The 57671-nt window shown below is 72.5% G+C and carries 45 protein-coding genes and 1 other RNA gene (2 of these 46 only partly in view); 19 read left to right on the top strand and 27 right to left on the bottom strand.

The genetic code is table 11. The features are described 5' to 3' along the window. The 4 genes in view from QQM67_RS06125 to QQM67_RS06110 are tightly spaced (at most 45 nt apart) and all read right to left on the bottom strand, a layout consistent with a single transcriptional unit that may run on beyond the window. Positions 1-1556, bottom strand: the 5' portion of a protein-coding gene (locus QQM67_RS06125) for a glycoside hydrolase family 13 protein (RefSeq protein WP_314172559.1). Its footprint begins 160 nt before the window's first position; 1556 of the gene's 1716 nt are visible here — the first part of the coding sequence; it begins with the start codon at positions 1554-1556; the stop codon falls past the left edge of the window. Positions 1557-1601: 45 nt separating this feature from the next. Then, positions 1602-2468, bottom strand: coding sequence for an ABC transporter permease subunit (locus QQM67_RS06120; protein WP_399065473.1), 867 nt, complete (start codon positions 2466-2468; stop codon positions 1602-1604). Next, positions 2465-3514, bottom strand: coding sequence for an ABC transporter permease subunit (locus QQM67_RS06115; protein WP_399065470.1), 1050 nt, complete (start codon positions 3512-3514; stop codon positions 2465-2467). The genes QQM67_RS06120 and QQM67_RS06115 overlap by 4 nt, the downstream gene beginning before the upstream one ends. A gap of 32 nt (positions 3515-3546) precedes the next feature. Beyond that, positions 3547-4815, bottom strand: coding sequence for an extracellular solute-binding protein (locus QQM67_RS06110; RefSeq protein ID WP_314172558.1), 1269 nt, complete (start codon positions 4813-4815; stop codon positions 3547-3549). Between the two features lie 224 nt (positions 4816-5039). Here QQM67_RS06110 and QQM67_RS06105 point away from each other — a divergent pair, with 224 nt between their 5' ends. Next, positions 5040-6128 (top strand): LacI family DNA-binding transcriptional regulator, encoded by a 1089-nt coding sequence (locus tag QQM67_RS06105; protein WP_314172557.1) that lies wholly within the window; start codon positions 5040-5042, stop codon positions 6126-6128. Between the two features lie 36 nt (positions 6129-6164). Next, positions 6165-7031 (top strand): phosphatase PAP2 family protein, encoded by an 867-nt coding sequence (locus QQM67_RS06100; RefSeq protein ID WP_314172556.1) that lies wholly within the window; start codon positions 6165-6167, stop codon positions 7029-7031. A 31-nt stretch (positions 7032-7062) separates the two neighbouring features. On the opposite strand, the gene QQM67_RS06095 is transcribed toward QQM67_RS06100, so the two are convergent. The 3 genes from QQM67_RS06095 to QQM67_RS06085 all read right to left on the bottom strand — a co-directional run bounded on the left by QQM67_RS06095 (position 7063) and on the right by QQM67_RS06085 (position 13244). Further along, a complete protein-coding gene (locus tag QQM67_RS06095; protein WP_314172555.1) occupies positions 7063-10068 on the bottom strand; it encodes a bifunctional [glutamine synthetase] adenylyltransferase/[glutamine synthetase]-adenylyl-L-tyrosine phosphorylase in 3006 nt (1001 codons plus the stop codon). A gap of 76 nt (positions 10069-10144) precedes the next feature. After that, the gene (locus QQM67_RS06090) at positions 10145-11506 is read right to left on the bottom strand and encodes a glutamine synthetase family protein (protein ID WP_314172554.1); all 1362 of its coding nucleotides are present in this window, start codon (positions 11504-11506) and stop codon (positions 10145-10147) included. A 673-nt stretch (positions 11507-12179) separates the two neighbouring features. After that, complete coding sequence (locus QQM67_RS06085) at positions 12180-13244, bottom strand: helix-turn-helix domain-containing protein (RefSeq protein WP_314172553.1); 1065 nt, start codon at positions 13242-13244, stop codon at positions 12180-12182. 263 nt (positions 13245-13507) lie between these two features. Here QQM67_RS06085 and QQM67_RS06080 point away from each other — a divergent pair, with 263 nt between their 5' ends. Then, positions 13508-15274, top strand: coding sequence for an NAD+ synthase (locus QQM67_RS06080; protein ID WP_314172552.1), 1767 nt, complete (start codon positions 13508-13510; stop codon positions 15272-15274). A 209-nt stretch (positions 15275-15483) separates the two neighbouring features. Here QQM67_RS06080 and QQM67_RS06075 read toward each other — a convergent pair whose 3' ends face one another. The 6 genes from QQM67_RS06075 to QQM67_RS06050 all read right to left on the bottom strand — a co-directional run bounded on the left by QQM67_RS06075 (position 15484) and on the right by QQM67_RS06050 (position 22622). Further along, positions 15484-16359 (bottom strand): LLM class F420-dependent oxidoreductase, encoded by an 876-nt coding sequence (locus QQM67_RS06075; protein ID WP_314172550.1) that lies wholly within the window; start codon positions 16357-16359, stop codon positions 15484-15486. A gap of 242 nt (positions 16360-16601) precedes the next feature. Beyond that, a complete protein-coding gene (locus tag QQM67_RS06070; protein WP_314172549.1) occupies positions 16602-17210 on the bottom strand; it encodes a TIGR03086 family metal-binding protein in 609 nt (202 codons plus the stop codon). A gap of 215 nt (positions 17211-17425) precedes the next feature. After that, on the bottom strand, positions 17426-18649 hold the full coding sequence (locus QQM67_RS06065) for an MFS transporter (protein WP_314172548.1): 1224 nt from the start codon (positions 18647-18649) through the stop codon (positions 17426-17428). Positions 18650-19008: 359 nt separating this feature from the next. After that, a complete protein-coding gene (locus tag QQM67_RS06060) occupies positions 19009-19953 on the bottom strand; it encodes an endonuclease/exonuclease/phosphatase family protein (RefSeq protein WP_399065793.1) in 945 nt (314 codons plus the stop codon). Positions 19954-20340: 387 nt separating this feature from the next. Next, entirely contained in the window at positions 20341-20979 is a 639-nt protein-coding gene (locus tag QQM67_RS06055) for a TetR/AcrR family transcriptional regulator (RefSeq protein ID WP_314172547.1), read from the bottom strand. A gap of 41 nt (positions 20980-21020) precedes the next feature. Next, positions 21021-22622, bottom strand: coding sequence for a DHA2 family efflux MFS transporter permease subunit (locus QQM67_RS06050; RefSeq protein ID WP_314172546.1), 1602 nt, complete (start codon positions 22620-22622; stop codon positions 21021-21023). A 162-nt stretch (positions 22623-22784) separates the two neighbouring features. On the opposite strand from QQM67_RS06050, the gene panB reads away from it, so the two are divergent. The 3 genes from panB to QQM67_RS06035 all read left to right on the top strand — a co-directional run bounded on the left by panB (position 22785) and on the right by QQM67_RS06035 (position 25713). Continuing rightward, positions 22785-23651 carry a 3-methyl-2-oxobutanoate hydroxymethyltransferase gene (panB, locus tag QQM67_RS06045; protein WP_314172545.1) on the top strand — a complete coding sequence of 289 codons (867 nt, stop codon included), beginning with the start codon at positions 22785-22787 and terminating at the stop codon, positions 23649-23651. 140 nt (positions 23652-23791) lie between these two features. Continuing rightward, positions 23792-24850, top strand: a complete 1059-nt coding sequence (locus tag QQM67_RS06040; protein WP_314172544.1) for an ATP-binding cassette domain-containing protein — start codon at positions 23792-23794, stop codon at positions 24848-24850. Continuing rightward, positions 24847-25713 (top strand): ABC transporter permease, encoded by an 867-nt coding sequence (locus QQM67_RS06035; protein ID WP_314172543.1) that lies wholly within the window; start codon positions 24847-24849, stop codon positions 25711-25713. The genes QQM67_RS06040 and QQM67_RS06035 overlap by 4 nt, the downstream gene beginning before the upstream one ends. 20 nt (positions 25714-25733) lie before the next feature. Here QQM67_RS06035 and QQM67_RS06030 read toward each other — a convergent pair whose 3' ends face one another. Then, positions 25734-29252 carry an AfsR/SARP family transcriptional regulator gene (locus tag QQM67_RS06030; protein ID WP_314172542.1) on the bottom strand — a complete coding sequence of 1173 codons (3519 nt, stop codon included), beginning with the start codon at positions 29250-29252 and terminating at the stop codon, positions 25734-25736. A 150-nt stretch (positions 29253-29402) separates the two neighbouring features. Here QQM67_RS06030 and QQM67_RS06025 point away from each other — a divergent pair, with 150 nt between their 5' ends. After that, positions 29403-30206, top strand: coding sequence for a site-2 protease family protein (locus QQM67_RS06025; protein ID WP_314172541.1), 804 nt, complete (start codon positions 29403-29405; stop codon positions 30204-30206). A gap of 390 nt (positions 30207-30596) precedes the next feature. Here the strand turns inward: QQM67_RS06025 and npdG are convergent, their stop codons facing one another. Together npdG and QQM67_RS06010 are read right to left on the bottom strand one after the other, a co-directional pair. Beyond that, complete coding sequence (gene npdG / locus QQM67_RS06015) at positions 30597-31322, bottom strand: NADPH-dependent F420 reductase (RefSeq protein WP_314172539.1); 726 nt, start codon at positions 31320-31322, stop codon at positions 30597-30599. Between the two features lie 82 nt (positions 31323-31404). After that, the gene (locus tag QQM67_RS06010; RefSeq protein ID WP_314172538.1) at positions 31405-32550 is read right to left on the bottom strand and encodes a sialidase family protein; all 1146 of its coding nucleotides are present in this window, start codon (positions 32548-32550) and stop codon (positions 31405-31407) included. Between the two features lie 205 nt (positions 32551-32755). On the opposite strand from QQM67_RS06010, the gene QQM67_RS06005 reads away from it, so the two are divergent. From QQM67_RS06005 to QQM67_RS05995, 3 genes are all read left to right on the top strand, one after another. Then, a complete protein-coding gene (locus QQM67_RS06005; protein WP_314172537.1) occupies positions 32756-33406 on the top strand; it encodes a hypothetical protein in 651 nt (216 codons plus the stop codon). Positions 33407-33713: 307 nt separating this feature from the next. Then, on the top strand, positions 33714-34706 hold the full coding sequence (locus QQM67_RS06000; RefSeq protein WP_314172536.1) for a hydroxyacid dehydrogenase: 993 nt from the start codon (positions 33714-33716) through the stop codon (positions 34704-34706). Continuing rightward, complete coding sequence (locus QQM67_RS05995) at positions 34703-36760, top strand: DUF2264 domain-containing protein (RefSeq protein ID WP_314172535.1); 2058 nt, start codon at positions 34703-34705, stop codon at positions 36758-36760. Before QQM67_RS06000 ends, QQM67_RS05995 begins: the two co-directional genes overlap by 4 nt. Before the next feature lie 19 nt (positions 36761-36779). On the opposite strand, the gene QQM67_RS05990 is transcribed toward QQM67_RS05995, so the two are convergent. Beyond that, on the bottom strand, positions 36780-37049 hold the full coding sequence (locus QQM67_RS05990) for a hypothetical protein (RefSeq protein WP_314172534.1): 270 nt from the start codon (positions 37047-37049) through the stop codon (positions 36780-36782). A gap of 52 nt (positions 37050-37101) precedes the next feature. Here QQM67_RS05990 and map point away from each other — a divergent pair, with 52 nt between their 5' ends. Both map and QQM67_RS05980 read left to right on the top strand, forming a co-directional pair. Further along, positions 37102-37959, top strand: coding sequence for a type I methionyl aminopeptidase (gene map, locus QQM67_RS05985; protein WP_314172533.1), 858 nt, complete (start codon positions 37102-37104; stop codon positions 37957-37959). 77 nt (positions 37960-38036) lie between these two features. Beyond that, the gene (locus QQM67_RS05980; RefSeq protein WP_314172532.1) at positions 38037-38708 is read left to right on the top strand and encodes a biliverdin-producing heme oxygenase; all 672 of its coding nucleotides are present in this window, start codon (positions 38037-38039) and stop codon (positions 38706-38708) included. 58 nt (positions 38709-38766) lie between these two features. On the opposite strand, the gene QQM67_RS05975 is transcribed toward QQM67_RS05980, so the two are convergent. Further along, positions 38767-39207 (bottom strand): SH3 domain-containing protein, encoded by a 441-nt coding sequence (locus QQM67_RS05975; RefSeq protein ID WP_314172531.1) that lies wholly within the window; start codon positions 39205-39207, stop codon positions 38767-38769. A 416-nt stretch (positions 39208-39623) separates the two neighbouring features. Between QQM67_RS05975 and QQM67_RS05970 the strand changes: the two genes are divergently transcribed. Next, positions 39624-40610 (top strand): hypothetical protein, encoded by a 987-nt coding sequence (locus tag QQM67_RS05970; protein ID WP_314172530.1) that lies wholly within the window; start codon positions 39624-39626, stop codon positions 40608-40610. 18 nt (positions 40611-40628) lie between these two features. Here QQM67_RS05970 and QQM67_RS05965 read toward each other — a convergent pair whose 3' ends face one another. Further along, positions 40629-41399 (bottom strand): bifunctional DNA primase/polymerase, encoded by a 771-nt coding sequence (locus QQM67_RS05965; protein ID WP_314172529.1) that lies wholly within the window; start codon positions 41397-41399, stop codon positions 40629-40631. Positions 41400-41636: 237 nt separating this feature from the next. On the opposite strand from QQM67_RS05965, the gene QQM67_RS05960 reads away from it, so the two are divergent. Beyond that, on the top strand, positions 41637-42641 hold the full coding sequence (locus tag QQM67_RS05960; RefSeq protein ID WP_314172528.1) for a glycerophosphodiester phosphodiesterase: 1005 nt from the start codon (positions 41637-41639) through the stop codon (positions 42639-42641). A 93-nt stretch (positions 42642-42734) separates the two neighbouring features. Beyond that, positions 42735-43553, top strand: coding sequence for a dimethylargininase (gene ddaH / locus QQM67_RS05955; RefSeq protein ID WP_399065450.1), 819 nt, complete (start codon positions 42735-42737; stop codon positions 43551-43553). Between the two features lie 67 nt (positions 43554-43620). On the opposite strand, the gene QQM67_RS05950 is transcribed toward ddaH, so the two are convergent. Beyond that, positions 43621-44103: a DUF1453 domain-containing protein gene (locus tag QQM67_RS05950; RefSeq protein ID WP_314172527.1), complete on the bottom strand. Its 483-nt coding sequence runs from the start codon at positions 44101-44103 to the stop codon at positions 43621-43623. 78 nt (positions 44104-44181) lie between these two features. Between QQM67_RS05950 and QQM67_RS05945 the strand changes: the two genes are divergently transcribed. Continuing rightward, the gene (locus QQM67_RS05945; protein ID WP_314172526.1) at positions 44182-44805 is read left to right on the top strand and encodes a TetR/AcrR family transcriptional regulator; all 624 of its coding nucleotides are present in this window, start codon (positions 44182-44184) and stop codon (positions 44803-44805) included. A gap of 43 nt (positions 44806-44848) precedes the next feature. Here the strand turns inward: QQM67_RS05945 and QQM67_RS05940 are convergent, their stop codons facing one another. From QQM67_RS05940 to QQM67_RS05925, 4 genes are all read right to left on the bottom strand, one after another. Next, positions 44849-45925, bottom strand: a complete 1077-nt coding sequence (locus QQM67_RS05940) for a small ribosomal subunit Rsm22 family protein (protein WP_314172525.1) — start codon at positions 45923-45925, stop codon at positions 44849-44851. Positions 45926-45934: 9 nt separating this feature from the next. Further along, complete coding sequence (locus QQM67_RS05935; RefSeq protein WP_399065445.1) at positions 45935-47152, bottom strand: serine hydrolase; 1218 nt, start codon at positions 47150-47152, stop codon at positions 45935-45937. After that, positions 47122-48582 (bottom strand): multidrug effflux MFS transporter, encoded by a 1461-nt coding sequence (locus QQM67_RS05930; RefSeq protein WP_314172524.1) that lies wholly within the window; start codon positions 48580-48582, stop codon positions 47122-47124. Before QQM67_RS05930 ends, QQM67_RS05935 begins: the two co-directional genes overlap by 31 nt. Positions 48583-48715: 133 nt before the next feature. Then, positions 48716-50344, bottom strand: a complete 1629-nt coding sequence (locus QQM67_RS05925; RefSeq protein ID WP_314172523.1) for an alkaline phosphatase D family protein — start codon at positions 50342-50344, stop codon at positions 48716-48718. A 205-nt stretch (positions 50345-50549) separates the two neighbouring features. Here QQM67_RS05925 and QQM67_RS05920 point away from each other — a divergent pair, with 205 nt between their 5' ends. Next, positions 50550-51323, top strand: a complete 774-nt coding sequence (locus QQM67_RS05920; RefSeq protein WP_314172522.1) for an SDR family oxidoreductase — start codon at positions 50550-50552, stop codon at positions 51321-51323. A gap of 144 nt (positions 51324-51467) precedes the next feature. Continuing rightward, a complete protein-coding gene (locus tag QQM67_RS05915; RefSeq protein ID WP_314172521.1) occupies positions 51468-52721 on the top strand; it encodes a lactate 2-monooxygenase in 1254 nt (417 codons plus the stop codon). Positions 52722-52793: 72 nt separating this feature from the next. Here the strand turns inward: QQM67_RS05915 and QQM67_RS05910 are convergent, their stop codons facing one another. The 3 genes from QQM67_RS05910 to rnpB all read right to left on the bottom strand — a co-directional run bounded on the left by QQM67_RS05910 (position 52794) and on the right by rnpB (position 56167). Continuing rightward, positions 52794-54563, bottom strand: a complete 1770-nt coding sequence (locus tag QQM67_RS05910; protein ID WP_314172520.1) for a purine-cytosine permease family protein — start codon at positions 54561-54563, stop codon at positions 52794-52796. Positions 54564-54889: 326 nt separating this feature from the next. After that, complete coding sequence (locus tag QQM67_RS05905; RefSeq protein ID WP_314172519.1) at positions 54890-55480, bottom strand: dihydrofolate reductase family protein; 591 nt, start codon at positions 55478-55480, stop codon at positions 54890-54892. 288 nt (positions 55481-55768) lie between these two features. Next, positions 55769-56167, bottom strand: an RNA gene (rnpB, locus tag QQM67_RS05900) — RNase P RNA component class A. Positions 56168-56566: 399 nt separating this feature from the next. Here rnpB and QQM67_RS05895 point away from each other — a divergent pair. After that, a protein-coding gene (locus QQM67_RS05895; protein ID WP_314172518.1) for a type 1 periplasmic-binding domain-containing protein crosses the window boundary here: on the top strand, positions 56567-57671 show its beginning. 1718 nt of this gene lie beyond the right edge of the window; 1105 of the gene's 2823 nt are visible here — the first part of the coding sequence; the start codon lies at positions 56567-56569; its stop codon lies beyond the right edge, outside the window.

Raw genomic sequence — 57671 nt, 5'->3', positions numbered from 1 at the left:
TGCCCCGTGATTCCGTGCAGTTCGGCGGGACGGCCGCCGGTGTTGGCGGTGCAGACGAAGTCGCCGCGGCGGAACGCGAGCACCCCGTCCGGCGCGGGCAGCCATTCGACGGACTCCCCCGCGCCCAGCGCCGGGTGCTCGCGGCGCAGCCGCAGCGCGGTGCGGTACAGCTCCAGCGTGGAGTCCGGATCGCCTGTCTGTGCCGCGACGGACAGCTCGCCCCACCCGTCCGGCTGCGGCAGCCAGCTGCCGCCGGTGCCGAAGCCGTAGGAGCTGCCGTCCCGTTCCCAGGGCAGCGGCACGCGGCAGCCGTCGCGCAGCCCGTCCTGGCCGTTGTCGCGGAAGAAGGACGGGTCCTGCCGGGCCTCGTCCGGCAGTTCGGCGACCTCGGGCAGGCCCAGCTCCTCGCCCTGGTAGACGTACGCGGAGCCGGGCAGGGCCAGCATCAGCAGCGCGGCGGCGCGGGCGCGCGGCAGCCCGCCGCCGAGGCGCGTGCGGTGGCGTACGACGTCGTGGTTGGAGAGCACCCAGGTCGCGGGGGCACCGACGGGCCGCATCGCCTCCAGGGACTCGGTGACCACGTCGCGCAGCGCTCCGGAGTCCCAACCGGTCTGGAGATAGTGGAAGTTGAAGGCCTGGTGCAGCTCGTCCTCGCGTACGTAGAGGGCCGTGCGCTCCGAGTTCGGCGTCCACGCCTCGGCGACGCCGATGCGCTCACCCGGGTACTCCTCCAGGACGCGCCGCCAGTCGCGGTAGATCTCGTGGACGCCGTCCTGGTCGAAGAAGGGCAGCCGGGCGTTGCCCAGCAGCCGCAGCTGGCCGCCGTGCCCGGCGTCGGGGAGGCCGGGCGCCTTGATCAGGCCGTGGGCGACGTCGATGCGGAAGCCGTCGACGCCCATGTCGAGCCAGAAGCGCAGCACGGTGCGGAACTCGTCGCGCACGGCGGGGTGTTCCCAGTCGAAGTCGGGCTGCTCGGGCGCGAAGAGGTGCAGGTACCACTCGCCGTCGGTCCCGTCGGGGTTCTTCACCCGCGTCCAGGCGGGGCCGCCGAAGACGGACTCCCAGTCGTTGGGCGGCAGTTCGCCGTCCTCGCCCCTGCCTGGCCGGAAGTGGTAGCGCGCGCGGGCCGGCGAGCCGGGCCCCTCGTCCAGCGCGCGCCGGAACCACTCGTGCCGGTCCGAGGAGTGGTTGGGCACGATGTCGACGATGACGCGCAGGCCCAGCCGGTGCGCGTCCTCGATCAGCGCGGCGGCGTCGGCGAGTTCGCCGAAGCGCGGGTCGACGGCGCGGTAGTCGGTCACGTCGTAGCCGCCGTCGGCCTGCGGCGAGGCGTAGAAGGGGCTGAGCCACACCGCGTCCACACCGAGGGCGGCGAGATACGGCAGCCGGGACCGTACGCCGGGGAGGTCGCCCATGCCGTCGCCGTCGCCGTCCGCGAAGGAGCGCGGATAGACCTGGTAGATGACCGCGTCGCGCCACCACCCCGTGCGGTCCGTGCGCGGTCCCGCCGGGTCGGGGGCGACCGCCGTGCCGGCGTGTCCGAGATGCTGGGTCATGTCATCCCTGAGAGGTAGAAGGAACGGGTAACGGGCCACGCCGGTTCAGGATTTCGTCGCGCCCGCGGTGAGCCCGGCGACGAGGTGGCGCTGTGCGAAGCCGAAGACGACCGCGGCGGGAACGGCGACGATGACGGCGGCGGCGGTCATCGAACCCCAGTCCGCGCCGTAGCGGTTGACGAAGGTCTGGAGTCCGCCGGCGAGGGTCAGGTTCTCCTCGCCCGTCATGAAGGCGGTGGCGTAGGCGACTTCGGCCCACGCGGTCACGAAGGTGTAGAAGCCGGTGACCGCCAGCCCGGGACGGGCCAGGGGCAGTATCAGCCGCCAGAAGGTGCCGAACGGCGTGAGCCCGTCGACGCGTCCGGACTCGTCGATGTCGACGGGGACGGTGTCGAAGAAGCCCTTCATCATCCACGCGCAGAACGGCACGGCCACCGTCAGATACGTGATGACCAGGCCCACGGGCTGGTTGAGCAGTCCGAGGCTCGCCATGGTGTTGTACAGCGGCACGATCAGCACGGCCATCGGGAACATCTGCGTGATCAGCAGCACCCACATCAGCGGCCGCATCCCGGGGAAGCGGAACCGGCTGATGGCGTAGCCGGTGGTGGCGGCGATGAAGACGCCGATCAGGGTCGTCCCGGCGACGACGAGCAGCGAATTGCCCAGCCACGTGAGGAAGTAGGTGTCGGCGACCACGTGCGTGTAGTTGGCCACGGTGAAGTCGCGTACGAGCGCGGTGGAGAACGACTCGCTCTTCGGCTTGAAGGACGTCACCAGCAGCCACAGCGGCGGAAAGAGCGCGACCGCGGTCGCCGCGAGAAGCCCCGTGTGCAGTCCGAACGCGGCCAGCGGGCCCCGCTCGCCGCGCCTCCTCGGCGCGGGAGCCGTCTTCGCGAGGGACACCGTCACCACACCTCTCCCTGGCGGCGCAGCGCCCGCCTGTAGACGACCGTGAAGAGCGAGAGCAGCACCAGGATCAGCACGCCCCAGGCGGCCGAAGTGGCGAAGTCCCGCGGGCTGTTGATGAAGGAGAGCCGGAAGGCGTACGTCACCAGGATCTCCGTGGAGTCCTCCGGGCCGCCCCTGGTGAGCAGGTAGATCACCGGGAACATGTTGAAGGTCCAGATGGTGCTCAGCAGGACGACGGTGCTGCTGACCGTCCGTATGCCCGGCAGCGTGATGTTGCGGAATCGCTGCCACGGCCCCGCGCCGTCCATCTCGGCCGCCTCGTACAGCTCACCCGGTATCCCCTGAAGCGCGCCCAGCATCGCCACGATCATGAAGGGGACGCCGAGCCACACGTTGACCGCGATGACGGCGACCTTGGCCCACAGGGGATCGCCCAGCCACGGCACCGCGTCGATGCCGCCGCCGTCGAGCACCTGGTTGAGCAGGCCGTTCTTCTCGTTGAAGAGCATCTTCCACGCGAAGACGGAGACGAAGGCCGGGATGCCCCACGGCACGATCATCCCGATGCGGTAGAACGAGCGGCCGCGCACCTGCCTGTTGAGCATCACGGCCAGCGCCAGGCCGAGCGCGAACGTGACGCCGACGCAGCCGGCGGTCCACACCGCCGTCCAGCCGAGCCGGTCCCAGAAGACGCTGTCGCCGAGGATCGCCGCGTAGTTGTCGAGCCCCGTGAAGTGGTACGTGGCGGGCAGGTGGTTGACGCCGATGGTGCGCTCGACGTTCGCCTCGTCGGCGTCGGTGAGCGACAGATAGACGCCGCGCACCAGCGGGTAGCCGATGATGACTCCGATGACGAGCACGACCGGGGCCACCATGGCCCACGCGTACCAGTGGCGCGAGAAGGCCCCGCGCAGCCTGCTGCTCGGGCCGCTCTTCCCGCCCGTCCCGCTCTTGCGCTTCCCGGTTCCGCTTCCGCGGCCGCGGGCAGCGCCGTTCACGCCGCCCGCAGCCCCGGAAGCCGGCCGGGTGGTGGTCTCCACAGCCATGACCCCTGGGCCGTCCCCTCTTGCCTCGCGGCTTACTTGTAGTCCTTCAGCAGCTTGCGGAAGCCGTCACCGACCTTGCCGGCGGCCTCCTCGGGGTCGCGGTCGCCCGTGAGCACGGCGTCCATCTGCCCCCGTACCGGCTCGAAGAGGGAGTTGCCCTCCGCGATCCACGGCCGCTGAACGGCGTTGTCGACGGCGGGCTTGAAGAACTCGACCATCTTGTTGTCGCGCACGGAGGGCTTCTCGTAGACGGAGCGGCGCGTCGGCAGCAGGCTCAGCTCCTCGGTGGTGCGCTGCTGCACCTCGGCGGAGCTCATGTACTTCGCGAACTCCTGCGCCGTACGCAAGTTCTTGCTGCCCGCGTACACGGAGAGGTTCCAGCCGCCCTGCGGGGAGCCGGCGGCCCTGCTTCCCGCGGGGACGGGCGCGACGCCGAGGTTGTCCTTGTCGTCCTTGAACTGCTTGCCCTGCTGGGCTCCCGCGATGTCCCACGGGCCGTCGACGATCATGGCGACGTCGCCGTCCTGGAACGCCTTGAGGCCGTTCTCCTGCCCGTCGCTGCTGTCGGTGACGGCGGCCTTGGAGTCGACGAGGTCCTTCATCCTGGCGAAGGCCCTGGCGCCGGGCCCGTCGTCGACGGTGATCTTCTTCGCGGTGGGGTCGACCAGGTCGCCGCCCTCGCCGTAGAGGTACGGCAGGAACCAGTACGGGTCGTCCCCGCGCAGATAGAGGCCCGTCTTGCCGGTCTTGCTCCTGATCTTCTTCGCCGACTTCTTCAGCTCGTCGAACGACTTCGGGACGCCGACGCCCGCCTCCTTCAGCATCTTCTTGTTGTAGAAGAGGCCGAGCGTGTCGGTCACCTGCGGCACGGCGTAGGTCTTGCCCTCGAAGCGGGTGCTGCCCGCGGCGGTCTTGATGTAGTCGGACGGGTCGTCGAGCGCGGGCGTGCCGTCCAGCGGGGCGAGGTAGCCGAGGTTGGCGAAGTCGGCGACCCAGGCGACCTCGGTGCGCATCACGTCGGGGGCGCCGGAGTTGCCGCCGGCGGCGTTCTTGAACTTCTGGTTCGCGTCACCGAAGTTGACGTGCACGTACTTCACGTCGACGTCCGGGTGCTTCCGCTCGAAGTCCTCGGCGATCTTCTTGTACGTGCCCTTCTCGGCGTCGTTCGAGGTGTCCCAGTAGGTGACGGTGCCGCCGATCTCGCCCTTTCCGGCGGTGTCGCCGCCGCCGTCCCCGCCGCACGCCGTCGCCGACAGTGCGAGCACCGCTATCGCCGCGGTGACTGCTGTGCCACGTCGCATGTCATTCCTCCCACGTATCCGCCCTGAGGCCCTCGGCCCGGGAGAACCCCTCCCGGGCCCTGCGGCTCGGGGAACCTCCTCGGCCGGCGCCGGGCTGCGGAGGAACGTAACGGCGGTGCGGGAGCTTGCGCAAGACCTTGCGGCAATTTTCAGCAAGTCGCTTTCAGCCGCGGCTGCCCATGCGCGGTGTGCAGTGATTGCCGGGCCCGGTACAGTCCAGCCCTGTGACCGCACGGCTAGCTGACATCGCAGCACAGGCGGGGGTCAGCGAAGCGACGGTCAGCCGTGTCCTCAACGGCAAGCAGGGCGTCGCCGCGGCCACCCGGGAATCCGTCCTCGCCGCGCTCGACGTGCTCGGGTACGAGCGGCCCCTCAAGCTGCGGCATCGCAGCGCGGGCCTCGTCGGCCTCATCACGCCCGAGCTGGAGAACCCGATCTTCCCGGCCTTCGCCCAGGTGATCGCCCAGGGCCTCACCCGGCAGGGGTACACGCCCGTACTGGCCACGCAGACGCCCGGCGGATCGACGGAGGACGAGCTGACGGAGATGCTCGTCGACCGCGGCGTCGCCGGCATCGTCTTCGTCTCGGGACTGCACGCCGACACCACCGCGGACATGCAGCGCTACGAGAGGCTGCGCGGGCAGGGCGTGCCCTTCGTGCTCATCAACGGCTACTCGGACAAGATTCGCGCGCCCTTCGTCTCCCCCGACGACCGCGCGGCGATGCGACTCGCCGTCACACATCTCGCCGAACTCGGCCACCGGCGCATCGGACTGGCCGTCGGGCCGGAGCGTTTCGTGCCCGTGCAGCGGAAGATCGAGGGCTTCCTGCGCTCGATGCAGGAGCAGCTGGAGCCGACGGCGGCCCGTGCGGGCGGCGCCGCGCAGGCGGAGCTCTGGGCGCGGCACTCCGTGCAGCACTCGCTCTTCACGCTGGAGGGCGGACAGGCCGCCGCGAGTGCCCTGTTGGACCGCGACTGCACCGCCGTGGTGTGCGCCAGCGACATGATGGCGCTCGGCGCGATCCGGGCGGTCCGGCAGCGGGGCATGGAAGTCCCGGCCGACGTCTCGGTCATCGGCTTCGACGACTCCCCGCTCATCGCGTTCACCGATCCGCCGCTCACGACGATCCGTCAGCCCGTGCAGGCCATGGGTCAGGCGGCGGTCCGCGCGCTGCTGGAGGAGATCGGCGGCACGCCCGCTCCGCACAGCGAGTTCGTCTTCCTTCCGGAGCTGGTCGTACGAGGTTCGACCGCGTCTGTCCCCTCGGCCGCAGGGAGGACGGAAGGGGCCGGATACCCGACCGCAGGATGATCGAGGGAGTGTCCCCTTCTGGCAGACTGTCCCCTCATGGGGGCATCGACTACAAGGACAGTACGGACAGACGGGACGGCTGCCGCGAGGCCGGAGACCGAGATTCGCGAGGCCGGCGGAGCCGGATCCGCCGAGGAGAGTGACAGAGCCGGCGCGGCCACGCGGTCGCGTGCCGCGCGCCGCCCCAGCATCTGGTTCGAGATCGTCCTCATCGCCGTCTTCTACGCCGTCTACTCCGCCATCCGCAACGCCGTGCCCGAACAGCGCGGCCAGGCCCTCAACAACGCGGACTGGGTCTGGAAGACGGAGCACGCCCTGGGCATCGCCGTCGAGGACTCCATCAACCGCGCGGCCGACAGCGTCACCTGGCTCATCCTCACGATGAACTACTACTACGCGACGCTGCACTTCATCGTCACCGTCGTGGTGCTGGTCTGGCTCTACCACGCGCATCCCGGCCGTTACGCGGCGACGCGGCTCGTCGTCTTCGCCACCACCGGCATCGCCCTGCTCGGGTACTACCTCTTCCCCCTGGCACCGCCGCGGCTGATGCGCGGCGACGCCTTCGTCGACACCGTTCAGGTGCACCAGACTTGGGGCTCGATGGCCTCCGGCAACCTCGCCGACATGTCGAACCAGTACGCGGCGATGCCCTCGATGCACATCGGCTGGTCCGTGTGGTGCGGCCTCACCATCGCCGCCCTCGCGAAGCCGGTTTGGGCGCGCGTGCTGGGCGCTCTGTATCCGCTGGCCACGCTGACCGTCATCGTGTGCACGGCCAACCACTTCTGGCTGGACGCCGTGGGCGGCGTCGTCTGCCTGGCCTTCGGCTTCGCGCTCTCCTGGGGCTGGTACGGGCGCGTCGCCTACCGGCTGCCGAGGCTGGCCGCGGCGCCGGCCTGAGCTTCCTCCCGCCTGCCTCCGTCCGGCGCGTTCAGCCCTCGTAGAAGAGCCGTTCGGCGACGGCGCGGGCCCGCCGCGTGACACGGCGGTAGTCGTCCAGCATCTCGCCGCTGCCGCCCGCCTCCGCGGCCCGCGGGCCCGGCCCGGCCGACTCGTACCCGAGGTACCGTCCCACCGCGCCCAACTCCCGTGCCTCGGACGGGAATGTGTCGCCCGCACGCCCCCGTACCAGCATCACGGCGTTGCGCACCCGCGTCGCCAGCAGCCACGCCTCGTCGAGGATGCGGGCGTCCTCCTCGCCGATCAGTCCCGCCTCGCGCGCCGCAGCGAGCGCCGGGCGCGTGCGCGTCGTGCGCAGCCCCGGTACGGACGCGGCGTGCCGCAGCTGGATGAGCTGCACCGTCCACTCCACGTCGGCGAGTCCGCCGCGGCCCATCTTGGCGTGCGTGGTGGAGTCCGCGCCGCGAGGCATCCGCTCGGCCTCCATGCGGGCCTTCAGCCGCCGGATCTCGCGCAGCGACTCCTCGCCGAGGCCGTCCGCCGGATACCGCAGGGGATCGATGAGCGCGGTGAAGCGGCGTCCGAGTTCCTCGTCGCCCGCGACGGGCGCGGCGCGCAGCAGCGCCTGGCTCTCCCACGGCGCGGACCAGCGCCGGTAGTACGTCGCGTAGGAGTCGAGCGAGCGCACGAGCGGCCCCGACTTCCCCTCGGGGCGCAGATCGGCGTCGACGACGAGCGGCGGGTCGGTGGTGGGCAGCTGGAGCAGCCGGCGCAGTTCGGTGGCGACGGCGAACGCGGCCTTGTTCGCCTCCTCTTCGCTGACGCCGTCGCGCGCCTCGTGCACGAAGACGACGTCCGCGTCGGAGCCGTAGCCCAGTTCGGCGCCGCCGAAGCGGCCCATGCCGATCACCGCGAAGCGCGTGGGCAGTTCGTCTCCCCACTGGCCGCGCACGGCGGCGCGCAGGGCGCCCGCCAGCGTGGCCGAGTTGATGTCGGTGAGCGCCGTGCCGATGCGGTCGACGGCCTGGGACGGCTCCTCCGCGGGCAGCTCCTCCGTGCCGTACGCGCCGATGAGGTCGCCCGCCGCCGTACGGAACAGCTCGCGGCGCCGCACCCCGCGCGCGGCGGCGACGGCCGACTCGGCGTCGGCGGCGCGGCCGACCGCGGCCAGCACCTCCTGGGTCAGCGCCTCGCGCGAACGCGGCAGCAGCCCGTGCTCGTCACCGAGCAGCGCGACCGCCTCGGGCGCGCGCAGCAGCAGATCGGGGGCGAAGCGCCCCGCGGAGAGCACGCGCGCGAGGTTCTCCGCCGCGGCGCCCTCGTCGCGCAGCAGCCGCAGATACCAGGGCGTGTTGCCCAGCGCGTCGGAGACCTTGCGGAAGCCGAGCAGCCCGGCGTCCGGGTCCGCGGAGTCGGCGAACCAGCCCAGCAGCACCGGCAGCAGCGTGCGCTGGATGGCGGCCTTCCGGCTCACGCCGCTGGCCAGCGCCTCCAGGTGGCGCAGCGCTCCGGCGGGATCGGCGTAGCCGAGCGCTTCGAGGCGCTGCCGGGCGGCGCGCGGCGAGAGCCTGGCCTCGCCGATCTCCAGCTGGGCGACGGCGTCCAGCAGCGGACGGTAGAAGAGCTTCTCGTGCAGCCGCCGCACGGCCGCGGCGTGCCGCCGCCACGCCCTGTGCAGCTCGGTGACCGGTTCGCTGCGGTAGCCGAGGGAGCGGCCCAGCCTGCGCTGGTCCGCCTCGGCCTCCGGCATCAGATGCGTGCGCCGCATCCTGTGCAGCTGGATGCGGTGCTCCATGGTGCGCAGGAAGCGGTACGCGGACTCCAGCGCGGCGGCGTCCTGCCGTCCGACGTAGCCGCCGAGCGCGAGTGCGTCCAGCGCGGCGAGCGTCGTGGGGCTGCGCAGCGTCGCGTCGGAGCGGCCGTGCACCAACTGAAGGAGCTGTACGGCGAATTCGACGTCCCGCAGCCCGCCGGGACCGAGCTTCAGCTCGCGCTCGACCTGGGCGGCGGGGATGGCCGCGACGACGCGGCGGCGCATCTGCTGCACGTCGGGCACGAAGTTCTCCCGCTCTGCGGCCTGCCACACCATGGGGGCCACGGCCTCGACGTACGCCTCGCCGAGCGCCGTGTCGCCCGCGACCGGACGGGCCTTCAGCAGCGCCTGGAACTCCCATGTCTTCGCCCAGCGGTTGAGGTAGGCGAGGTGGGAGTAGAGCGTCCGCACAAGCGGGCCGTTGCGGCCCTCGGGGCGGAGGTTGGCGTCGACCGGCCAGATCGTGCCCTCGGCGGTGGTGTCGGAGCAGATGCGCATCATGCGGGACGCGAGGCGGCCCGCCGCCTGCAACGCCGGTGACTCCTCGGTGCCTTCGACGGGCTCCGCCACGAAGATGACGTCGACGTCGGAGACGTAGTTCAGCTCACGGCCGCCGCACTTGCCCATGCCGATGACCGCGAGCCTGCACGCGGCGGCGTCCTGCGGGGCCTCCGCCCGCGCGATGGCGAGGGCGGCCCGCAGCGTCGCGGTGGCCAGATCCGCCAACTCCGCGGCCGTACGGGCCAGATCGCTGGTGCCGCACACGTCGCGCGCCGCGACGGACAGCAGGGAGCGCCGGTAGCGGTGCCGCAGCTCGTCCGGACCGCGCGCGGCGCCGACGGCGGCCTCGAACTCCTCGACGCCGGGGTGCAGATCGGCCGCCTCGTACGTCACGAGCGCCTGCCAGTCGTCCGGATGACCGGCCAGATGGTCGCCGAGCGCCTCGGAGACGCCGAGCACACCGAGGAGCCGGTCGCGGAGCGGCTTGCTGGTCAGCAGGGTGTCCACCAGCGGCTGCGGATCCTGCTGCGCCTCGATGAGCCGTACCAGCCCGCGCAGTGCGAGGTCCGGGTCGGCGGTGGCGGCGAACGCGTCGAGCAGCCCCGTGTCGGTGCGCACCTCCGCCAGGCCGGGGGCGGCGAGCAGCCCTTCGGCGGCGGCGGGTTCGGTGAAGCCGCGCCTGATCAGTTGTCCGTACCGGCTGTCCCGGCGCCCGCCCTGCACCTGACCGTCCTCCGTCGTCTTGCTCCGCGAGGCCCCGAGTGCACGGGCCGCTGCCGCCGCCGCTGCGGCCGGTGCCTCACAGCACCGGCAGGCTCTTGCGCAGTTCGAAGGCGGTGACCTCGCTGCGGTACTCCTCCCACTCCTGCTTCTTGTTCCTCAGGAAGAAGTCGTACACGTGCTCGCCCAGTGTCTCCGCGACGAGCTCGCTCCGCTCCATGAGCGTGATCGCCTCGCCCAGGTTCTGCGGCAGCGGCTCGATGCCCATCGCCCGGCGCTCGGCGTCGGACAGCGCCCAGACGTCGTCGTCGGCGCCGGGCGGCAGCTCGTAACTCTCCTCGATGCCCTTGAGCCCGGCGGCGAGCAGGGTCGCGTACGCGAGGTAGGGGTTGGCGCCGGAGTCGAGGGAGCGCACCTCGATGCGGGTGGAGCCCATCTTCCCCGGCTTGTACATGGGCACGCGGATCAGCGCGCTGCGGTTGTTGTGCCCCCAGCAGATGTACGACGGGGACTCGCCGCCCTCGCCCGCGGTGCGGTTGGCGCCGCCCCAGATGCGCTTGTAGGAGTTGACCCACTGGTTGGTGACGGCGGAGATCTCGCCGGCGTGGTTGAGCAGCCCGGCGATGAACGAGCGGCCGACCTTGGAGAGCTGGTACTCGGAGCCCGACTCGTAGAAGGCGTTCCGGTCGCCCTCGAACAGCGACAGGTGGGTGTGCATCCCGGAGCCGGGGTGCTCGGAGAAGGGCTTGGGCATGAACGTGGCCTGGACGCCCTGCTCCAGCGCGACCTGCTTCATCACCAGCCGGAACGTCATGATGTTGTCGGCGGTGGAGAGCGCGTCGGCGTAGCGCAGGTCGATCTCCTGCTGGCCGGGGGCGCCCTCGTGGTGGGAGAACTCCACCGAGATGCCCATCGACTCCAGCATCGTGATCGCCTGCCGCCGGAAGTCCATGCCGACGTGCTGAGGCGTGTGGTCGAAGTAGCCGGAGGAGTCCGCGGGCACCGGCCGGGTGCCGTCCACGGGGCGGTCCTTGAGCAGGAAGAACTCGATCTCGGGGTGGGTGTAGAAGGTGAAGCCGAGGTCGGAGGCCCGGGCCAGGCTCCGCTTGAGCACGTAGCGCGGGTCGGCGTACGAGGGTGAGCCGTCCGGCATGAGGATGTCGCAGAACATCCGGGCCGTACCGGGGGCCTCGGCCCGCCACGGCAGTATCTGGAAGGTGCCCGGGTCCGGCTTGGCGATCATGTCGGACTCGTAGACCCGGGCGAAGCCCTCGATCGCGGATCCGTCGAAGCCCATGCCCTCGTCGAACGCCTGCTCAAGCTCCGCGGGGGCGACGGCCACGGACTTGAGGAAGCCGAGGACGTCGGTGAACCACAGCCGTACGAACCGGATGTCGCGCTCCTCGAGCGTGCGGAGCACGAATTCCTGCTGCTTATCCATAGTCACCCATCCTCGCTGGTCGGGGTGGCTCCTCGCACCCGGTGGGCCGCCGGACCGGGCGGTCCGGTGCCCGGTCGGGGGCAGGCCGGCCGAGGTGGCGGCGCGGGCCGCACGAGCATCCCATCCCGAGGTTTCCGGGGGGTTGCCTGAACGCTCCCGTCCCCTCGGATCCGCTCCCAGTAGACCACGGGAGGGGGCCGTCGACGCGAGCCGGGAAGGGCGCTGGAAGGGGGGCGGAGGAGGGGGCCCGGAGGGGACCGCCAAGAGGATCCGGAAGGGCGCCGTCAGGGCCTCCGGCGCACGGTCCGGCGAAGGGCCCGAGGGGGGCCTGCTCCGCACCGTGCAAACGGTCCCGGAACCCCCGGGAGAAATGGAAGCCGCGGTCCGGTAGTGGGGGATACCGGACCGCGGCCTGGTGTTGCCTGGCCGGGTCTCCTCGGGCGGCGCCCGGCCGTGTGGTCGTGAGTCGTGAGCCGTCCTGCCCGGCGACGTCACGCATCGAAGTTCGCACAAGGGCGAAGGGGAGAACAAGAGTTACCGGTGAGTGTGCCAATCGACATCTTGTGGTGCGTACTTCGCGGGTCGGACACCCCCCGGGTTCCCTCTCAGAGCCCCCTCAGGACGCCCTCAGAACGCTCTCAGGCAGCCCTCTCCGGACGCCCTCTCGCAGCCCTCAGGCCGTCTCCCCGGAGCCCGGCCCCGGCCCGATGCGCAGCGCGCCGTCCGCGGGCTGCGACACCCAGCCGAGGCTCGCCGCGCGCATGCCGAGCTGGAAGCGCGTACCGGCGCCGAGCCGCTCCATCAGACCGCTGAGTCTGCGCTGGAACGTGCGGTAGCTGACGCCGAGTTGGCGCGCCATGACCTGGTCGGTCAGCCCCGTCGTCAGCAGCGCCAGCAGCCGGGCCTCGTCGGGGGTCGGAGCGTCGCCCGCGCCGCCCGGCCGGCCGGCCAGATAGGCGGAGAGCGGCAGCGCACGGGCCCACAGGACCTCGAAGAACTCGCAGAGCGCGTCCAGCAGCCCCGAGGGGTGCACGACCACGCTGCTGGCCATCTCGTGCGGCGCGGAGCGCAGCGGGATGAGCGCGACGCGGTCGTCCGCGACCAGCAGCTTGGTCGGGGTGTCGGCCATCACCCGTGCCTCTTCGCCCAGTTCGGCGCAGGCCTCGATGTCGGTGTCGATCCGGTGGAAGGTCTCCAGGCCGTGCGTGTCGTAGATGACGCGATAGCCGATCCCGCGCCGCATCGTCTTGGCCTGCACGGGCATCATGCCGGTCTTCGGGTCGAGCCGGTCCGGGTCGCTGTTGGCGTACGGGGGCCGGTCGATGCCGCGTATCTCGCTGGTCGCGCTGTGCTGGAGCTGGTCGACCTGCTGGATGACTGCGGCCCTCCCGGTGACGATCTCGACCAGGTCGACGGGGTCGCGGGCCGTGGCGTTGGCACGGAAGCGCGTGGCCAGCAGCTGGATGTGGCGGCGGGTGCGGTGGATGGCCTCCTCGCGGGCCAGCAGCAGCGACTCGAAGGCGACCTCGGGCGCGACGGGCAGGAACCGCTCGTCCCCGCGCCGCTCCCCCGGATACCTCCCGACCAGGCCCAACTTCTCCAGGGCGGCGAGGGTTTCGCGCACTCTCGCCGCGCTCAGCCCCAGCGCCGTACGGAGCTCCGCGACGGTGACCGCACCGTCGACGAGCGCTTCGTACGCCTGCTGTTGGACGGGTTCGAGCCCGAGCGACTCCAGCATGCCGAATCCCCCTGTGCGGTGGCGAGTTCACGTCACTGACCGATGCCCGCCAGGCGGGCACCGAATCCAGTACACCAGGTATCGAAATCCTGCGGATACCCTCGTGTAGGGCTACCCGCGTGCTGGATACAGTTGTGAAGCTCTCGTGAACGCATCGTGAGGGGTGGCGACACAAACCACCCGGAACTGCCGGCTCCGCCGCTGTGACCACCGGCACCCTGCGGTCTTCCGTATCGCGTCAGGAAGACGATTACAGTGGCTGTGTGCCTCAACTACGTCTCGCCCTGAACCAGATCGACTCGACCGTCGGCGACCTCGAAGGCAACGCCGAGGCGGTGCTGAAGTGGACCCGCCACTCGGCCGGTCAGGGAGCGAACCTGGTCGCGTTCCCCGAGATGATGCTGACCGGCTACCCGGTGGAGGACCTGGCGCTGCGCCGCTCGTTCGTGCACGCCAGCCGCGCCGCGCTGCGCGGCCTCGCGCGGCGGCTGTCCGGGGAGGGCCTGGGCGAGGTGCCCGTCGTCCTCGGCTATCTCGACCATGCCGAGCACGTACGGGCCACGCTCGGCAGCCCCGCGGGCGCGCCGCAGAACGCCGCGGCCGTGCTGCACCGCGGCGAGGTGGCGCTGGCCTTCGCCAAGCACCACCTGCCCAACTACGGCGTCTTCGACGAGTTCCGCTACTTCGTGCCCGGCCAGACGCTCCCCGTGATCCGCGTCCACGGGGTCGACGTCGCGCTCGCGATCTGCGAGGACCTGTGGCAGAACGGCGGCCGGGTGCCCGCGACGCGCACCGCGGGTGCCGGGCTGCTGCTCTCCGTGAACGCCTCCCCGTACGAGCGCGACAAGGACGACACCCGCCTGGAGCTGGTGCGCAGGCGCGCGCAGGAGGCCGGCTGCACGACGGCGTACCTCGCGATGACGGGCGGGCAGGACGAGCTGGTCTTCGACGGCGACTCGATCGTCGTCGACTCCGGAGGCGAAGTCGTCGCCCGCGCACCGCAGTTCGAGGAGTGCTGCGTCGTCCTGGACCTGGATCTGCCCGCCGCCGCGGCGAAGCCCCCGTCCGGGACGGTCGACGACGGGCTGACCGTCGAGCACGTCGTCCTCTCCGAGGACCCGCTGCCCCCGTACGAGCCGGAGCACACCGGCAGCGAGGCGCCGCGCATGGAGGACGACGAGGAGATCTACACCGCGCTCGTGACGGGCCTGCGCGCCTACGCCGCCAAGAACGGCTTCCGCTCCGTGCTGGTCGGTCTCTCCGGCGGCATCGACTCGGCGCTCGTCGCCGCGATCGCCTGCGACGCGCTCGGGCCAGGGAACGTGTACGCGGTCTCCATGCCCTCCCGCTACTCCTCGCAGCACTCCAAGGACGACGCCGCGGAGATGGCGCGCCGCACCGGCCTCAACTTCCGTACGGTGCCGATCGGTTCGATGTTCGACGCCTTCATGGGCGGGATGGAGCTCACCGGAGTCGCCGAGGAGAACCTCCAGTCGCGGCTGCGCGGGGTCACGCTGATGGGCATCTCCAACCAGGAGGGCCACATCGTGCTCGCGCCGGGCAACAAGTCCGAGCTGGCGTGCGGCTATTCGACGCTCTACGGCGACTCGGTCGGCGCGTACGGGCCGATCAAGGACGTCTACAAGACGAACGTCTTCCGGCTGGCGAAGTGGCGCAACCGTGCCGCCGCCGAGCGCGGCGAGACCCCGCCCATCCCGGAGAACAGCATCGCCAAGCCGCCCAGCGCGGAGCTGCGTCCGGGCCAGGTCGACACCGACTCCCTCCCCGACTACGGCGTGCTGGACCGCATCCTGAAGCTGTACGTGGACGGCGACGTGGGCCGCGAGGGCATCATCGAGCGGGGCTTCGACCCGGAGGTCGTCGGGCGCGTGCTGCGCATGACGGACACCGCCGAGTACAAGCGCCGCCAGTACCCGCCCGGCACGAAGATCTCCGCGAAGGGCTTCGGCAAGGACCGCCGCCTGCCCATCACCAACCACTGGCGGGAGAACGGGCAGGAGCCGGTGTAAGGAGCCGGTGCAACCGGTGCACGGCGTCCCGGTGCGGGTCGTCGCGTCGCCCGGATGCGGACGGTCGTCGTGGCCGCGTCCGCCGACGTGCCGTCGGCGCCGGGCAGTTCACCGGCGAGGAAGCCGCCCTGTACGAGGCCGCCGGGGTTCGTGAACTGCTCCTCCGCGTCGAACGTGAGGCGCGTGCTGCCGCTGCCGGAGGCGGGCCCTCACCGGCGTCCGGCCGGTGTGATCCCGGCGATCTGCCGGGCGAGCGCGGCGAGACGGCCGAGGGAGGAGTCCGCTGCGGCGTCGCGGAAGGCGACGATGACGTGGTCGATGCCGAGGGCGGCGAGTTCGCCGCAGCGCTCGACGCTCTCCGCGACGGACTCGCCGTCCCCGACGCGCATGTGGAGCGTCTTCTCGATCTCGCCGTAGGGGCGCCCGAGTTGCTCGCAGTGCCCGCGCAGCACATCGAGCTTGCGCCGTACGTCGGCGCCGTGCAGGAGGTTGCAGGCGTCGGCGTACGCGGCGACGAGCCGCAGGGTCCGCTTCTCACCGCCGCCGCCGATGAGGACCGGCGGGTGCGGCCGGGTCAGCCGGGGCGAGGAGACCGTACGGGGCAGGGCGAAGTGCGCGCCCTCGTACGGCTCTTCGTCGTCGCTCCACATCCGCCGGACGATCAGCAGCGTCTCCTCCAGCCGCTCGAAGCGCTCACGCACCGCGGGGAACGGGACGCCGAGGGCGTGGTGCTCCTCCTCGTCCCAGCCGGCGCCGATGCCGAGGACGGCACGTCCGCCGGAGAGAGCGTCGAGGGTGGCCAACTGCTTCACCAGCAGGGCGGGTCGGCGGTGCGCCGCCCCCGTGACGAGGGCGCCGAGCGTGACGCGCCGGGTGAGGGCCGCGGCGTAGGTCAGGGCCCCGTACGCCTCCAGCATCGGCTCGTGGACGTCGCCGAAGTTGGGGATCTGCCAGAAGTGGTCCATCACCCAGAGGCTGTGGGCCCCCGCCTCGTCCGCACCGCGCGCGACGTCCGCGAACCTGGCGGCGACGGCGGCGTCTCCCCCGGGCCAGGTGAACCGGGGGCAGGTGAGTCCGAGTCTCATGGGTCGTCTCCTTGCGGGCAGGCCGAACGCACGCCCGGCTGGGGCGTGTTCGGGGTGACGAGAAGCGAGGGGCAGGCGAGGGGTGCGCGAGGCGCCGTGCGTGTACGGGCCGGTGCGACGCGTACGAGGCACGCGCCGCGGCCCCTCACATGAAGAAACCCCGCCCTATCGGGGCGGGGTACCTGCCGGGCCGGACGGGCCGGCGCGGTCTCCGGGATTCTAGCCGCCGGCGGGCTGCTCGATCAGGGCTCTCTGCCCATCCACCGCAGCAGCCGGTCCTGCCGGGAGGCCCCGGGGTGGTCTCCGCCCTCCGCGGGGGCGAAGAACCGCCGGGCCCGGCCGTCCCGGTCGGCGGGCGCGACGGCCAACCCGGCGTAGACGTCGTCGAGATGGCCGTCGAGCCATGCGACCAGGCCGGGGGCGAGCGTCTCGTCCGCGCCGAGCGCCCGGGCGAGGTCCCAGGTGTGGATCACGCTGTCGGCCGTCCGCACGGCGAGCGCCTGCCTGCCGCTGATCCGGCCCAGCGGATAGTCCAGGACCTGGTCGAGCGCGCCGGGCCGCGCGAAGGCCGCCGCGCAGGCGTCGACGGACCGTACGTACGCGCCGACGGGATCGGCACCGAGGGCGTCGGCATCCCGAAGCCGCAGGAACTCGGCACTGGTTCCGCCGTCCACGAGCCCGGCGTAGTTGAGGTTGCCGCGGGCCATGTGGTTGGCCAGCAGGCGAACGTCCCACTCCGTACAGGGAGTCGGAAGCTCCCACTGCCCGTCCCGCACCGTGCGCAGCCGGCGCTCGAACTCGGCCCCGGCGTGGAGATACCGGTCGGCGATCCCGTCCGCGTAGTCGCTCATGCGGTGGATCCTCCCCCGCCGGGGCCGGGGACTCCGGCGGATTCCGGACGTGGCGCCACGGGACCCGCCGTCCTGCACGGGAGCGCCGGGCCGCGCCCTGGCGACGGGCACCGGACGGCGACGGGCCCGCGCCGGAGCGCGGGCCCGTGAGCACGAGGTGCGGTACGCGCGGGAGGCGGGGCGGCGGCGGTGAACTCCCGCCGCCCCGCGGCCGCTCAGCCCGGGACGCCCTCCGCGGCCCGCTCCCGGCGCAGCCGGGGAATGCCGCGGGCGACGATCCGCGAGCGCGACAGCGAGGTGCCGCGGTCGAGCGCCCCCGCGAGCACGGCTATGCCGAGCCCCGTCAGCGCCAGCACCACGCCGACGAGCATGGGCGCCCGCCAGCCCCAGCCGGCCGCGATGGCGACGCCGCCGAGCCACGCGCCGCCCGCGTTGGCGAGGTTGAACGCCGACTGGTTGCCGGCCGAGGCCAGCGTCGGCGCGTGCCGGGCCTTCTGCATGATGAGCATCTGGAGCGGCGTCGTCGTCATGAAGCCGAGTCCGCCGAGCACGACGACCATCGCCATGGCCGCCCACTCGACGTCCACCACCGCGTGGAAGACGAGCATCGCGGCGGCGAGCGCGCCCAGCCCCCCGTAGAGGGTCGGCCGCAGCGCGCGGTCGGTGAGCGGGCCCGCGACCAGGGCGCCCAGCGTCATGCCGATGCCGAAGAGCGCCAGCACCACGGTGACGGACGACTCCGCGATCCCGGTGACCTCCGTCATGATCGACGCGAGGTAGCTGTAGACGGCGAACACGCCGCCGAAGCCGAACACCGCGGTGAGCAGCCCGAGTACGACCTGACGGTCGCCGAGCGCGCGGACCTCGTGGCCGACGCCCCGCTGGTGTTCGAGGGGCAGCTGCGGGACGAGCGCGGCGAGGCTCGCCATCGCGAGCAGCCCGATGGCGCTGACGACGATGAACGTCGCGCGCCAGCCGAGCGCCTGGCCGATGGCGGTGCCCGCCGGTACGCCGACGATGTTGGCGACGGTCAGCCCCAGGAACATCGTGGCGACGGCACGGGCCCGCCGGTCCTCCGTCACGAGGCGTGCGGCGACGACCGCGCCCACGCCGAAGAAGGCACCGTGCGGAAGTCCCGCCAGCACGCGCCCGCCGAGCAGCGCCGCGTAGTTGGGGGCGAGCGCGGAGGCGAGGTTGCCGACGGTGAACAGGCCCATCAGCAGCACCAGCATCCGCTTGCGCGGAACGCGGGCACCGACCGCCGTGAGCAGCGGTGCGCCGATGACGACGCCGATGGCGTAGGCGGAGACGAGATAACCGGCGGTGGGCACTGACGTCCCCATGTCATCCGCGACGTTGGGCATCAGACCCATCATCACGAACTCGGTTGTGCCAATTCCGAAGGCGCTGATCGCAAGCGCGAGCAAGGCCAGAGGCATGGGCGGGAAACCTTTCAAGGCAGGGTCGGTCGAGGTGTCGGCAAGAGGTTCGGTAAGGGATGTGTGTGTGCGCGGGCGTGTGGCCGCTGGGATCGCCTTCGAGGCGTCCGGCGCACGGGCACTGACTATTATGTTCTCACACTGAACAAAGTCTTGCAGACGTCGCGCCGCCATGGCTGTCATCTGTGTTTCAGGACGGCAACAACCCGCTGGGAAGGGCGTGATTCACACCACGGCCCGCCGGGACGCCTGGTCCCGGCGGGCCGTTCGTGTGCGCCGGCTGGTGAGCGCCGGATCTCTGGACGCGGTGCGGTTCGGTGCCCCCTCGGGCCCGGACGGCCCGAACTCCCGCCCCTTCCTCAGAAGTTGACGGAGGCGGCCACCGGCAGATGGTCGCTGCCGGTGGACGGCAGGGACCACGAGGAGACGGGCTCCAGCCCCTTCACCATGATCTGGTCGATGCGGGTGGTCGGGAACGACGCGGGCCAGCTGAAGCCCGGCCCGTCTCCTGCCGCGCCCTGCGTCGAGCGCATCTGGGACGTCACCGGCGCGAGTGCCCGGTCGTTCATGGTGCCGTTGAGGTCCCCGAGCAGCACCGCCTTGCCCGTACGGTCCTGCGCTATGGCCCTGCCCAGCGCCTCGGCGCTGTCGTCCCGCTGACCGGCCGTGAAGCCCGAGGCGAACTGGAGCCGCACGGACGGCAGATGGGCCGCGTACACGGCGACGTCGCCCTTGGGCGTGGCGACGGTCGCGCGCATCGCCCGCGGCCAGCCCATCTTGATGTCGACGGTCCCGGCGTCCCGCATCGGGTACTTGCTCCACACGCCGACCGTGCCCACGCGCTTGTGGAAGCGGTACGCGTTCGCCAGACCCTTGTCGTACTGCTCGGCCTGGCCGCCCGCGACCTCCTCCAGCGCGACGATGTCCGCACCGGAGCCCGCGAGTTCGCGCGCGGTGCGCGCCGGGTCGGGGTTGTCGGCGTTGACGTTGTGCGCGACGACGGTGAGGTCGCCGCCCGTGCCCGTCTTGCTGGTGAACTGGCCGCCGAAGAGGTTCAGCCACACCAGGGCCGGAAGCAGCAGCGCCACCAGCGTGAGGACGGAGCGGCGCAGCAGCGCCAGCAGCGCCAGGACGGGCACGAGCACGCCGCCCCACGGCAGGAACGTCTCCCACAGGGACCCGAGATTGCCGATGGTGTTGGGCACTTCGGAGTGCCAGAACAGTGCGAGACCCAGCAGCACGGCGAGCGTGGCGAGCATCCAGCCGCGCCGCCACGCTCCATGGCCGCCCCAGCCGGCGAACATACGGGGCGTACCAGGCATTCGGCTGCCGTCCCGGCGGGTGCGGGACCCGGCCCCGTACCAGTCGCCAGAAGTCTTCGCGGCCTCCGCCATGTGCGCGCGTGCCATCCGCTGTCCTCACTTGCTCGCTGGTGATTGTCGAACGATAGGTGATGCGGAACGGGGAGTTCCCGTACGACGAATGTCCCGCACGGGCACCCGCCCCGCACGGGGATGCCCCGTGGGTTTCCCATGTGTCGTGCAGGACGAACACCCAGGCAGGTGAGGTTCCGGTGCGCCGCCGTTCCGTGGGGCGCTGTGACGGAACACGCACGCCGCCGGGGTCCCCCGGGCCGCGCCCTCGCCTCCGCCTGCCCGTTCCCCGCCCTGTGTTCCCAGCGGGCGCACGGCTCAACTCGGGGCGCGCACCCCGTCGAGGACCGCGTCGACGATCTTCTCCGCCAGCCCCTCGGGAAGGTCCTTGCGCTCGTGCAGAACGGTCCGCGTGAGCATCGGCCCGGAGAAGAGCTCCCCGAGCAGTTCGATGTCCAGGTCTCCGCGCAGCTCCCCCGACTCGATGCCGCGCCTCAGCACGTCGTGCAGCGTCTCCCGGCGGACCTTGATCACGCTGTCGTGGTACTGCTCCCACAGCTTCGGGTGGCTCTGCACATGGCTCATCATGGTGCGCAGCACGGCGGACTGGCGCTTGGCCAGGCCCTTGCGCCGGTACCACTCCAGGAGCGTGACGAGATCGTCCCGCACGGACTCCCCCGCGGGCCGGGCGAGGGGCTCCTCCAGCTCACGTACGACCGACAGCAGCAGTTCGTCCTTGCCGCCGGGCCAGCGCCGGTAGACGGTCGCCTTGCCGACGCCCGCGACGCGTGCGACGCGCTCGATGGAGAGGGCGTCGATGGACGTGCCCTCCTCCAGCAGCCTGAGCACGCCCTCGACGATGGCCCGCTCCACCGCCTCGCTGCGGGGGCGGCCACGCCGCACGGGAGCGCAGCCCGCGTCCTCGCCGGTGCCCGCGCCGGCCTGCGTGGGGTTCATCCTGGGACTCCTTCTTCACCGGGTCTGTCGCGCGCCTCCGGTCAACGACCGGCGCCCACCGGCGGTTTCGCGGCGTCGTCGAGCTCTTCGGGCGGCCCCGCGCCGTCCCCGTCCTCCGGCGGCCTGCCCGGCAGCCATACGGCCACCACCAGCGCCCCCAGCAGCGCGACCGCCGCCGACCCGAGCACCGTGACGTGCATCGCGTCGATGAAGGCGTTCTTGGCGGGGTCCACCAACTCCCGTCCGGCGGGCCCCAGTCGGGCCGCGACGGCGAGCGTCCCCTCGATCGACTCCCCGGCGGCGTGCCGCACGCCCTCGGGAAGCGGCAGCTGCGCGAGGCGGCCCTCGATGCCCTCCCGGTAGCGCGCGGAGAGCAGCGACCCGAGCACGGCCACCCCCATGGCGCCGCCGACCTGCCGGAAGGTGTTGTTGACGGCCGACCCGGAGCCCGCCTTCTCGCGCGGCAGCGACTGCATGATCGAGACCGTGGCGGGCGGCATGATGTGCGCCATCGCCGTGCCCTGCACGAAGAAGACGACCTCCAGCACCCATATCGGCGTGGTACGGCCGAAGAGCAGGAACGCCGCCATTCCGGCCGCGATCAGCAGCATCCCGGCCGTGCAGACGGCCTTCGCGCCGAACCTGTCCACGACGAGCCGGGCGCGCGGCGCGAAGATCAGCTGGGCGACGGCCAGCGGCAGCATCAGCAGGCCCGCCTCCAGCGCCGTGAAGCCGCGCACGCTCTGCATGTAGAAGACCGCGAAGAACGTCACGCCCATCAGCGCGAAGAACACGAGGGCGATCGCGGCGACGGCGGCGGAGAACGCCGGGTTCTTGAAGTACGTGACGTCGATCGCCGGATGGTCGCTGCGCCGCTCGTGGAGTACGAAGACGGCCAGCACCGCCACTCCGCCGCCCGCGGTGAGGAGCACCACCGGGTCGCTGAAGTCCGCGAGCTGGCCTCCCTTGATGATCCCGTACACCAGCAGCACGAGACCGGCGATGGACAGCAGCACACCGAACGGGTCCAGCCGCCCGGGGCGCGGGTCGCGGGAGTCGGGGACCAGCAGCACCATCGCGGCCAGCGCCACGAGGACGATCGGCACGTTGACCAGGAAGACCGAACCCCACCAGAAGTGCTCCAGGAGCGCGCCGCCCGTGATCGGGCCGACGGCTATGGCGAGCCCGACGCCGCCCGCCCAGATGCCGATGGCCTTGGGCTGCTCGTCGCGCTCGAAGACGTTCATGAGGATCGCCAGCGTGGACGGCATGACGAACGCGCCGCCGAGGCCCATCACGGCACGGAACGCGACGAGTTGACCGGGCGAGTCGGCCAGAGCGGCGAAGACGGAGCCCAGCCCGAAGACGACGAGCCCGAAGAGGAGCACGCGGCGCCGCCCGAGCCGGTCGCCCAGCAGGCCCGCGGTGAAGAGGAGTCCGGCGAAGACGAGGGTGTAGGAGTTGATCGACCACTCCAACTCGCTCTGGCTCGCGCCGAGTCCGGCCGGCGCGGGCTGGGCGATGGTCTTCATGGCCACGTTCAGGATCGAGTTGTCGAGCACGACGATCAGCAGGCTGAGCATCAGGACGCCGAGGATCAGCCAGCGCCTGCGGTGCACGTTCTCAGGCACGGAGGAACTCATGGCCACACCATATACCCGTTCCGATACGGTCCCGTCTCGTATCGGAATGGGGGCCCGGCCGCCCGCGTCTTCCTTCGGCCGACCCCGCGTGCCAGCATGGACGTGTATCCGGGGACGCCGTCAGGGCGCCTCGAGAGGACGAACACACAGGAGCGTTCAGCCATGTCTGATGCGCAGAAGCAGGACGGGCCTTCCACGAAGCAGCCCGCGACTCTCTACGGCGGTGTACGCAACCGCCGGATCACCGTCCGCGACCTCGGCGCCGCCAAGGAACGCGGTGAGCGCTGGCCGATGCTCACCGCCTACGACGCCATGACGGCCTCCGTCTTCGACGAGGCGGGCATCCCCGTCATGCTCGTCGGCGACTCCATGGGCAACTGCCACCTCGGCTACGAGAACACCGTGCCGGTCACCCTGGACGAGATGACCATGCTCACGGCCGCCGTGGTACGGGGCACGAAGCGTGCCCTGATCGTCGCGGACCTGCCCTTCGGCACGTACCAGGAAGGCCCTGTACAGGCGCTGCGGAGCGCCACGCGGCTGGTCAAGGAGGCGCGAGCCGGCGCCGTGAAGCTGGAGGGCGGCGAGCGCTCGGCGCACCAGATCGAGCTGATGGTGCAGTCCGGCATCCCGGTCATGGCCCATGTGGGCCTCACTCCGCAGTCCGTGCACGCCATGGGATACCGCGTGCAGGGCCGCGGCGAGGAGGCCGCGCAGCAGCTGCTGCGGGACGCCAAGTCCGTACAGGACGCCGGGGCGTTCGCGGTGGTGCTGGAGGCCGTACCGGCGGAGCTGGCCGCCGAGGTCACGCGCTCGCTGCACGTGCCGACCGTCGGCATCGGGGCCGGAGCCGACACCGACGCACAGGTGCTGGTGTGGACGGACATGGCGGGGATGACGGCGGGCAGGGTGCCGAGCTTCGTCAAGCAGTACGCACAGCTGCGCCAGACCCTCGGCGACGCGGCCAGGGCGTTCGCGGAGGAAGTGATCGCGGGCGACTTCCCCGAGGAGCGGCACAGCTTCGCGTGACGGGCGGCACGGGTGGCCCGCGCCGGTGACCCGCGCCCGTCTCCCGCCCCGGCACTCGGCCGGCATCCCTCCTGTCCGCACTGTGCGCGTATAGGCGGGCTGTCGGCCGTTTGTCGGTGCCGGGTGCAAATCTTGTGAGCATGACGCAGGACAACAACGCCAGCCGCGGCACTCACGCCGTCGAAGTCCGCGGACTGGTGAAGCACTTCGGGGACACAAGGGCCGTCGACGGCATCGATCTGGACGTGCACGAGGGCACCGTGATGGGGGTGCTCGGGCCGAACGGGGCGGGCAAGACCACGCTCGTGCGCATCCTCTCCACGCTTCTGCTGCCGGACGCGGGCCGCGCGACGGTGGCCGGTTTCGACGTGGTGCGCCAGCCCCGCCGGCTGCGCGGCGCGGTCGGGCTGACGGGGCAGTACGCCTCGGTCGACGAGAAGCTCTCCGGCTGGGAGAACCTCTACATGATCGGGCGGCTGCTCGATCTGCCGCGTGCCAGCGCACGCCGGCGCGCGGACGAACTGCTGGAGCGGTTCTCGCTCTCGGAGGCCGCCAAGCGCGCGGCCGGAAAGTACAGCGGCGGGATGCGCAGGCGCCTCGACCTGGCCGCGTCCATGATCGGGCATCCGAAGGTGCTCTTCCTGGACGAGCCGACGACAGGCCTCGACCCCCGCACCCGTAAGGAGGTGTGGGCGGAGGTGCGCGGCATCGTCGCCGAGGGCAACACCGTGCTGCTGACCACGCAGTACATGGAGGAGGCCGAGCAACTCGCCGAGGAGTTGACCGTGATGGACCGCGGGAAGATCGTCGCCGAGGGCCGGGTGCCCGAGCTGAAGGCGAAGGTCGGCGGCCGCACCCTGGAGATACGGCCCGTCGACCCGGGCGAGGTGTCCGGCATGGCCGCGGCGCTCGCGCAGGCCGGTCTGGACGGGGTCGGCGGAGCCACCGCGGACGAACGGGCGGGCCTCGTGAGCGTGCCCATCCTCAGCGACGAGCAACTGACCGCCGTCATCGGGCTCTTGGCGGCGCGCGGCTTCGCCGTCGCCGACATCTCCACCCATCTGCCCAGCCTGGACGAGGTGTTCCTCGCCATCACGGGCCAGAAGGCCACGCATCAGGGCGAGGAGAACCGGGGCGAGGAGAACCGGGCCGACGGGAACGGGGCCCACGAGGCCCGGGCCGAGGAGGTCGCCGTATGAGCGCCACCGCCTCTCCGCCCACGGCCGGCGCGGGCAGGCCGCCCGCCCCGGGGCCCTCGGCACACCCCGAGGGCGACTCCCGTACGAGCCTGCGGTCCGGGCTGCGCCACATCGGCGCCCTGGTCCGGCGCAACGCCCTCCAGATCAAGCAGGACCCGGAGTCGATGATGGACGTGCTGCTGATGCCCGTCATCTTCACGCTCCTGTTCGTGTACGTCTTCGGCGGCGCCATCGGCGGCGGCTCCGGCGGTGACCGCGACCAGTACACGAACTATCTGCTGCCCGGCATGATGGCGATGATGAGCATCAACATCGCCATGGCGGTGGGCACGGGCGTCAACGAGGACTTCCGCAAGGGTGTGATGGACCGCTTCCGGTCCATGCCCATCAGCCGCTCCTCGGTGCTGATAGCCAAGGTCGTGGTGGAGATCGGCCGGATGCTGGTCGCCATGGCCGTGCTGCTGACCGTGGGCTTCCTCGTCGGCCTCGACATCCAGGGGCACTGGGCGGGTCTGCTGGCCTCGGTCGGGCTCGCGACCGTCTTCGGCGCCTCGCTGATGTGGATCTTCATGCTGCTGGGTCTGAGCATGAACACCGCCCAGGGCGTGCAAGGGGTGTCGTTCCTGGTGCTGATGCCGCTCCAGTTCGGCTCCTCGATCTTCGTCCCGACGAGCACGATGCCCGGCTGGCTGGAGACGTTCACGCACGTCAATCCGCTGACTCATGTGGCCGACGCGGCGCGCGGCATGATGCTCGGGCACGGCGCGGTCGCCGGTCCGGCGCTGTGGACGCTGGTGTGGTCGGCCGCGCTGACGGCGGTCACGGCACCGGTGGCGATCGCCAAGTTCCGCAAGAAGACCTGAGTTCACCCGGCCCGGTCGCGTCAGCCCCGCCCTCGCGGCGGCGCCCGGAGCACGAGGGCGGTGGCCTCCGCCACGGAGAGGTCGCCGCCTTCGGCGTACGCCCGCACATAGCCGGTCCCACCGTTCGGGCCGCCGTCGCCGCCGTCCGGGGAGCCGTCGCCGCCGTCCCCGAACGCGTCCCGTACGGCCTCCCCGACGCTCTCGCGCCACTCCTGGTCGGCCGGCTTGGCCCGGTGCCCTTCCGGCAGCCGGGTGTGCGCGTCGTACGAGCCCAGCAGCCGGGCCGCGGTCTCCGGATCGCCCAGCCCGGCCAGCGCCCGCGCGGCGGTGAGGCAGTGAATCATCACCAGGCCCGGCGCGATCGTCTCCGCCAGCTTGTCGCGCGTCTTCTCCACCGCCTCGGCCGCCTTGACCAGCGCCGGCCCGAACTCGCCCTCCAGGCAGTCCAGCCAGGCCTGCAATCCCTGCACGACGCCGCTGAACATCCGGGGCAGCCCGCCCTGCGTGCCCTTCTCCGCCGCACGCAGCACGTCGCGGGCCTCGGCCAGGGCGCCCTTGCGGCCGAGGTGCACGGCGTACTGAAGGGTGGTGAACCGGGGCTCGTCCCGCCCGTCGCGCTCCGACTCCTCGTACGCCTCGCGCAGCAGCGCCTCGCCCGTCTCGGCCTCCTCGGGGCTCCCGCTGTCCAGGAGCGCCATGCCCAACCGGGCCCGCAGGAACGGGATCTGGCTGTGCGAGCCCAACTGCCCGGCACACGCGATCGCCTGGCGGTAGTCCTCGGCGGCCTCGGCGAACTCCCAGCGCGTGCACCGTCCTTCGGCACGTCCGGCCAGGGCGTCGGCCATGCCCCAGCAGTCCCCGATCCGGGTGTAGATCTCCAGGCTCTCGTCGGCGTCGCGCGCCGACTGCACCATGCCGTCCGCGCGGTCGTTGGTGAACCGGCTGCGCAGCTGGAGCACGAAGGCCAGTTCCCAGTCGTAGCCGTACCGGCGGCAGCCCTCCACGGTGGCCTCCACGATGTCGTGGAGTTCGCTGTACGGGCCCGTCACCATCCAGGCGAAGACCCACATGAAGCCGGGCAGCCGGCACGTCTGCGGCGATCCGGGCGTGTACGCGCCCGTGACCCGGCGCAGCCTCGCCATCCGCTCGGTGTCCTCCAGGAAGCTGCGGTCGCCGTCGTGCCCGGTCAGCTCCATCAGCCGCACCCCGCGCCGCGCCTCCCACAGCACGTCGGGGGCCATGGGCGGCGGCGAGTCGGTGCACCGCTCCCGCAGCGGCGGCGCCGGGACGACGGGCTCCGCGAACGGATCGGGTCCCAGGGACGCGGCGGCGGCCGTCCAGGTCCGTGCGTCGGCACGGTGGTCGCGCAGCTGCCAGAACCAGCTCATGCTGGTGACCAGGCACAGGGCCTCCTGCTCGTCGCCCGCGGCGACGGCACGCGCCAGTACGGCGCGGATGTTGTCGTGATCGCGCTCCAGCCGCTCGAAGTGGCGGGACTGCTCCGGTCCGCGCAGCAACGGGTCGGTGGTGCGGGCCAGTTCGCGATAGGCCACCAGATGCCGCCGCTCGGCCGCCGCCCTCTCCCCCGGCACCTCGTCCAGCCGCCCGGCCGCGTACTCGGCGACGGTCTCCAGCAGGCCGTAGCGCATGCCGCACACACCGGGCGCCGCCACCACGAGGGACTTGTCGACGAGCGACCCGAGGATCGCGGCGACGTCACGGGGCGACACCGCACCCGCGACTCCCGGCGCAGCGCCCGTCCCGCCGCCCGCGGCGCCGGTGTCCGCGTCCGCGTCGCCGCAGATCTCCTCGGCCTCGCTCAGCTCACAGCCGCCGGAGCAGACCGACAGGCGCCGCAGGACGGCCCGTTCGGCGCCGTCCAGCAGCTCCCATGACCAGTCGACGACGGCGCGGAGCGTCTGCTGACGGGGCAGGACCGTACGGCTGCCGCTGGTCAGCAGCCGGAACCTGTCGTCCAGCCGGTCCGCGACCTGGCGCGGCGACAGCGCGCGCAGCCGGGCGGCGGCCAGCTCGATGGCGAGCGGCAGCCCGTCGAGGCGGCGGCAGATCTCGGCGCACGCGTCCGGGTCGTCGTCGGTACGGAAGCCGGGGCGGGCCGACGCCCCGCGATCGGCGAGGAGGCGCAGCGCCATGGGCCCGGACAGCGGTTCCACAGGGCGCACGGACTCCCCCGGCACGCCCAGCGGCTCGCGGCTCGTGGCCAGCACGGTGACGTGCGGGCACTCCAGCAGCAGGGTCTCGGTCAGCTCCGCGGCGGCCTCGATGAGGTGTTCGCAGTTGTCGAGGACGAGCAGCATGCGCCGCGTCGCGCAGCGCTCGGCGAGCTGGGCGAGGGGGTCCCGCGCGTTGGGATCGGTCGCGGCGCGCAGGCCCTCCGCGGCGGAGCCGTGGATCACCGTCTCGCGGCCGCCGAGCGCGGTGAGCACGGTCTCGGCGAGGTGCGCGGGGTCCCGTACGGGCGCCAGCTCCGCGATCCACACGCCGTCGGGCCACAGATCGGCGGCGACGGTCCCGGCGGTCTCCTGGGACAGCCGGGTCTTCCCGGCGCCGCCCGGCCCGGTCAGCGTCACGAGCCTGGAGACGGCGAGATCGGCACGCAGGGCCTGGATCTCCGGCTCGCGGCCGACGAAGGACGTCAGCCGCGCCCGCACATTGCCGCGAGGGGCGGGCCCGGCGGCCTCCGCCTCGGGCGCCGTCGCCGGAGCAGGAGCGCTCCCGGCCGCCCGTACGGACGCGGGGGCGGGCTCGACTGCTCGCGCCGGAGCCGGAGCGGGTGCCAGCAACTCCGCGTGCAGCGCCCGCAGTTCGGGCCCCGGGTCGGCGCCCAGCCGGTCGGCGAGCCCGGCCCGTATCTCCTCGTAGGCCGCCAGGGCCTCCGCCGGGCGGCCCGCGTCGCGCAGGGCACGCAGGTGCAGCACGTGCAGCGGCTCGTCGAGGGGGTGTTCCGCGAGCAGTTCGCGCAGCCCGGGCAGTGCGCTCTCCGCCCTGCCGAGCGCGAGCGCGGCCTCCAGCCTGCCGCGGCGCGCGGCGAGGAGCCGGGTGGCCGCGCGTGCGCCCGCCGCGCCTCCGCCGCCGGGCAGGTCCGCCAGTACGGGCCCCCGCCACAGCGCCAGTGCCTCGTCCAGCAGTCCGGCCGCCTTGCCCGCCTCGCCGTCGGCCAGTGCCGCCGCGCCCTCGTCGGCCAGCCGCTCGAAGCGGAACAGGTCGATGTCGTCGCGGTCGGCCGCGAGCCGGTAGCCGGTGGCGTCCGAGACGATCGCGTCCCGTCCGAGCGCACGCCGCAGCCGCCCGACGAGGGCCTGCACGGCGGCCGTCTCGTCCGCCGGCGGCTCCGCGTCCGAGCCGTCGGGGCCTTCCGCCCAGACGTCTGCCGCCAGCGCGCCCGTACGGACGGAGCGCCCGCCCGCGGCCGCCAGCGCGGTCAGCAGCGCCCGCAGCCGCGCCCCGCCGAGCGGCACCGCCGTGCCGTCCTCGCGGAGGGCCTCGGTGGTGCCCAGAACGAGATATCTGTAGCGCACCAGTTCATGTTGCCAGGTCGCGCGCGGCGACGGCGGGCCGCAGGACGGGCCGGAGCACCGGCCGGGGCCCCGGTCCGGCACCCGCCGGAACCCCTGGAAAACCCTGGGCCGTTGGCCGGGAGAGAGCCGCTGCCGGTACGGTCTCACCCCATGACCAGCGCCTCCACCCACCCCGATCACCACCGCATCAGCCCGGTCTTCCTCTCGCTCGCCGCGATCATGGCCGTCTCCGGGTGGGCGGTGTGGTCGGGACTGGCCGGGGTGACCGGAGTGGCGGTCTTCTTCTTCGTCGTCTCGGGCTGGGTCGTGTCGCTGTGCCTGCACGAGTACGCACATGCCCGTACGGCTCTGCGCGGCGGCGACACATCGGTCGCCGCCAAGGGCTATCTCACGCTCAACCCGCTGAAGTACACGCACGCCGTGCTGAGCGTCGTACTGCCCGTCGTCTTCGTCGTCCTCGGCGGCATCGGGCTGCCGGGCGGCGCCGTCTACATCGAACGCGACCGGATCAGGGGCCGCTGGAAGCACAGCCTCATCTCGGCCGCCGGGCCCGCGGCGAACGCCCTGTTCGCGGCCGTTCTCACCGCTCCCTTCTGGCTGGACGCGATGGGGGACGTGCCGTTCGCGTTCCGGTACGCGCTGGCGTTCCTCGCGATGCTCCAGGTGACGGCGGCCATCCTCAATCTGCTGCCGGTGCCCGGCCTCGACGGCTACGGGGTGCTGGAGCCGTGGCTCCCGCCCGCGGCCCGCCGCCAGGCGGAGCCCTTCGCGCCGTTCGGGCTCCTGGTGGTCTTCGGCTTCCTGTGGATACCCGAGGTCAACGGCGTCTTCTGGGACTCGATCGGGCACGTGATGGGCGTGCTGCACGTCACGGATCTCGACGTGAGTTACGGCTACGACTTCTTCCGCTTCTGGCAGGGCGAGCCCGACCTCTCGGTCACTCCGCTCCAGTAGACCCCTCGGCGGCCCGCGGTGGGGGAGCGGAGGCAGCAGATGCGGGGGCGGCCGGGGCGCGGCGCGCCCTGCGGCCGTAGTACCAGGCCATGTTGGAGGCGAGTCCCGCGAGCAGCACCCACACGACCCCGAGCCAGCTGCCGTTGACGAACGAGACCACCGCGGCGATCACGGCGAGCGCGCACAGGACGGTTGCGTAGCGGGCGATCCCCCGTGACGAGCGGAGGGAGGCGGCGGGGGCGGACATGCGGGCGGCTCCTGTCGGACAGCGGGCGGACTCCCCCATTCTCCCCTATCTCTCACGGCGATCCCCCGCCGCGGTCACGGCCCTGTCCTGCCGCCCGCTGCCGCGGCCCGGGCCGCGCGCTCGCCGCCCGCGTCCCGTACAGCTCACATGTCGGTGAGCCGGATGCCCGCGTGCACCTTGTAACGCCGGTTGACGGAGACCAGGTTGGCGACGAGCGACTCGACCTGGTGCGCGTTGCGCAGCCGCCCGGCGAAAACACCTCGCATGCCCGGGATGCGTCCGGCGAGCGCCTGCACGACCGCGCAGTCCTCCCGGTCCTCGCCGAGCACCATCACATCGGTGTCGATCTTCTCGACGGAGGCGTCCGCGAGCAGCACCGCCGACAGGTGGTGGAAGGCCGCGGTGACCCGGGACTCCGGCAGCAGCGCCTCGGCCTGCTGCGCGGCGCTGCCCTCCTCGGGGCGGATCGCGTACGCGCCCTTCTTGTCGAAGCCGAGCGGATTGACGCAGTCCACGACGAGCTTGCCGCTCAGCTCCCCGCGAAGCGACTCCAGCGTCCTGGCGTGACCGTCCCAGGGCACCGCCACGATCACCACGTCCGAGCGGCGTGAGCACTCCGCGTTCTCCGCGCCCTCCACGCCCAGGCCCAGCTCCTCGGCGGCCCGCTCGGCGCGCTCCGCGGCGCGCGAGCCGATGACGACCCGCTGGCCGGCCCTGGCCAGCCGGTACGCGAGGCCGCGACCCTGGTCACCGGTGCCGCCGAGGACGCCGACCGTGAGGCCGGAGACGTCGGGCAGGTCCCAGGGGTCCTTCCTGGGCGCGGCGGACGAGGACGCGGAGGGGCCGGAGGCGGATGCAGAGGAAGTCATACGCGGGATCCTGCCACCGCCGCCCCGGGAGCGCCTCACTCCGGAGCCGTGAAGGTGATCACGTCCGGACCGCCTCCGGGCCCTAGTCCTCCGGCGCCAGCTCCGCGACCGGAATACGCCTGAACGTCACGGTGTCGTACGGGCCTTCGTCCCCCGTCTCGTACAGCAGGCCCAGGGTGCCGTCGTCGACGCGTACGAGATCCGAGTAGGCCGCCGGCCGGTCGTCCACGGAGTGCACGGGCCACCACTGGCTCCCGCCGTCCACGCTCGCCCACAGCGTCATCCGGCGCCGCTCCTCGGGGTCGCCGGGCGCGGAGAAGACCAGCACCTCCGGGTCGTGCAGCTGCAAGACGCTCGCCTCGACGACCGGCGTGGTGAGCCGGGGCTGCGGCTCGAAGGGCGCGAGCAGGGACGCACCGCCGTCCTCGGAGCGCGCGTCGGCGCGGTGCTCGGGCGCGATCGCCTCGGTGCGGGTGTTGAAGTAGAGGCGGCCGTCGGGCAGTTCGGCCCCGGTGGTCTCGTTGACGTTGACCCAGCCGTCCGGGTTGTCGTCGGTGTAGCCGATGCGCCAGGTCTCGCCGTCGTCGTCGCTGAGCAGATCGTGGCCGCCGTTGTAGCGGCCCTGGGTGCCGTCGTCGTCGCCCTCCGGCGGCAGCGAGTGGTTCGCCGGTACGACGAGGCGGCCCTCGTGGCCGCCGCGCGCCAGCCGCAGCGCATGCCCCGGAGTCGTCGCGTACCAGCGCCACTCGGGGAGCTTCGCGGACTCGGTGATCTCCCGCGCCGCGGACCAGCTCACGCCGGAGTCCGTGCTCTGCTGCACCCACACGCGGCGGCCGTCCTCCTCGGACACCTCGCCCCGGCGGATGCGGTCCTCGGTGGCCTCCGCGGCGTTGGTCACGAAGACCAGGACGATACGGCCCCCGGGCTCCTCCCCTTCTCCCCCGTCTGACCCGTCTCCCCCGTCTTCGGCCGGGATCACGATGGGCGAGGGATTGCCCGCCGTGCCCGTCCCGTACGAGGCGACGACTCTCAACTCGCCCCAGCTGCGCCCTCCGTCGCCGGAGCGTCTGGAGACGATCTCGATGTGCCCGGTGTCGCCCGAGGACGTCACCCGGCCCTCGGCGAACGCGACGAGCGAGCCGTCGGGGGCGCGAACGCACGCGGGGATGCGGAAGCTCGCGTAGCCCTCGCTTCCGGCGCTGAACGGCACGGAGGTCTCGTACGGCATGAACGGCTCCCAACTCCCGGACGCGGGAAAGATGTTGACCGGTGCCTGAAAGTAAGCAGACGGCAACAGAGCGTCAAGGGAACGGGAGATGAACATCCCCGGGCGCCCCACGCGCGGCCGCATCCTTCCGCCGCGTCACATCCGTACGGGTGAGCACGGCCGAAACGCCCGTCGCGCAAGGCCCGTTGAGGCATCATGCCGGGCAATGGATGCCGTACGTGTCGCACATCTGCGGGAAGCGCTTGCAGGAACGGACTGGGTGCAGTCCGCGCGCCGGTTCGCCGGATCGCTGCGTACGTCCGTCGGCCCGAACAGGGGCGGTCTGCTCCTGGTCGGCACCGAGTCGTACGAACCGTGGCATCTGGCGGCCCACTTGGACGACGAGGCCGCCTGGTCGGGTCAGCCCGAGCTGTCGCCCACGCTCGTACGGCACCGGGTACCGGCCGCCGCTCCCGCCCATCTCTCCGCCGGGCTCGGCCGGATCGAGGCGGCGGGCCGCAAGGAGACCGTGCTGGTGGTCACCCCCGACGAACCGGGGCCCGGGCTGCTGGAGCGCGTGCACGACGCGCGCCGCGCCGGCGCCACCGTGCTGGCGCTGGACGACGCCGGGAGCGACGGCCGCCCGAGCGAGCTGCACGGCATCGCGCACGACGCGCTGAGCGCCGACGAGGCGGAGGTCGACCTGGAGATGGTGCAGCACCTGGTGAGCGCGGCGGCCGGCGAGACCTTCCTCGGGGCGGGCGGCCCGAGCGGCGCACCGGGGCTTCCGGCCGGCGGCTCACGCCGGCCCTCGTTACGCGACCGGCTCTCCCGCATCGCCGACCAGCTCTCCGCCCCGCCGCCCACCCGCTGGTGAGAGCGGTTGCCGAGGCTCCCCTCCCCGGAAGCCCTCGGCCCCTCGAACCCACCGGTCGCGGCGGCGACTTCGGGCTCCGCGCGCCACCGGCGTCCCGAATGACCCGATACTCCCGTACTGCCTCTGGCGCACCGGCCCGGCACGGGGCAGGCTCAAGAGGCGCCCGCACCCGGGCCGTTCGAGCCAGCGCAGGAGAGAGATGCCGACTCCCCGCGGTCCCCGCCCTCCCGACGTTCCCAGCCCACCTGGCCCTCCTCACGCTCCTCAGCCTTCCCGGCGTTCCCGGCGTCCTCGCGCGGCGCTCGCCATGGACACCGCCGCCACCCGCGGCGTCCTCGACGACGCCGCACTCGCCGCGCTCGCCGAGCACACCGAGCCGCAACCGCTCCCCGTCCTCGGCGACTTCGGCACCGAGGACGCACGGCAGGTGCTGGCACGCACCGAGCTGCTGATCACCGGCTGGGGCTGCCCGCCCCTCGACGAGGCGGTGCTCGCCTCCGCCCCTCTGCTGCGCGCCGTCGCGCACACCGCCGGGAGCGTACGAGGGCACATCACGGACGCCTGCTGGGAGCGCGGCATCGAGGTCTCCTCGGCCGCCGCCGCCAACGCGTTGCCCGTCGCCGAGTACACCGTCGCGATGATCCTGCTCAGCGGCAAACGCGTACTGGAGACGGCCCGCGACTACGCCGCCGCCCGCGCCCGCACCGGAGACCTGCGGCACCAGCGCCCCGGCACGCGCGGCTACGGCAACTACCGGCGCACCGTGGGCATTCTGAGCGCGTCCCTGATCGGGCGGCGCGTGATCGAGCTGCTGCGCCCGTACGACCTGCGGGTGCGGCTCCACGACCCGTACGTCACCGACGAGGAGGCCGCGGCCCTCGGCGTGCCCCTGGTTCCGCTGCGCGAACTCTTCGCGGACTGTGACGTGGTGAGCGTCCACACCCCGCTGCTGCCTGCCACGCGCGGCCTCGTCGGCCGCGAACTCCTCGCCGCCATGCGGCCGGACGCCACCCTCATCAACACGTCGCGCGGCGCCGTCCTCGACCAGGACGCGCTCACGGAGGCCGTCCTCGCGGGCCGTATCCACGCGGTGCTGGACGTCACCGAGCCGGAGGTGCTGCCGCCCCGCCACCCGCTCTGGGAGTGCGAGAACGCGCTCATCACCCCGCACATCGCCGGTTCGCTGGGCAACGAGCTGCGGCGGCTGGCCGATCTGACCGTCTCCGAGGTCGCCCGCTGGGCCCGCGGCGAGGGCTTCGCCCATCCCGTACGACGCGAAAGGCTGGCGTATCTCGCGTGACCGCCGCTGCCGACCGACCATGCGACACCGCCGCCGAACTGCTCCGACTGCCGCCGGAGGACAGGGAGTCGAGCCCCTTCACCGGCTGGACGCGCGCCCACTGGGAGGCGACGGCCGACGGCCTGCTCGCCGCCGCGCGGCGCTACGCGACCCCGCGCGGCGCGCGGCTCGACCTGCCCGGACGCCCCTCCCGTACCGGTGTGCGCTCCGACGGGCTGGAGGGCTACGCGCGCACGTTCCTCACCGCCGCGTTCCGCGTCGCGGGGGCGCGGGGCGCGGACCCGCACGGCCTGCTGGAGCGGTACGCCGAGGGCCTCGCGGCGGGCACGCGCACACCCGGCGGGGACGACGAGGAGTCGTGGCCGCGGATCGCCGACCACACCGTCTACGGCCAGCCGATGGTGGAGGCGGCGTCCGTCGCGCTCGGTCTGCGGCTCACCCGACCGTGGCTGTGGGACCGGCTCGGCCCCGGCGTGCGGGACCGCGCCGAGGAGTGGCTGCGCGGCGCGCTGCGGCACGTACCGGCGCCCAACAACTGGTATCTCTTCCCGCTGACCGTCGCGGGCTTCCTGGAGTCGGCGGGCCGCGGCGACGCCGAGACGCGGCGGGCGGTCGAGCGCGGGCTGGAGCTGCTGGACGGCTGGTACCGGGGCGAGGGCTGGTATTCGGACGGCGACGGCCGCGCCTTCGACCACTACAACGGCTGGGCCCTGCACCTGTATCCGCTGCTGCACGCCCACCTCGCCCAGGACGCCGCGCTCTCGGCCCGGCTCGGCGCCCGGCTGCGCGCCCATCTCGACGGCTTCGCGCTGCTCTTCGACGGCGACGGAGCCCCGCTCCACTTCGGCCGCTCGCTGACGTACCGCTTCGCCGCGAACGCCGCCGTCGCCCTCGGCGCGCTGACGGGCCACACGCCGCTGGCGCCCGGAGTCTCCAGGCGGCTGCTCAGCGGCTCGGTCCGCTACTTCCTGGACCGCGGGGCGCTCAGCCGCGACGGGCTGCTGACCCTCGGCTGGCACGGCCCCCACGAGGCGACGCTTCAGGACTACTCCGGTCCCGCCTCCCCGTACTGGGCGTCCAAGGGCCTGCTGCCGCTGCTCGTACCGGAGGACGACCCGCTGTGGACGGCACGCGAGGAGGCCGCACCGAGCGAGGGGCCCGCGCGTGCCGTCGCCCTGCCGTCGGCGGGGCTGCTCATCCAGACGAGCGGCGACGGACGGGTGCGGCTGCACAACCACGGCAGCGATCACGTGCCGCCGCACGAGGGCGAGAGCGCGCGGGCGGCCGACCCGCTGTACGCGAGGCTGGCCTACTCGACCCGTACGGGCCCGACGGCGAGCGGCAACGTCCCCGACAACCACCTCGCCGTCGAGGTGCCCGGGCCGCACGGCGCTCCGGTGCGCAGCGCCCGCGTCCGCATCCACCCGATGGGCGCCGCGGCGGACCCGGACGGCGCGTGGGGCTGGGCGGCCTCCTGGCACACGCCCGTCTTCCCCTCCGGCGGCCCGATGGTGCCGGGGCTGCGCGTCGAGAGCGTCACGTATGTACGGGGCGGCCTCGAACTGCGCGTGCACCGCGTGATCGGCGCGCCGGCGGGCGCGCGCGTACGGCTGACGGGCTGGGCGGCGCCGCCCGGTGGCGAGACGGATACGGCGGATCCTCGGTCGTACGACCGACAACTCCCCCTCCCCCGGGGCGAGTTCGAGCCCGGCCCGCACGGCCCGCAGAGCCTGCACGGCCTGCACGGCTGGGACGAGGAGACTCCGGCCGCCCTGCGGGCCCCTCAGGGCACCGCCTTCACCCCCTGGGCGCTGGTGCCCGCACTCACCGGCCCCGCGGAGGGCGCCGCGCTCTTCGTCGCCCTGGCCGCTCTCCCCTCCGGAGGCGGACCCGCTGCGGTTACGGCCGAGGCGTCCCCGCTCGCGGAGGCCGCCGGTCTCGTCTCCGCCGACGGCGCCCGCACCACGGTCCGCTGGAACGCCGACGGAACCCTGACCCGCATCGCCTTCACCCCGGACGGGGTCGACGTCACCACGTCAACCGACGGCCCGTGACACCACGGGCCGGTGCGCGCTAGGCGGCGGACCCCCCGCCGCCCGAGCCTCCGCCCGGGCCGCCCTCGCCGCCGTCACGCCGCGGCGCATCGGTCCAGCGCGGGTCGTTGTCCCACTCCTCGTTCTTCCGGTGGACGGTCTCGATCGCACGGGAGGCCTCGGCCTCGCTGTCGTAGGGCCCCAGACGGTTCTTGGCCGGGCACTCCGGGCCCTCCTCGACCTTGCCGTGCTTGATGCAGTAGTACCACTCGCCCGGTTTGCCGGGCGTATTGCGCTTGAAGAGAGCCATACCGTCATGCTCCCCCCTGAGCCCTGTCCGTACCACAGTTAGACTCGCGCACATGTCTGGCCAGTCATTGCTCTCTCCTGGTGAACTCTCGCCGCACCGCTCCGTGCCCTCCTCGATCCCGCGTCCCGAGTACGTCGGCAAGGAGGCCCCCACCCCGTACACCGGGCCCGAGGCGCAGGACAGCGAGACCATCGAGAAGATGCGCGTGGCCGGCCGCATCGCGGCGCGCGCCATGGCGGAGGCGGCCCGGCACATCGCCCCGGGCGTCACCACGGACAAGCTCGACGAAGTGGCCCACGCCTACATGTGCGACCACGGCGCCTACCCCTCGACGCTCGGCTACCGCCAGTTCCCCAAGTCGCTGTGCACGTCGGTCAACGAGGTCATCTGCCACGGCATCCCGGACTCGACCGTCCTGCGCGACGGCGACATCGTGAACCTCGACGTGACCGCCTTCATCGACGGCGTGCACGGCGACAACAACGCCACCTACCTGTGCGGCGACGTCGACGAGGAGTCACGGCTGCTCGTGGAGCGCACGCGCGAGGCGCTCAACCGCGCCATCAAGGCCGTACGCCCCGGCCGGCAGGTCAACATCATCGGCCGGGTCATCGAGTCGTACGCCAAGCGCTTCGGCTACGGGGTGGTGCGCGACTTCACCGGCCACGGCATCAACACCTCGTTCCACTCCGGCCTGATCATCCCGCACTACGACGACGCACGGGCGACGACCGTGATGCGTCCCGGGATGACGTTCACGATCGAGCCGATGCTGACGCTGGGCACGTACGAGTGGGACATGTGGGACGACGGCTGGACGGTCGTCACCAAGGACCGCCGTCGCACGGCGCAGTTCGAGCACACGCTCGCGGTCACGGAGTCCGGCGCGGACATCCTCACGCTGCCCTGAGCGCCCCCGCCCGGACACCCGGACACCCGGCGGGCTCCCGGGGTTTTCCCGACAGGCCGTCGGTAAAGAATGGCGTCATGACCTCACGGCTGCCGGCGCACCTTCCCTTCTCCGCCCTGATCCGCGACGCCACGAAGGCGCAGCACACCCGGGCGGAGAACTCGACGTTCATGAGCGACATGCTCAGCGGAAGCCTCGGGAGGTCGGCGTTCACGCGCTACACCGAGCAACTGTGGTTCGTCTACCGCGCGTTGGAGGAGTCCGCGGAGAAGCTCGCGGACGACCCGGTCGCGGGCCCGTTCGTGCGGCGGGAGCTCTTCCGCGTCCCGTCCCTGGAGCGCGACCTCGACCATCTGCACGGCTCGCGGGCCTGGCGCGGCTCGGTCGCACCGCTCGCCGCGACCGAGAGCTACGCGCAGCGCGTCGCCGAGGTCTCGCGTGAGTGGCCGGGCGGCTACGTCGCGCACCACTACACCCGGTACCTGGGCGACCTCTCCGGGGGCCAGGTGGTGCGGGGCACCGCGGAGAAGGTCTGGGGCTTCGCGCACAAAGGCGACGGGGTCCGGTTCTATGTCTTCGAGGACATCCCGAACCCCGCCGCCTTCAAGAGGGGGTACCGCGAACTGCTCGACTCGGTACCGGCCGACGACGAGGAGAAGTGGCGCATCGTCGGCGAGTGCGGGCACGCCTTCTCGCTGAACACGGCCGTCTTCGAGGAGCTCGCGGCTCCCGCTCCGGCCGGCCGCTGACGCGCCGGCGCCGCCGTGCGGCGACGCGGCGCGAACCGTCAGCGGCGTGCCCGCACGGTCAGCCCATCGCCTTCTGGGCCTTCGCGCTGTTGGTCAGGGCCGAGCGGTGCACGTCCTTGCACAGCTTCACGTGGCCCACGTTGTGCACGTAACGGGCGCTGATCCAGTAGTTGCTGTCCCTCAGCTTGTACCAGAAGGGGTTGCCATCGATGATCTGGGCACGCACCTTGCAGTCCAGGCCGCGCTTGGCCCCGAACGGGAGGACGTACTTCACCGAGGAGTCCGTGCTCGGGTACTGACGGACGTTCAGGCCCGACCGGGCGGTGACGATGCCGTAGGGCTTCTTCGGCCAGGCGGCCGTGTCGCTGGCTTTGGGGGTGGATCCCTGGACGGCGGTGGTCGACGCCTGGGCGGCGCTCGCTCCCAGGAGCGAACCGCCCATCAGGACGGCGGTGGCCGTGGCGGCGATCCGTACACGACGAGCAGTAGTGGCAGCCATTCAGCTGCCTCCTTTCCGTAAGCCGTGAGCGGGCGGGGCTTCCTGGACGCGTACGGGACACGCTCTGCGCGGACGGCCACACACCGGATCACGGGGCTACTGGGACGTTCTGCCCGATTTTATGCAGCTCTGTGACGGTCTTTCGGATTTCACACGCGCGATCCGCCGCTTCTGTTCACCAGTGCGGACACCGGGGCAACTCGGCCCCGTATCCGGCGCGGAGGCCGTCGGCGCACCGCCTCTCCGCCTCGGTCGACCGAGGCGGTACGGAACCTCCCACGGGGCTCCACCAGGCCCCCCTGAGATCCACAGGAACGGCCGCGCATGATTGCATACGGTCGCCCCGGCTCTGAGAGACGAACGCCTTGAGCGGGGCGATAAAGTGCGTACCGCAAGCGGGGCGGGGAGGACACGGAATGGATGCGCGGCAAGCGCGGCGGACACGGCTGCTCGCGTCGGCGACGGCAACGGCGGTGCTGTCGGTGGCGCTGTCGGGATGCGTGACGGTGCACGGCGAGACGGCCGTGATCCCGGCGGTCTCCAAGCCCGACGCGGAGAAGGTCCTCAAGGAGTTCAACGCCACCAGCAACAAGGCGAACACCGCCCACGACCCCGGGCTGAACTCCACGATCGAGACGGGCGCGCTCGGAGCGATCGACGGGGCGGGCCTCAAGTCGCGCAAGAAGCTGGCGCCGAAGGGCAATCCCGGCTACAAGCCGCTGAGGCTGTCCGACCCCCGCTTCCTGATTCCCCGGCAGGCGGGCTGGCCCAAGTTCTTCGTGGCCGACGCGCGCAGCAACCGTACGCAGGACGGGCGCTGGCTGCTGGTCTTCCAGCGCGACGACGCCGACTCGGACTGGCGGGCGTCGTATCTGGCGGTGATCCAGAACTCCGAGAAGCCGCAGTTCGTCATCGGCAAGCGCGGCTTCGCGAAGGCCGTGCCCGGCGGGCCCGGTTCCGGACTCGCCGTCGCGCCCGACAAGTTGAGCGACGCCTACGTCAGCTATCTCGGCGAGGGCACCGGCGACTTCGCGCCGGGAGAGCACACCAGCACGCGTCGCGAGCAGCGCAAGGGGTCGGCGAGCCGTCCGGGCAAGCGCACCCAGTTCGCGGACGTGCCGGCCAGGGCGCCGCAGTACGCGCCGTTCGCGCTGCGTACGAAGGACGGCGGCGCGATCGTCTTCTTCGCCTCGCAGCACCACACCAAGGAGACCTACGCGAAGGGCTACAAGCCGCCCGTGAAGGATCCGCTGGTGAGGGCGCTGATGACGGGCAAGCCCGAGCAGTCGGTGACGTATGTGCGGATCTCCGAGCAGGCCGTCAAGGTTCCCGCGAAGAGGGCGGGCGGGAAGATCCAGTTCCTCAACCGGATCGACGGGCTGACCGCCGTCAGGGGAGAGTGAACCGCCGGCCGGGCGCCGTCAGCGCACCGGCCAGGCCGCGGTGTCCTCTCCCGCGTACGTCGCGCACGCGTCGGTGAGCGCCTCCAGCAGCGTCAGCGGCTCGGGCAGCGCGGCCGTGCCGCCCCCGTCCCCGCCGTCGCCTGTCTCCGGGGGGCGCACCCAGCGCACCTCCGCCTGCTGCCCCGTCCCGGGCAGCGTCGCGGGCGGTACGAGCACGTAGCTGCCGCGGCAGTGCCAGCGCAGGCCCGGGTGCTCGTCCATCGTCTCGGGGTGGCAGTCCAGTTCGCAGGGCCACCACTCGTCCTCGTCGTCGGGGGTGCCGCGGGTGGCGGTGAAGAAGAGCATCCGGTCGCCGCCGGAGAGCGCCACGGGGCCGAGCAGCGCCCCCTCCGACTCCAGCCGCTCCAGCGCGGCCCACCCGGCCTCGGCGGGGACGTCGAGCACGTCGTGGTCCCGCCCGGTCGCGGCGACGAAGTTCGCCTGCGGCTGGCTCTCCGCCCAGCGTTCGATCTGGACGGCGTCGGTGGTGGCCTGCGTCTGCCACCCGAACGAGAGAGGGTGCCGTCCCGGGGTGGGACAGCCGATGCGTACGCACGAGCAGCCGTATCCCGAGGGGTGCGCGGCGGGCGCGAGGGGGAAGCCCGCCGCGGCGGCGGCCAGCAGGAGCTCCGTACGGGCGCGGGCGGCGTCGGCCTGTGCGGCGGCGCTTCTGGAACGCCCCGTCCTCGCCCTGGGGCCGCCCCGTGCGAAGTGGCGCAGCCACCGGTCGAACCTGCTCTCGCGTTCCATCTATCGCCTCGCTCCGCGACTTGGCGAACACAACGTTGGATCTCCGAGGGTACGCAGCACCGAGCGTGCTCCGGGCCGAATCCCGGGATCGTTGCTGACCGGTCGTCATCTGCCGTGTCCGCCCGTGACCTGGTGTCCGTCCGGTCCGGCCGTCTGTGCGGCGGGCGCACACCCGTCTGCCACCCGGCAGGCGCTCCCGGGCGGCGAGTCCGGGCCGGCGCGCTTAGCTTGAGGTCCATGGTCATGATCACGGTCAGGGCCGTACGGGCAGCGGGCGGCTTCCTCTTCCCGCTCCTCGTCCTCGCACCCGTCGCGCTCGCGCCGGGCTGCGCGCCCGCGCCCGCGCGGATGCGCGGCCCCGAGGAGCCACGGGCCGCGGGCCTTCCGAGCACGGTGTACGCGGCGCACCGCGGCGGCGCCCTGGAGGTGCCGGAGAACAGCATGGCCGGACTGGTGGCCGCGTACCGGCGGCATACCGCCGACGTGCTCGACGTGGACGTACGGACGCTGCGCGACGGCACGCTCGTCGCGATGCACGACCCCACGCTCGACCGTACGACCGACCACAAGGGACCCGTGGCGGACCTGACGACGCGCCAGTGGCGCCGCGTGCGGCTGCGGCCCGGCCACAGCCTGCCGGGCCGCTGGCCGAGGGAGCACCCGCCGACGGCGGAAGCGGTGCTGGACCGCTTCGGCGGGCGCATCGTGCTGAACGTCGAGGTGAAGGACGGCGGCGGCCTGAAGCGCCTCGCGGCGATGCTCCGCAAGCGGGGGCTGACCGACTCGGTGTACGTGCAGTCCAACGAGCTGTCGCAGGCGGCCAGGGCGCACCGGATGGGTCTGCTGACCTCGGTGTGGAGGTCGGTGAAGCAGGCGCGTACGGACCGTCCGGAGCACTGGCGGAGCACGGTCGACATGCTCAGCGTGGACTACCGGGCGCGCGACGCCGACATCCGCAGGGCGGTCCGCTCGGGCGTACCGCGGGTGTGGTCGCACACGATCCGCACGCCTCAGGCGCGCGACCGGGTGCTGCGGCTGGGCTGTGACGGCGTTCTGACGGACGCTCCGCGGCTGCTGGCCCGTACGCCGCAGCGGCACCCGCGACGGGACGCCGCGAGGGACGGCACCGAAGACGCCACCGGGGACGAGACCGGAGACGGGGCCGAAGACGCGACCGGGGACGCGGCCGGGGACGCCAAGCGTGACAAGACGGGCGGTCCGCACGCCGGACGCGACCGGTGAGCGGACTTTCCGTTCAGATCGCGGCGAAGAGAGCCCCGCACAGCGCACCATGGGCGCAACACAGTGCGCGTCGACCCCGTAAAGGAGCCTTCGTTGTACGGACCCGGCTACACCCCACGCCGTTATCTGATGTGCCCACCGGCACACTTCCGCGTGACGTACTCCATCAACCCCTGGATGGATCCCGGCAAGCCAGTCGACATCCCGCTCGCGCTCGCCCAGTGGGAGGAGCTGCGCGACCGGTACCGCTCGCTCGGCCACACCGTCGAGGAGCTCGAACCGGTCGAGGGGCTGCCCGACATGGTGTACGCGGCCAACGGCGCCACCGTCGTCGACGGCCGCGTCCTCGGCGCGCGCTTCGCATACCGGGAACGCACCGACGAGGCGGCGGTGCACCGCGCCTGGTACCGCGCCAACGGCTTCACGGACGTACACGAGCCGGAGCACATCAACGAGGGCGAGGGCGACTTCGCAGTGACAGACTCCTGGCTGCTGGCCGGGCGGGGCTTCCGCAGCAGTCCGCTCTCGCACGGCGAGGTGCAGGAGTTCTTCGGGCGCCCTGTGATCGGCCTCGATCTGGTCGACCCGCGCTTCTACCACCTGGACACGGCGCTGTGCGTGCTGGGCGGCGACGAGATCGTCTACTATCCGCCGGCGTTCTCCGCGGGCAGCCGGGCCGTCCTCGCCCGTCTCTTCCCGGACGCCGTCATCGCCTCCACGCCGGACGCCGAGGCCCTCGGCCTCAACTCGGTCAGCGACGGGTACCACGTGATGATGCCGCAGGCCGCCGTCGGGCTGCTGGAGCCGCTGCGGCGGCGCGGATACGAGCCGGTGCCGATCGACTTGACGGAACTGCTGAAGGGCGGCGGCAGCGTGAAGTGCGTGACGGCCGAACTGCGCCCGGCGGCCTGAGCCGCAGGAGCAGCAGGAAGGAGCGGGGCTCCTCGGGGGCGTGAGCCCGAGGAGCCCCGCTCCCGGCTCAGCGGTCCGCCCGCTGCACGGCGAACGGCAGCCCGGTGGACAGTCCGCGCAGCGCGACCGCCGCGCACTCCCCGAGATAGCTGACGCCGATGGAGAGCGTCATGGGACGGGCCGTCTCGTGCATGCCCGCCTTCACGGCGAGGTAGCCGAAGGCGCCCATGACCGCGAAGCTGCCCACCGCGACCAGGAGGGTCCTGCCGGTGTAGCGCTGCCAGGCAACGCCGTCCCGTTCGAAGACCCTGACGGTCCGTCCGCGCAGCGCGCCGAGCGCGAACCCGAGAACGCTGCCCGCCGCGAGCCAGCCGATGTCGGTGGCTGTCAGGCCCCCCGCCTCCTTGGCCACGCTCCACGCGCCGATGCCTGTCAGGACCACCGGCGGGCCCAGCAGTTCGCGCGCATCGAGGGGCTCGCCGTAGAGCCTCTTGATCACCACGGCCACCACGAGAGCGGCGACGGCGAGCGTCGTCATCCACCCGTTCATGTGCATCGTCCTCCCCGTAATTTTGTGGCACGCCTGTGCCACAAAAAGATATTAGCGCAGCCGTGCTATAAAAGCAGCATGCCGAAGACAGTGGACCCGGAAGCGCGACGCCTGGCCGTGGCGGAGGCCGTCTTCGCCGTGGTTGAACGGCGAGGTCTGGAGGGCGCGTCGCTGCGCAACGTCGCCGAGGAGGCGGGACTGGCCGTCGGCTCCGTCCGCCACTACTTCGGCGACCACGGCGAGCTGCTGATCTTCGCGATGACGGAGCTCAGCCGCCGCTTCGAGCAGCGCGTGCTGGCTCACGTCGAGCGGCTCCCGGACTGCCGGGACGGCGTGGAGCGCCGGAAGGTGGCCGAGGCGTTGCTGGAGGAGTTCCTCCCCCTCGACTCCGTACGCCGGCAGGAGGCCGCCGTCTGGTCGGCCTTCGTCACCGCCGCCCGCACGCGTCCCGAACTGCGGCCCCGCGCAAGGGAGGTGCTGGACGGCATGCGCGAGGTGACGGTGCGCGTGCTGCGGGGGGCGCAGCGCACGGGCGCGCTCCGCGAGGGGCTGAACGTGCGGCTGGAGAGCGTTCGGCTCTCCGCGCTGCTCGACGGGCTGACGGTGCAGGCGGTCCAGGCCCCCGATCTGCTGCCGCCCCGGCTGCTCAGGGATGTGCTGCGGCGCCACCTGGACGCGCTGACGGAACGGGGCGAATGGTGAGTCGCCGGGGCTCGCGTCCCGGTGCGGGTTCCGGGTCGGGGGCTCAGTCCCGGTCCGGGTCCCGGCCGGGGTCCGGCGGCCAGGCGTCGCCCCACTTCGCGTCGCGCGCCGCGCGGTAGCCGGCGCCGTGGCGCTTGGTGACGTTCGAGGACCGCAGACCCTCGCCGGCGGTGCACAGCTCCAGCAGCACCTGGCCCTTGCGCTTCTGCGGCCTGCGCACGATGCGGCCCTCCGCGGGCTCACCGGCGATCGCGGGGTCCGCCGCCGCGACGTAGCTGAACTTCTCGTCCTCGTACGGCAACGAGCCGCCCTTGACCTGCCTGTGGAGCGAGGACCGGCTCACCCTCGCCGCGAAGTGGCACCAGTCCTCGCCGGGGACCATCGGGCACGGGGCACTGTGCGGGCAGGGCGCGAGGACGCGCAGCCCGGCGGCCGTCAGCTGTTCCCGTGCGGCGGTGATCCGGGCGTGGCCGTCGGGAGTGCCGGGCTCGGTGACCACCACCGCGCGGCCGGCGCGGGCAGCGGCCTCGACGAGAGCGCGCCGGTCCCGCTCGGCCAGCTCGCCCAGTACATACGAGACGGTGACGAGGTCGGCCGCGGGCAGCGCGGGCCCGCCGGGTTCGCTCGCCTCGCCGGACGCGGTCAGGGAGAACCGCCGCCACTCGGCGGCGCGCAGCGCGGCCGTGGCGGTGAACTCGGCCGAGGCGTCCGCCAGTTCGCGTCCGAGCGCGAGAGCGGGCTCCGACCGGTCGAGCACGGTGGTACGGCGCGATCCGCCCTCCGGCCCGGCGTCCGCGGGTGCGGCCGTACCGTCCCACACGTCGGCCGCGGCCCACACCGCGGCGCCGGTACCGCCGCCGACGTCCAGATGGCTTCCGGGGCGCCACTCGTCCGTACGTGCGGTGAAGGCCCCGAGCGCGGACGCGACGGCGGCGAAGGTGGCGGGCATCCGGTACGCGGCGTAGGCCACGACGTCCGCGCGGTCGCGCAGCACCGGGACCGCGGACGTACCGCCGGCCCGGTAGCCGTCCATCAGGCGCTCCACGGCACCGGCCGCCTGGCGCGGCGGCAGCCCGTCGACGAGCGCGGCGAGGGCGCGGCGCAGTTCTTCCTCGATCACCACGGCAGTTTAGAGAGCCTCCGCGCGTGCGGCGCGTGCCAGCAAGGTCGCCGCCTCGGCGCGGGGGCCGTTGTCGGCGGTCCTGCGCACCGGATGGACGGTGTTGGCGAGCAGCACCAGGAAGACGTCCGTGGCCGGGTCGAGCACGAGGCTCGTGCCGGTGAAGCCGGTGTGACCGGCCGCCCCCGTGCTCGCCGCCTCGCTTCTCACGGGGAACCCCGCCGCGCTGCCGGAGCCCGCCAACTCCCCCATGAACCAGGGCTGGTCGACGGCGAAGCCCAGGCCCGGCGGTGCCAGCATCGCCTCCACCGAGGAGGGCGCGAGGATCCGCGCCGGCCCGTACGCGCCGCCGGACAGCAGCGCGCGGCACAGCACGGCCAGGTCCGCCGCGGTCGAGAAGAGCCCCGCGTGACCGGCGACGCCGCCGAGGGCGAAGGCGTTCTCGTCGTGCACGGTGCCGCGCAGCATGCCGCGGTCGGCCTTCGCCCAGGGGCGGCGCTGGTCCTCGGTGGCCGCCGCCGACCCGGCCGGAACCGGGCCGTACGAGGTGCGGCGCATCCCGAGCGGCCCGGTGATCCCGTTCCGGATCAGGGCGTCCAGCCCGCACCCGGCGGCCCGCTCCAGCACCTGCTGCAACGCGATGAGGTTGAGGTCCGAGTAGCGGTACGCGGAGCCCGGCTCCGACACCGGCTCCTCGTCCCACAGCGGCGCCAGACGAGGTCCCCCATGCGAAGCCAGGGGACCGCCGGGCCCCTGGCCGAAGGGGAGTTCGGGACGCAGCCCCGAGGTGTGGGTCAGCAGCTGGCGCACGGTGATGTGCGCCTTGCCGTGCGCGCCGAACTCGGGCACGTACGCGGCGGCGGCGCGGTCCAGCTCCACCGCCCCGCGCTCGTACTGCTGCATCGCGGCGACCGCGGTGAAGAGCTTGGTGAGGGACGCGAGATCGAAGAGCGTCCCGGGCGTCACCGGCTCCCAGCGCTCGCGCGGCAGCTCGACGCCCGCGTCCGTCTCCGGGTCGTACGCCGAGTACCGGACCGCCCATCCCGCGGCGTGCTCCAGCGCGACCCAGCGGCCCCGCCCGGCGAGGACGACCGCGCCGGAGCACCAGCCGCGTACGGGCAGGTCGTCGACGGCGTCGCGCAGCGCGGCCAGTTCCGCCGGGCGCAGCCCCGCCTGCCGGGCGGTGGCGGCGCGCCTCAGCCGCGCGCCGTCCGCCACGGACGGCACAGCCCCACGAAGGCGGCCGCCGCGACGGACAGCGCGGTCAGCTGCACCAGCGCCATCGGTACGGCGGTGTTCTCGCCCGCGATGCCGACGAGCGGCGAGGCGATCGCGCCGATGAGGAACTGGGCGGTGCCCAGCAGCGCGGAGGCCGAACCGGCGGCGTGCGGCGCCCGCATGAGGCCCTGGGAGTTGGCGTTCGGCATGACGAAGCCCATGCCGGTCATCAGGACGCACAGACCGGCGGCGACGGGCACGAGCCCCGGGCGGCCGAAGACCCCGCTCGTCATCAGAAGGAGCGCGACCGCGGCCGCACCGGTCATGCACAGCCCGAACCCGAGGACGCGGTCCAGCGGCACCCTGCCGACGAGGATCTTCCCGTTGATCTGGCCCGCGGCGACCAGCCCGATGGAGTTGATCATGAAAAGGAGGCTGAAGGTCTGCGGACTGGCCCCGTAGATCTCCTGGATCACGAACGGCGAGGCGGAGACGTACGCGAAGAGCGCAGCGAAGCTGAGGCTGCCCGCCAGCAGATAGCCGGTGAAGGCCCGGTCGGCGAAGAGGCCGCGCATGGTGCGCAGGGCGTCCGGGACGCCGCCGCTGCGCCGCATCGAGGGCGCCAGGGTCTCGGGGAGCCAGCGCGCGACGACGACGGTCAGCACGAGGCCGATGCCGGTGAGGATGAGGAAGACGCCCCGCCAGTCGGTGAAGCGGAGTATCTGCCCGCCGAGCACGGGGGCGAGGATGGGCGCGAGGCCGCCTATCAGCATCAGGGTCGAGAAGAAGCGGGCCATGGCGAGCCCGTCGTAGAGATCGCGGACGACAGCGCGGGCTATGACGATGCCGGCGGCACCCGCGAGTCCCTGCACCAGCCGGAAGACGATCAGCGTCTCGACGCTGGGCGCGAGCGCGCAGGCCGCTCCGGCGAGTATGTATCCGCACATGCCTATGAGCAGCGGGCGGCGGCGTCCGAACTGGTCGCTCATCGGCCCCACCACCAACTGGCCGACGGCCAGCCCGAGCAGGCACCCGGTGAGCGTGAGCTGGGCGGTCGCGGCGGAGGTGTGGAGCGTGCCGCTCACGGCGGGCAGCGCGGGAAGGTACATGTCCATCGACAGCGCGGGCAGCGCCGTGAGGCTGCCGAGGATGAGAGTCACCAGCAGGCCGGCGCGTTGCAGGCGGCCGAGCGGCGGGACGGTCTCGTCTCCCGGACCGGCCGCGGGGACGGCGGGACGGGACGGGCGGGCGGTCACCGGGCCTTCGGTGCGCCCGGCACGGAGACCGGAGTCGGGGACGGGGCCGGAGGCCGAGTCCGGAACGGAGCCGGGGCCCGGAACCGGGCCGGTGGCGGAGTCCGGGAGCTGGTCGGGGTCGGCGGCGGAGTCGCCGACGGGGGCTGTGGCGGCGGCCGTTCGGGCAGGGCCGGAGTCGGACATGCACCTCTCCAGGAGATTGTTGATGACAGACACATTCTCCCAGACATTTCCGTCTCCGGCCCAGCCGGTTTCCCTCGGCACCGGCCCGTGCGAGCGGTCGCACGGGCCGGTGCCCAGCCGTTTCGCACGGTTCTCAGAGCGGCTTGAGACCCGGATCACCGGCCTGGGAGACGAACGAGGCGGCCGTGGAGACCGGTGCCCCCGGACGGGTGACCACGTCCACCGTGCGGTAATCCGCGCGCAGTTGCCGCTGGTCGAGGGTGAGGAGAACGTATCCGCGGCGTCCGTCGTAGAACTTCATGTGGGGGTTGGCGTCGAGGAACGTCTGCCAGTCTCCCGGCTTGGCCACTCCGTCGCCTCCGCTGGCGACCGACGTGGTGACCAGTTCCACACCCGCGTTGCGGGACCCGGCGTCGTCGAAGTCCTCCTTGATGTCCATGGCGTAGTGCACGTGCACGTCCCCGGTGAGGACGGCGAGGTTCTTCACGCCCGCCGTCTTCGCGGCGTCGAGGAGGCGCCGCCGGGCAGCGGGATAGCCGTCCCAGGCGTCCATGGACAGCGGGTAGGGGCCCGTCGTCCTGTTGCGGCGCCGGGAGAGGACCGTCTGCTGAGGCACCAGGTTCCACACGGCCTTCGAGCTCTTCCAGCCGTCCGCGAGCCAGCGCTCCTGCGTCGCGCCGAGCATCGTCCGGTCCGGGTTGTTCGTCTCGTCCGTGGGCACCTGCCAGCCGTCGCCCGCGGCCTGGTCGTCGCGGTGCTGGCGCCCGTCGAGGATGTCGAGCTGCGCGAGCCGGCCGAAGTGCAGCCTCCTGTAGAGCTGGAGGCTGGGCCCCGACGGCTGCTGCGGCGGGCGCAGCGGCAGGTTCTCGTAGTACGCGCGGTAGGCCGCGGCGCGGCGGGCGAGGAAGACCTCGGGCGGCGAGCCGTCCGGTGTCTCGTCCGCGTAGTTGTTCTCCACCTCGTGGTCGTCCCAGGTGACGATCCAGGGGTGCGCGGCGTGCGCCGCCTGGAGGTCGGGGTCGCGGTGGTAGAGCGCGTACCGCAGCCGGTAGTCCTCCAGCGTCGTGGTCTCCTTGTTGAAGGCGTCGGGGAGTTGGAGGGACGGGTCGGCGCGGTCGCCTCCGTGCGCGTCGACCGCGTACTCGTAGAGGTAGTCGCCCAGGTGCAGCACCGCGTCGATGTTCTGCTCCTGCGCGAGGTGCTTCAGCGCGGTGAAGTAGCCGTCGTGGTACGCCTGGCACGAGATCACGGCGAAGCGCAGCGATCCGACCGCGTCCCCGGCGGCGGGAGCGGTGCGGGTGCGGCCCGTGGGGCTGGTCCAGGAGCCCACACGGAAGCGGTAGTAGTAGCGGGTCCGCGGCTTGAGCCCCTCGGGGACGACGTGTACCGAGTGGTTGAACTCCGGGTGCGCGGTGACGCTCCCGCTGCGCACCTTGCGTTTGAACCCCGCGTCGCTCGCCAACTCCCAGCTGACGGAGACGGGTTCGCGGGCGAGGCCACTGTCCGGCTCGTAGGGGTCGGGGGCGAGCCGGGTCCACAGCACGACGGAGTCGGGAAGCGGATCGCCGGAGGCCACCCCGAGGGTGAAGGGGTCTTTGTCGATACGGGCAGGGTCGAGCTTCGCTGCGGCATGTGCTTGCCGGGGGAGGTTGGTGCCGAGGGCGAGCGTCACGGTCGCCGCGGTCCCGGTCAGCAGTCTGCGGCGGCACAATTTCCGTGCGGCCGCACGGTATTCGCTGTCTGCGCTCGAAGGCTGCGTCATACATGCGATTGCACATTCCGTGAGAGTCCGTCAGCGGACAGACACGCGACGGCGGGGTGTCCTCTCGATGGCAGTCCGTTGCACTTTCCACGGGATCGCCCTCGGGGTCCGCGGGGCCGTCCGTGGTCCGGTCCGCGGACGGCCAGGGGAAACCGCTTGCGGAACCGCCCGCGTGGGGCGCCGCGGCGGCACGTACTCTGCGCGCATGACGACACAGGGCGAACAGCCGCGCACCGCGCTCGTGACCGGTGCGGGCTCCGGCATCGGACGGGCCGTCGCGGCCGAACTGGCCGCCGCGGGATGGCAGGTGACGCTCGCGGGACGGCGCCCGGGCCCGCTGGAGGAGACGGCACGGCTGATCGGGGGAACGGCCGGGAGCCCGGAGGCGGCCGTCGTCCCCACGGACGTCACCGATCCCGAAGCGGTCACGGACCTGTTCTCGTGCGTACGGGAGAACGGCGGCAGGCTCGACCTGCTGTTCAACAACGCGGGGGCTTTCGGCCCGGCGGTGCCGCTGGAGGATCTGACGCCGGAGCAGTGGCGCGGCGTCGTCGACGTCAATCTGACGGGAGCGTTCCTGTGCGCGCAGGCCGCGTTCCGGCTGATGAAGGATCAGCGGCCGCAGGGCGGCCGGATCATCAACAACGGCTCGATCTCCGCCCATGTGCCGCGGCCGGGCTCGGTCGCGTACACGGCGACGAAGCACGCGGTGACGGGTCTGACCAAGTCCCTTTCGCTGGACGGGCGTCCGTACGGCATCGCCTGCGGCCAGATCGACATCGGCAACGCCGCCACGGAGATGACGGCGGCCATGCAGCGGGGCGTCCCGCAGGCGGACGGCACGACGCGGGCCGAGCCGGTGATGGACGCGGCGGACGTGGCCCGCACAGTGCTGCACATGGCGGGACTGCCGCTGGAGGCGAACGTGCAGTTCGCGACCGTGATGGCGACGGCGATGCCGTACATCGGGCGGGGCTGACACGGCACATCGGGCGGGGCTGACGCGGCGGGGGCCGCCGGCTGACGGAGCGGCGGACGGAGGGTAGCCGTGGGGCCCGTGCGCAGCGCAGACTCAGCAGCCTCAGCAGTCTCGAGGTCCGGCAGAGAGAAGGGTGCGAGAGCGATGAGTGAGCCGTCCGGGACGTCCGGGACCGACGCGAGCGGGGACAGCGGTACGCCGGAGGCGGCGGACGCCGCCGGGCCGCCTCCCTCGCCGGGCTTCGGCAACTACCAGAACGACATCTATCTCAACGGCCTCGACGGCAACGTGCCGCCCTTCACCACGGACCTCACCATGCTCGGCTCGTCCGCGCGCGAGCACCTCGACTCCGGTGCCTTCGGCTATGTCGCAGGGGCGGCGGGCTCCGGCGCGACGCACCGGGCCAACCGCGAGGCGTTCGAGCGGCACCGCCTCGTCCCGCGCATGCTGCGCGGCCCCGCCGCACGCGATCTGAGGACGACGGTGCTGGGCACCCGCATGCCGGCGCCGGTGCTGCTGGCGCCGGTCGGCGTCCAGTCGATCATCCACCCCGACGGGGAGCTGGCCACGGCCCGCGCCGCCGCCTCCGTGGGACTGCCGATGGTGCTGTCGACGGCCTCGTCGCACACCGTCGAGCAGGTCGCGGAGGCGAACGGGCCGGACAGCCCTCGGTGGTTCCAGCTGTACTGGCCGAACGACGACGACGTGTGCGTCAGCATCCTGGAGCGCGCGCGCAAGGCCGGGTTCACGACTCTCGTCGTCACCCTCGACACCTGGACCCTCGCCTGGCGTCCGCAGGACCTCGACCAGTCGTATCTGCCCTTCATCCGCGGCGTCGGCACCGCGATCCCCTTCTCCGACCCGGCCTTCCGCGCCGGGCTGGAGAAGCCGCCGGAGGACGAGTTGATCCCGGCGGTGCTGCGCTGGGTGCCGATGTTCACCGGCACCGACCACTCGTGGGACCAGCTGCCGTTCCTGCGGGAGCACTGGGACGGGCCGATCGTGCTGAAGGGCGTGCTCCACCCCGACGACGCCCGCAAGGCCGCCGACGCGGGGATGGACGGCGTCGTCGTCTCCAACCACGGGGGCCGCCAGGTCGACGGCGCCATAGCCTCGCTGGACGCCCTGCCTGCGGTGGTCGAGGCCGTCGGGGACCGTGTCGAGGTCCTCTTCGACTCCGGCGTACGCACCGGATCGGACGTGCTCAAGGCGCTCGCGCTCGGTGCCCGCGCCGTGCTCGTCGGACGTCCGTACGCGTACGGGCTGGCGCACGGCGGCGAGGACGGCGTGCTCCACGTGCTGCGCAGCCTGCTCGCCGACCTGGATCTCACGCTCGGTCTCTCGGGGCACCGCACACTGGCCGATCTGTCGCCGGACTCCCTCCAGAGCGGGGTGTGAGCGGAAGGTGACGTCACCGGCCCGGGGCGGGTCCTGGCCGGGCCGCGGGCCGGTGACGCCGGCCGGTGAACATCAGCCCTCCGCGGTGCTGTTCACCGGAGCGGGTCGCCCGGGCCGCGCGGCCCGGGCGAGTATGTGCTCGCCCGCCCTGTCGGTGCTCAGGCACAGGGAGCAGACGGCGCCCTCGTGAACGCGGCAGGCGGTCACGTCGGGCCGCTCGTACCGCTGCCCGCACACGTGGCACTCGTACGCGGCGGCACTGGGGTTGCCCTCGGCGTCGAGCAGCGGTTCGGCGATGCCGTCATCGGCGCGGCGCAGGTAGTAGCGGCCCTTGGTGAGCAGGGCGGTCGCCGGAGTCAGGAGGAAGGCGATCAGGGCGGCCGCGAGCGGCGAGTACGGCTGGAGGGTGCTGCCGAACGCGTCGAAGTAGAGCGCGATCGACAGCCCGGACGCGGCCACGAAGGCCACGACGCCCACCGGGTTGACGGCGTGGAGCATGCCTCGCCTGAACTCGGGCGTGCGCGGGGAGATCCCGAGGAGGAGCTTGTTGAGCCCGATGTCGGTGGCGACGGTGACGACCCAGGCGATGGCGCAGTTCGAGTAGAAGCCCAGGATGCCGTTGAGGACGCTGAACATGTCGGCCTCCATCAGCGTCAGCGCGATGGCGAGGTTGACCACGACGAAGACGAGGCGGCCCGGATAGCGCTTGGTGACCCGCGTGAAGGAGTTCGTCCAGGCCAGAGATCCGGAGTAGGCGTTGGTCACGTTGATCTTGATCTGGCTGATCACGACGAGGACCACGGCGACCGGCACCACCAGCCACGCCGGCAGCATCGCGTCGAACGCCCCGCGGAACTGCTCGATGGGCTCGGCCGCCGCCGCCGGGCCCACCTCGGCGAGCACGTACACGGCGAGGAAGACGCCGGCGGCCTGCTTGAGCGCGCCGAGCACGACCCAGCCGGGCCCGGCCATGAGCACGGCCGTCCACCAGGAGCGCCGGTTGCTCCGCGTCCTGGGCGGCATGAAGCGCAGGTAGTCGATCTGCTCGCCGATCTGCGCGATCAGCGAGAGGCACACGCCCGCGCCCAGCAGTACGGGGGCGAGGGCGACGCCGCCCTCGCCGCTGCCGCCCGGGTACGACAGGAAGCGGTCCACGGCGCCGGGGTCCGTGCCGATCAGATACAGCAGCGGTCCCACCATCAGCAGCAGCCACAGCGGCGTGGTCCACACCTGGAGCTTGCTGAGCGCCTTCATCCCGTACACCACCAGCGGGATCACCAGCAGCGTGGAGACCAAGTAGCCCAGCCACAGCGGCAGATGGAGGCCGATCCGCAGCCCCTGGGCCATGATCGACCCTTCGAGGGCGAAGAAGATGAAGGTGAAGCTGGCGAAGATGACGCCGGTCAGCACCGAGCCGTAGTAACCGAAGCCGGAGCCGCGGGTGATCAGGTCGAGGTCCATGTTGTAGCGGGCGGCGTAGTAGGCGAGAGGCAGGCCCGTCACGAAGATGACGACCGCCGCGAGCGCGATCGCGATCAGCGCGTTCCCGGTGCCGTGGGCGATTCCGATGCCCGCACCGATGGAGAAGTCGGCCAGGTAGGCGATTCCGCCGAGAGCCGTCGTCGCGACGACCATCGGCGTCCAGCGGCGGTAACTGCGCGGCGCGAAGCGGAGCGTGTAGTCCTCCAGCGTCTCGCCGGCGCCGCGGGGGCGCGCCCCGTGCGGCGTCCCGTCCCCGTCCGGCGACGGCTCCGGGGACGACGGTTCGGAGGGTGACGGTGCGGGTGACTGTGCGGGCGGCTGCGTCGGATCGTGCTCGGTGAGCGGCGGCTGCGTACTCAAGGTGCCTCCCGTGGGCGCGGGCCCGTTGCGGCGCCGGTTCGGTTGCTCGCGTCGACGCTGACGGAGGGAGCCCGCGCGGTGCGGAGTACCGCCGTGCACACGGGAACTCGGCCCTGTACGCAGGGGGGACGAGCACAGGGACACCGCGCAGGCCCGCGACCCGACACGCTAAGAGCGTTCTGTTTCGCCGCAGTTGCCCTCCGGGAGCCCGGTTGTTTCCGCTTGCAGCCGCGAGCGGAAGCAGGGGCAGTGGCAGACGCCGTGGCAGAGGCAGAGGCAGAGGCAGAGGCAGAGGCAGAGGCAGAGACTGCGTCAGGGTCCGCCGGTCACGCCCCGTTGGGCTGGTACACCGCGATGAGCACGCCGGTGCCGGTCGTCCTGCTGTCGGCCAGCCGGTACGCGGACGGCTGCGAACCGGAGTCCGTGAACAGCCGGCGGCCCGCGCCCAGCGTCAACGGGTTGATCATCAGGATCAGTTCGTCGACGAGGCGGTGCGGCAGCAGGGAGCGGACCAGCACTCCGCTGCCGAACACCACGAGGTTCTCCTCCGACTCGTCCTTCAGCCGGGACAGGGCGGAGGCCGAACCGTCCCTGAGGAGTACGGAGTTCCGCCAGGCCGGCTGCTCGGTCAGCGTGGTCGACACCACGTACTTGCGGGCACGGTCGAGCGCGTCGGTGAACGGGTTCGGTGCCTGCCTGGGCCAGTAGTCCGCGAACCGCTCGAAGGTCGTCCGGCCGGCCAGCAGCGACCACGCGCCGGACATGTGCGCGCCCATGACCTCCTGCATGACGGGGTCCTGGCCCGGGGCCGCCCAGCCGCCGTGGCCGAAGCCGTCGCGGCGGTCCTCGTCCGGGTGTCCCGGCGCCTGCATCACACCGTCGAGCGTGAGGTGTTCGATGGCGATGATCTTGCCCACGCTGAGTCTCCTTCGTGGCCGTGGGGAACTGCGCTGGGACGGTTCCGGGCTCCGTCCCCGCGATGGCAGACCGCCGGGGCGGGCGAGTCTCATCGGTCCGCGGGAAGACCGGCACTCGGGGCGCGGGCCGGTCTGCCGTGGAGACTCCGCGGCCGGGGGCACCCGGCGAACCCTCGTGAGCGACGCGACGGCATGGTCTCAACCGACGGCCGTGCAAGGGTCGTTGAGCGGCCGGCCGGGAGCCGGCGGGCCGCCGCCGGGGAAGCGGGCGCCGTGAGGCGGGCGCGGCAGACGAGTCGAGCTGTACGCCGGATTCTGGCTCCGGCCGGCCTCGCGGCCGACCGGGAGACGGCCATCCATCTAGGGCCGGCGTTGCCGCCGGTCTCGTGCGGTCCACCCGCGGACTCGGGCGGGCAGCCCTCGAACGTCCGCGCAGAGCCGCCGTGACGGCTCCTCTTGACCTTGCTCCGGGTGGGGTTTGCCGAGCCGCCCAGGTCACCCTGGGCGCTGGTGGTCTCTTACACCGCCGTTTCACCCTTACCGGCGCCGTACGGCACCGGCGGTCTGCTTTCTGTGGCACTTTCCCGCGGGTCACCCCGGGTGGGCGTTACCCACCACCCTGCCCTTCGGAGTCCGGACGTTCCCTCGGCGGGACTCGCGTCCCGACGCGGCCGTCCGCTCGGCTCGTCTGCCTACGGGAATGGTAGCCGACCTGGGCCGGGACACCGCACCGCGCCCGCGCGCCGGCGCGCATACGACGGCGACAGCAGGTGACCACCCGACGACATGCTGTGCCCGGTCGTTCACGCCAAGTCATCGGCGACCGGCGGGAGATCGGCGGGAGATCCAGCCGACGGGACGCTGACTGCTTTTCAGTAACAGTGGGGATGAGCCCGTATGGGAGGGTGTTTACTCCTCCGACGCACACATACGTATGCAGGGGCGGTTGGGGATCAGGTGCGCGGCGACGGGGACGCGGCAAGGGGCGCGGGGGACGGCGGCGGGGCCGAACGGCGTTCGTGGCGGCGGCCGTTCCCGGACGGCGAGGGGTCCGATCCGTTTCTGAGGAAGTTCAAGGAAGCGGTCGTGCCCGGCAGTTGGCGGCGCGCGCTGCGCGAGGACGTACTGCCGGTGCTCGTGCTGGACACCGACGGGCCGGACGCCGCGGCGACTTCGCGGCGCGCGAGGCGGACGCTGGACGGGCTGGAGAACATGCTCGTCCGCAGCGGCGGCCGGGCGGGCCGAGGCCCCGGCTCGTCCGCGAACGCCACGGGGAGCGACGGCGGGTACGGCGCCCGGAACGACGTCTTCGAGGACCCCGTCTTCGAGGAACCCGCCTTCGAGGACCCCTTCGACGCCCCGGACGGCGAGCGGCTGACCCCGTATGCGAGACCGGCCGTGCGCTCCACCGACCCGCCCGGCAGCGGGTATCTGGCCCTGAAGACGGGCGAGTTGCTGCGCGCCACCACCCCGCGCAGAGGTGCGCCGCTGCCCAACCGGCATCTGCGGCTGATGGCGGATCTCACGGCACAGATCCGCGAGCACCCGGAGCAGCCGGTGCCCGGCGGCAGGGCGCTGCGCGACCACGCGTACAGCCTGCGCGCCGAGAAGGCCGAGGGCGGGCTGCTGCACTTCCTGGCCCGCTTCGCCGACGTCCGCTTCGCGGGTCCGCTGGCGTGGCTGGGCGATCTGATCGCGCTCTTCGGGAAGTCCGTGCTCTACCGCTTTCCGCGCTGGTGCTGGGCGTCGTGGTGGACGCGGCGGCTGCTGCGCTCGAAGCACAACTGGTACGAGCAGTGGCGCCGGATGGGCAGGACCGACGAGTCGGTCTTCGAGAAGGTCGCGCAGCTGCTGACGCGCCAGTCCGAACGTCTGCGGAGGGACGACGAGGAGGCGGCGGAGGCCGCACACCAGGACCTGGAGGAGCTGCTGCTGCGCGCCCTGCTCGCGGATCTGCGGGATGCCGCGCCCGGCAAGTTCGGCCCCAGGGCCCGCCGTTGGCGCACGCGCCGCGTGCTGCTGCTCGATCTGCCGCCGGCCGGAGCGCCCGGATCCGCCGAAGCGGCCCGTCTCCTGCGGGCGTTGAGGAACACCGCCGGCTCGCCGGGCTCGGCGTCGCTGCTGGTGGCCGCCGCGGGCAGCGCCTCCGCGTACCGGAAGGGCGACTGGCGCCGCTGCCAGAACCTGCGGC

The organism is Streptomyces winkii (assembly GCF_032248595.1).
GTDB lineage: Bacteria > Actinomycetota > Actinomycetes > Streptomycetales > Streptomycetaceae > Streptomyces > Streptomyces winkii.
The sequence above is the reverse complement of the archived record's forward strand: the minus strand, read 5'-3'. Positions and strand labels throughout refer to the sequence as shown.

Excerpts from the sequence above, each read along its gene's own strand:
- QQM67_RS06010 (WP_314172538.1), bottom strand. The coding sequence starts at position 32,550 with ATGCCGTACGAGACCTCCGTGCCGTTCAGCGCCGGAAGCGAGGGCTAC.
- panB (WP_314172545.1), top strand. The coding sequence starts at position 22,785 with ATGTCTGATGCGCAGAAGCAGGACGGGCCTTCCACGAAGCAGCCCGCG.
- QQM67_RS06115 (WP_399065470.1), bottom strand. The coding sequence starts at position 3,514 with ATGGCTGTGGAGACCACCACCCGGCCGGCTTCCGGGGCTGCGGGCGGC.
- QQM67_RS06025 (WP_314172541.1), top strand. The coding sequence starts at position 29,403 with ATGACCAGCGCCTCCACCCACCCCGATCACCACCGCATCAGCCCGGTC.
- QQM67_RS06005 (WP_314172537.1), top strand. The coding sequence starts at position 32,756 with ATGGATGCCGTACGTGTCGCACATCTGCGGGAAGCGCTTGCAGGAACG.
- QQM67_RS06090 (WP_314172554.1), bottom strand. The coding sequence starts at position 11,506 with ATGGATAAGCAGCAGGAATTCGTGCTCCGCACGCTCGAGGAGCGCGAC.
- QQM67_RS05960 (WP_314172528.1), top strand. The coding sequence starts at position 41,637 with ATGGTCATGATCACGGTCAGGGCCGTACGGGCAGCGGGCGGCTTCCTC.
- QQM67_RS05920 (WP_314172522.1), top strand. The coding sequence starts at position 50,550 with ATGACGACACAGGGCGAACAGCCGCGCACCGCGCTCGTGACCGGTGCG.
- QQM67_RS06110 (WP_314172558.1), bottom strand. The coding sequence starts at position 4,815 with ATGCGACGTGGCACAGCAGTCACCGCGGCGATAGCGGTGCTCGCACTG.
- QQM67_RS05925 (WP_314172523.1), bottom strand. The coding sequence starts at position 50,344 with ATGACGCAGCCTTCGAGCGCAGACAGCGAATACCGTGCGGCCGCACGG.
- map (WP_314172533.1), top strand. The coding sequence starts at position 37,102 with ATGTCTGGCCAGTCATTGCTCTCTCCTGGTGAACTCTCGCCGCACCGC.
- QQM67_RS05975 (WP_314172531.1), bottom strand. The coding sequence starts at position 39,207 with ATGGCTGCCACTACTGCTCGTCGTGTACGGATCGCCGCCACGGCCACC.
- QQM67_RS06070 (WP_314172549.1), bottom strand. The coding sequence starts at position 17,210 with ATGAGCGACTACGCGGACGGGATCGCCGACCGGTATCTCCACGCCGGG.
- QQM67_RS05950 (WP_314172527.1), bottom strand. The coding sequence starts at position 44,103 with ATGAACGGGTGGATGACGACGCTCGCCGTCGCCGCTCTCGTGGTGGCC.
- QQM67_RS05970 (WP_314172530.1), top strand. The coding sequence starts at position 39,624 with ATGGATGCGCGGCAAGCGCGGCGGACACGGCTGCTCGCGTCGGCGACG.
- QQM67_RS06000 (WP_314172536.1), top strand. The coding sequence starts at position 33,714 with ATGGACACCGCCGCCACCCGCGGCGTCCTCGACGACGCCGCACTCGCC.
- QQM67_RS05965 (WP_314172529.1), bottom strand. The coding sequence starts at position 41,399 with ATGGAACGCGAGAGCAGGTTCGACCGGTGGCTGCGCCACTTCGCACGG.
- QQM67_RS06085 (WP_314172553.1), bottom strand. The coding sequence starts at position 13,244 with ATGCTGGAGTCGCTCGGGCTCGAACCCGTCCAACAGCAGGCGTACGAA.
- QQM67_RS06065 (WP_314172548.1), bottom strand. The coding sequence starts at position 18,649 with ATGCCTCTGGCCTTGCTCGCGCTTGCGATCAGCGCCTTCGGAATTGGC.
- QQM67_RS06100 (WP_314172556.1), top strand. The coding sequence starts at position 6,165 with ATGGGGGCATCGACTACAAGGACAGTACGGACAGACGGGACGGCTGCC.
- QQM67_RS06035 (WP_314172543.1), top strand. The coding sequence starts at position 24,847 with ATGAGCGCCACCGCCTCTCCGCCCACGGCCGGCGCGGGCAGGCCGCCC.
- QQM67_RS05990 (WP_314172534.1), bottom strand. The coding sequence starts at position 37,049 with ATGGCTCTCTTCAAGCGCAATACGCCCGGCAAACCGGGCGAGTGGTAC.
- npdG (WP_314172539.1), bottom strand. The coding sequence starts at position 31,322 with ATGACTTCCTCTGCATCCGCCTCCGGCCCCTCCGCGTCCTCGTCCGCC.
- QQM67_RS06040 (WP_314172544.1), top strand. The coding sequence starts at position 23,792 with ATGACGCAGGACAACAACGCCAGCCGCGGCACTCACGCCGTCGAAGTC.
- QQM67_RS06075 (WP_314172550.1), bottom strand. The coding sequence starts at position 16,359 with ATGAGACTCGGACTCACCTGCCCCCGGTTCACCTGGCCCGGGGGAGAC.
- QQM67_RS06055 (WP_314172547.1), bottom strand. The coding sequence starts at position 20,979 with ATGAACCCCACGCAGGCCGGCGCGGGCACCGGCGAGGACGCGGGCTGC.
- QQM67_RS05930 (WP_314172524.1), bottom strand. The coding sequence starts at position 48,582 with ATGTCCGACTCCGGCCCTGCCCGAACGGCCGCCGCCACAGCCCCCGTC.
- QQM67_RS06050 (WP_314172546.1), bottom strand. The coding sequence starts at position 22,622 with ATGAGTTCCTCCGTGCCTGAGAACGTGCACCGCAGGCGCTGGCTGATC.
- QQM67_RS06060 (WP_399065793.1), bottom strand. The coding sequence starts at position 19,953 with ATGTTCGCCGGCTGGGGCGGCCATGGAGCGTGGCGGCGCGGCTGGATG.
- QQM67_RS05945 (WP_314172526.1), top strand. The coding sequence starts at position 44,182 with ATGCCGAAGACAGTGGACCCGGAAGCGCGACGCCTGGCCGTGGCGGAG.
- QQM67_RS05915 (WP_314172521.1), top strand. The coding sequence starts at position 51,468 with ATGAGTGAGCCGTCCGGGACGTCCGGGACCGACGCGAGCGGGGACAGC.
- QQM67_RS05980 (WP_314172532.1), top strand. The coding sequence starts at position 38,037 with ATGACCTCACGGCTGCCGGCGCACCTTCCCTTCTCCGCCCTGATCCGC.